Origin of the sequence: Bradyrhizobium sp. BWA-3-5, assembly GCF_032917985.1 — a bacterium.
GTDB lineage: Bacteria > Pseudomonadota > Alphaproteobacteria > Rhizobiales > Xanthobacteraceae > Bradyrhizobium.
In genome coordinates this window covers 3,274,675-3,328,895 of sequence record NZ_CP136626.1, presented here as the reverse complement: position 1 = coordinate 3,328,895, position 54,221 = coordinate 3,274,675, and the positions used below count along the sequence as shown (strand labels likewise).

General features: G+C 63.0%; 59 protein-coding genes, 1 tRNA gene and 1 pseudogene (2 of these 61 only partly in view). 20 read left to right on the top strand and 41 right to left on the bottom strand.

The genetic code is table 11. The features are described 5' to 3' along the window. From RX331_RS15975 to RX331_RS15965, 3 genes are all read right to left on the bottom strand, one after another. Positions 1 to 202, bottom strand: partial view of an EAL domain-containing protein gene (locus RX331_RS15975; RefSeq protein WP_317257437.1) — the 5' end (the start) only. Its footprint begins 2,453 nt before the window's first position; 202 of the gene's 2,655 nt are visible here — the first part of the coding sequence; its start codon is at positions 200 to 202; its stop codon lies off the left edge, out of view. Between the two features lie 141 nt (positions 203 to 343). After that, a complete protein-coding gene (locus RX331_RS15970; protein ID WP_317257436.1) occupies positions 344 to 856 on the bottom strand; it encodes a hypothetical protein in 513 nt (170 codons plus the stop codon). A gap of 167 nt (positions 857 to 1,023) precedes the next feature. After that, the gene (locus RX331_RS15965; RefSeq protein WP_317257435.1) at positions 1,024 to 1,314 is read right to left on the bottom strand and encodes a SemiSWEET family sugar transporter; all 291 of its coding nucleotides are present in this window, start codon (positions 1,312 to 1,314) and stop codon (positions 1,024 to 1,026) included. A 247-nt stretch (positions 1,315 to 1,561) separates the two neighbouring features. Here RX331_RS15965 and RX331_RS15960 point away from each other — a divergent pair, with 247 nt between their 5' ends. After that, the gene (locus tag RX331_RS15960; protein WP_317257434.1) at positions 1,562 to 2,233 is read left to right on the top strand and encodes a phosphatase PAP2 family protein; all 672 of its coding nucleotides are present in this window, start codon (positions 1,562 to 1,564) and stop codon (positions 2,231 to 2,233) included. Here the strand turns inward: RX331_RS15960 and RX331_RS15955 are convergent. Further along, the gene (locus RX331_RS15955) at positions 2,168 to 2,614 is read right to left on the bottom strand and encodes a PPC domain-containing DNA-binding protein (protein ID WP_317257433.1); all 447 of its coding nucleotides are present in this window, start codon (positions 2,612 to 2,614) and stop codon (positions 2,168 to 2,170) included. The genes RX331_RS15960 and RX331_RS15955 overlap by 66 nt on opposite strands. 184 nt (positions 2,615 to 2,798) lie before the next feature. On the opposite strand from RX331_RS15955, the gene RX331_RS15950 reads away from it, so the two are divergent. Together RX331_RS15950 and RX331_RS15945 are read left to right on the top strand one after the other, a co-directional pair. After that, positions 2,799 to 3,707, top strand: coding sequence for a DUF6328 family protein (locus RX331_RS15950; RefSeq protein WP_317257432.1), 909 nt, complete (start codon positions 2,799 to 2,801; stop codon positions 3,705 to 3,707). Between the two features lie 156 nt (positions 3,708 to 3,863). Beyond that, entirely contained in the window at positions 3,864 to 4,202 is a 339-nt protein-coding gene (locus tag RX331_RS15945) for a hypothetical protein (RefSeq protein WP_317257431.1), read from the top strand. An 84-nt stretch (positions 4,203 to 4,286) separates the two neighbouring features. Here RX331_RS15945 and RX331_RS15940 read toward each other — a convergent pair whose 3' ends face one another. Continuing rightward, a complete protein-coding gene (locus RX331_RS15940; RefSeq protein ID WP_317257430.1) occupies positions 4,287 to 4,538 on the bottom strand; it encodes a hypothetical protein in 252 nt (83 codons plus the stop codon). 189 nt (positions 4,539 to 4,727) lie between these two features. Between RX331_RS15940 and RX331_RS15935 the strand changes: the two genes are divergently transcribed. Beyond that, complete coding sequence (locus tag RX331_RS15935) at positions 4,728 to 6,578, top strand: alkaline phosphatase family protein (protein WP_317257429.1); 1,851 nt, start codon at positions 4,728 to 4,730, stop codon at positions 6,576 to 6,578. A gap of 330 nt (positions 6,579 to 6,908) precedes the next feature. Here the strand turns inward: RX331_RS15935 and RX331_RS15930 are convergent, their stop codons facing one another. Next, complete coding sequence (locus RX331_RS15930) at positions 6,909 to 7,478, bottom strand: hypothetical protein (RefSeq protein ID WP_317257428.1); 570 nt, start codon at positions 7,476 to 7,478, stop codon at positions 6,909 to 6,911. Positions 7,479 to 7,946: 468 nt separating this feature from the next. On the opposite strand from RX331_RS15930, the gene RX331_RS15925 reads away from it, so the two are divergent. Next, positions 7,947 to 8,606 carry a peroxiredoxin gene (locus RX331_RS15925; protein ID WP_317257427.1) on the top strand — a complete coding sequence of 220 codons (660 nt, stop codon included), beginning with the start codon at positions 7,947 to 7,949 and terminating at the stop codon, positions 8,604 to 8,606. A gap of 95 nt (positions 8,607 to 8,701) precedes the next feature. On the opposite strand, the gene RX331_RS15920 is transcribed toward RX331_RS15925, so the two are convergent. The 4 genes from RX331_RS15920 to RX331_RS15905 all read right to left on the bottom strand — a co-directional run bounded on the left by RX331_RS15920 (position 8,702) and on the right by RX331_RS15905 (position 12,521). Then, positions 8,702 to 9,133, bottom strand: coding sequence for a DUF2177 family protein (locus RX331_RS15920; protein WP_317257426.1), 432 nt, complete (start codon positions 9,131 to 9,133; stop codon positions 8,702 to 8,704). A gap of 72 nt (positions 9,134 to 9,205) precedes the next feature. Then, a complete protein-coding gene (locus RX331_RS15915) occupies positions 9,206 to 10,942 on the bottom strand; it encodes a methyl-accepting chemotaxis protein (protein WP_317257425.1) in 1,737 nt (578 codons plus the stop codon). Between the two features lie 131 nt (positions 10,943 to 11,073). Then, on the bottom strand, positions 11,074 to 11,949 hold the full coding sequence (locus RX331_RS15910; RefSeq protein WP_317257424.1) for a DMT family transporter: 876 nt from the start codon (positions 11,947 to 11,949) through the stop codon (positions 11,074 to 11,076). 125 nt (positions 11,950 to 12,074) lie between these two features. Continuing rightward, positions 12,075 to 12,521: a hypothetical protein gene (locus RX331_RS15905; protein WP_317257423.1), complete on the bottom strand. Its 447-nt coding sequence runs from the start codon at positions 12,519 to 12,521 to the stop codon at positions 12,075 to 12,077. Positions 12,522 to 12,855: 334 nt separating this feature from the next. On the opposite strand from RX331_RS15905, the gene RX331_RS15900 reads away from it, so the two are divergent. The 3 genes from RX331_RS15900 to RX331_RS15890 all read left to right on the top strand — a co-directional run bounded on the left by RX331_RS15900 (position 12,856) and on the right by RX331_RS15890 (position 14,098). Further along, entirely contained in the window at positions 12,856 to 13,113 is a 258-nt protein-coding gene (locus RX331_RS15900) for a hypothetical protein (RefSeq protein ID WP_317257422.1), read from the top strand. Between the two features lie 50 nt (positions 13,114 to 13,163). Further along, positions 13,164 to 13,240: transfer RNA gene (locus RX331_RS15895), tRNA-Arg, on the top strand. A gap of 144 nt (positions 13,241 to 13,384) precedes the next feature. Next, positions 13,385 to 14,098, top strand: a complete 714-nt coding sequence (locus tag RX331_RS15890; protein ID WP_317257421.1) for a hypothetical protein — start codon at positions 13,385 to 13,387, stop codon at positions 14,096 to 14,098. Positions 14,099 to 14,721: 623 nt separating this feature from the next. Here the strand turns inward: RX331_RS15890 and RX331_RS15885 are convergent. The 3 genes from RX331_RS15885 to RX331_RS15875 all read right to left on the bottom strand — a co-directional run bounded on the left by RX331_RS15885 (position 14,722) and on the right by RX331_RS15875 (position 18,002). After that, positions 14,722 to 15,042 (bottom strand): hypothetical protein, encoded by a 321-nt coding sequence (locus RX331_RS15885; protein ID WP_317257420.1) that lies wholly within the window; start codon positions 15,040 to 15,042, stop codon positions 14,722 to 14,724. A gap of 326 nt (positions 15,043 to 15,368) precedes the next feature. Beyond that, positions 15,369 to 16,268: an alpha/beta hydrolase gene (locus tag RX331_RS15880; protein WP_410708217.1), complete on the bottom strand. Its 900-nt coding sequence runs from the start codon at positions 16,266 to 16,268 to the stop codon at positions 15,369 to 15,371. 561 nt (positions 16,269 to 16,829) lie between these two features. Further along, positions 16,830 to 18,002, bottom strand: coding sequence for a cupin domain-containing protein (locus tag RX331_RS15875; protein WP_317257418.1), 1,173 nt, complete (start codon positions 18,000 to 18,002; stop codon positions 16,830 to 16,832). A gap of 324 nt (positions 18,003 to 18,326) precedes the next feature. On the opposite strand from RX331_RS15875, the gene RX331_RS15870 reads away from it, so the two are divergent. Then, positions 18,327 to 18,698 (top strand): hypothetical protein, encoded by a 372-nt coding sequence (locus RX331_RS15870; protein WP_317257417.1) that lies wholly within the window; start codon positions 18,327 to 18,329, stop codon positions 18,696 to 18,698. A gap of 15 nt (positions 18,699 to 18,713) precedes the next feature. Here RX331_RS15870 and RX331_RS15865 read toward each other — a convergent pair whose 3' ends face one another. Both RX331_RS15865 and RX331_RS15860 read right to left on the bottom strand, forming a co-directional pair. Further along, entirely contained in the window at positions 18,714 to 19,169 is a 456-nt protein-coding gene (locus RX331_RS15865) for a hypothetical protein (protein WP_317257416.1), read from the bottom strand. 142 nt (positions 19,170 to 19,311) lie between these two features. Then, a complete protein-coding gene (locus tag RX331_RS15860) occupies positions 19,312 to 19,869 on the bottom strand; it encodes a hypothetical protein (protein ID WP_317257415.1) in 558 nt (185 codons plus the stop codon). Positions 19,870 to 20,176: 307 nt separating this feature from the next. Here RX331_RS15860 and RX331_RS15855 point away from each other — a divergent pair, with 307 nt between their 5' ends. Then, positions 20,177 to 20,560, top strand: coding sequence for a VOC family protein (locus RX331_RS15855; RefSeq protein WP_317258142.1), 384 nt, complete (start codon positions 20,177 to 20,179; stop codon positions 20,558 to 20,560). A 34-nt stretch (positions 20,561 to 20,594) separates the two neighbouring features. On the opposite strand, the gene RX331_RS15850 is transcribed toward RX331_RS15855, so the two are convergent. Further along, positions 20,595 to 20,924, bottom strand: coding sequence for a hypothetical protein (locus RX331_RS15850; RefSeq protein WP_317258141.1), 330 nt, complete (start codon positions 20,922 to 20,924; stop codon positions 20,595 to 20,597). 347 nt (positions 20,925 to 21,271) lie between these two features. On the opposite strand from RX331_RS15850, the gene RX331_RS15845 reads away from it, so the two are divergent. Then, positions 21,272 to 21,622, top strand: coding sequence for a GrlR family regulatory protein (locus tag RX331_RS15845; RefSeq protein ID WP_317258140.1), 351 nt, complete (start codon positions 21,272 to 21,274; stop codon positions 21,620 to 21,622). 30 nt (positions 21,623 to 21,652) lie between these two features. Here the strand turns inward: RX331_RS15845 and RX331_RS15840 are convergent, their stop codons facing one another. The 10 genes from RX331_RS15840 to RX331_RS15795 all read right to left on the bottom strand — a co-directional run bounded on the left by RX331_RS15840 (position 21,653) and on the right by RX331_RS15795 (position 35,990). Then, complete coding sequence (locus RX331_RS15840; protein WP_317257414.1) at positions 21,653 to 24,331, bottom strand: PAS domain S-box protein; 2,679 nt, start codon at positions 24,329 to 24,331, stop codon at positions 21,653 to 21,655. 128 nt (positions 24,332 to 24,459) lie between these two features. Then, positions 24,460 to 25,377 (bottom strand): DMT family transporter, encoded by a 918-nt coding sequence (locus tag RX331_RS15835; RefSeq protein ID WP_317257413.1) that lies wholly within the window; start codon positions 25,375 to 25,377, stop codon positions 24,460 to 24,462. A 128-nt stretch (positions 25,378 to 25,505) separates the two neighbouring features. Further along, positions 25,506 to 26,306, bottom strand: coding sequence for an NUDIX hydrolase (locus RX331_RS15830; RefSeq protein ID WP_317257412.1), 801 nt, complete (start codon positions 26,304 to 26,306; stop codon positions 25,506 to 25,508). 4 nt (positions 26,307 to 26,310) lie between these two features. Beyond that, positions 26,311 to 27,264 carry a dihydrodipicolinate synthase family protein gene (locus RX331_RS15825; protein ID WP_317257411.1) on the bottom strand — a complete coding sequence of 318 codons (954 nt, stop codon included), beginning with the start codon at positions 27,262 to 27,264 and terminating at the stop codon, positions 26,311 to 26,313. 70 nt (positions 27,265 to 27,334) lie between these two features. Further along, a complete protein-coding gene (locus tag RX331_RS15820) occupies positions 27,335 to 27,787 on the bottom strand; it encodes a GNAT family N-acetyltransferase (protein WP_317257410.1) in 453 nt (150 codons plus the stop codon). A gap of 21 nt (positions 27,788 to 27,808) precedes the next feature. Continuing rightward, a complete protein-coding gene (locus RX331_RS15815; RefSeq protein WP_317257409.1) occupies positions 27,809 to 28,687 on the bottom strand; it encodes an SDR family oxidoreductase in 879 nt (292 codons plus the stop codon). 143 nt (positions 28,688 to 28,830) lie between these two features. Further along, entirely contained in the window at positions 28,831 to 29,691 is an 861-nt protein-coding gene (locus RX331_RS15810; RefSeq protein ID WP_317257408.1) for a MaoC/PaaZ C-terminal domain-containing protein, read from the bottom strand. 193 nt (positions 29,692 to 29,884) lie between these two features. Next, complete coding sequence (locus RX331_RS15805) at positions 29,885 to 30,274, bottom strand: Zn-ribbon domain-containing OB-fold protein (protein WP_317257407.1); 390 nt, start codon at positions 30,272 to 30,274, stop codon at positions 29,885 to 29,887. Then, positions 30,274 to 31,431 carry a thiolase domain-containing protein gene (locus RX331_RS15800; protein ID WP_317257406.1) on the bottom strand — a complete coding sequence of 386 codons (1,158 nt, stop codon included), beginning with the start codon at positions 31,429 to 31,431 and terminating at the stop codon, positions 30,274 to 30,276. Before RX331_RS15800 ends, RX331_RS15805 begins: the two co-directional genes overlap by 1 nt. Positions 31,432 to 32,498: 1,067 nt before the next feature. Continuing rightward, positions 32,499 to 35,990, bottom strand: coding sequence for an indolepyruvate ferredoxin oxidoreductase family protein (locus RX331_RS15795; RefSeq protein ID WP_317257405.1), 3,492 nt, complete (start codon positions 35,988 to 35,990; stop codon positions 32,499 to 32,501). Positions 35,991 to 36,265: 275 nt separating this feature from the next. Between RX331_RS15795 and RX331_RS15790 the strand changes: the two genes are divergently transcribed. Then, entirely contained in the window at positions 36,266 to 37,504 is a 1,239-nt protein-coding gene (locus RX331_RS15790) for a c-type cytochrome (RefSeq protein WP_317257404.1), read from the top strand. 13 nt (positions 37,505 to 37,517) lie between these two features. Here RX331_RS15790 and RX331_RS15785 read toward each other — a convergent pair. Next, positions 37,518 to 38,158, bottom strand: a pseudogene (locus tag RX331_RS15785) (trimeric intracellular cation channel family protein). A gap of 127 nt (positions 38,159 to 38,285) precedes the next feature. On the opposite strand from RX331_RS15785, the gene RX331_RS15780 reads away from it, so the two are divergent. Beyond that, positions 38,286 to 38,696, top strand: coding sequence for a hypothetical protein (locus tag RX331_RS15780; protein ID WP_317257403.1), 411 nt, complete (start codon positions 38,286 to 38,288; stop codon positions 38,694 to 38,696). Positions 38,697 to 38,764: 68 nt separating this feature from the next. Here RX331_RS15780 and RX331_RS15775 read toward each other — a convergent pair whose 3' ends face one another. Beyond that, entirely contained in the window at positions 38,765 to 39,577 is an 813-nt protein-coding gene (locus RX331_RS15775) for an isocitrate lyase/phosphoenolpyruvate mutase family protein (RefSeq protein WP_317257402.1), read from the bottom strand. 67 nt (positions 39,578 to 39,644) lie between these two features. Further along, positions 39,645 to 39,953 carry an NIPSNAP family protein gene (locus tag RX331_RS15770; RefSeq protein WP_317257401.1) on the bottom strand — a complete coding sequence of 103 codons (309 nt, stop codon included), beginning with the start codon at positions 39,951 to 39,953 and terminating at the stop codon, positions 39,645 to 39,647. Between the two features lie 173 nt (positions 39,954 to 40,126). On the opposite strand from RX331_RS15770, the gene RX331_RS15765 reads away from it, so the two are divergent. After that, positions 40,127 to 40,825 carry a metalloregulator ArsR/SmtB family transcription factor gene (locus tag RX331_RS15765; protein WP_317257400.1) on the top strand — a complete coding sequence of 233 codons (699 nt, stop codon included), beginning with the start codon at positions 40,127 to 40,129 and terminating at the stop codon, positions 40,823 to 40,825. A gap of 27 nt (positions 40,826 to 40,852) precedes the next feature. Here RX331_RS15765 and rnk read toward each other — a convergent pair whose 3' ends face one another. After that, entirely contained in the window at positions 40,853 to 41,266 is a 414-nt protein-coding gene (gene rnk, locus RX331_RS15760) for a nucleoside diphosphate kinase regulator (protein ID WP_317257399.1), read from the bottom strand. A 16-nt stretch (positions 41,267 to 41,282) separates the two neighbouring features. Continuing rightward, the gene (locus RX331_RS15755) at positions 41,283 to 41,768 is read right to left on the bottom strand and encodes a GreA/GreB family elongation factor (RefSeq protein ID WP_317257398.1); all 486 of its coding nucleotides are present in this window, start codon (positions 41,766 to 41,768) and stop codon (positions 41,283 to 41,285) included. Positions 41,769 to 42,085: 317 nt separating this feature from the next. Here RX331_RS15755 and RX331_RS15750 point away from each other — a divergent pair, with 317 nt between their 5' ends. The 3 genes from RX331_RS15750 to RX331_RS15740 all read left to right on the top strand — a co-directional run bounded on the left by RX331_RS15750 (position 42,086) and on the right by RX331_RS15740 (position 44,093). Continuing rightward, entirely contained in the window at positions 42,086 to 42,598 is a 513-nt protein-coding gene (locus tag RX331_RS15750) for a hypothetical protein (protein WP_317257397.1), read from the top strand. A 122-nt stretch (positions 42,599 to 42,720) separates the two neighbouring features. After that, the gene (locus RX331_RS15745; protein ID WP_317257396.1) at positions 42,721 to 43,731 is read left to right on the top strand and encodes an alpha/beta hydrolase; all 1,011 of its coding nucleotides are present in this window, start codon (positions 42,721 to 42,723) and stop codon (positions 43,729 to 43,731) included. Positions 43,732 to 43,844: 113 nt separating this feature from the next. After that, positions 43,845 to 44,093: a GCG_CRPN prefix-to-repeats domain-containing protein gene (locus tag RX331_RS15740; RefSeq protein ID WP_317257395.1), complete on the top strand. Its 249-nt coding sequence runs from the start codon at positions 43,845 to 43,847 to the stop codon at positions 44,091 to 44,093. Positions 44,094 to 44,169: 76 nt separating this feature from the next. Here the strand turns inward: RX331_RS15740 and RX331_RS15735 are convergent, their stop codons facing one another. Further along, positions 44,170 to 44,532 carry a twin-arginine translocation signal domain-containing protein gene (locus tag RX331_RS15735; protein ID WP_317257394.1) on the bottom strand — a complete coding sequence of 121 codons (363 nt, stop codon included), beginning with the start codon at positions 44,530 to 44,532 and terminating at the stop codon, positions 44,170 to 44,172. A gap of 238 nt (positions 44,533 to 44,770) precedes the next feature. Continuing rightward, the gene (locus RX331_RS15730; RefSeq protein ID WP_317257393.1) at positions 44,771 to 45,085 is read right to left on the bottom strand and encodes a hypothetical protein; all 315 of its coding nucleotides are present in this window, start codon (positions 45,083 to 45,085) and stop codon (positions 44,771 to 44,773) included. Positions 45,086 to 45,278: 193 nt separating this feature from the next. Between RX331_RS15730 and RX331_RS15725 the strand changes: the two genes are divergently transcribed. Further along, on the top strand, positions 45,279 to 46,526 hold the full coding sequence (locus RX331_RS15725; protein ID WP_317257392.1) for a glycerophosphodiester phosphodiesterase family protein: 1,248 nt from the start codon (positions 45,279 to 45,281) through the stop codon (positions 46,524 to 46,526). Positions 46,527 to 46,780: 254 nt separating this feature from the next. Here RX331_RS15725 and RX331_RS15720 read toward each other — a convergent pair whose 3' ends face one another. The 7 genes from RX331_RS15720 to RX331_RS15690 form a co-directional block, all read right to left on the bottom strand. After that, complete coding sequence (locus RX331_RS15720) at positions 46,781 to 47,770, bottom strand: tripartite tricarboxylate transporter substrate binding protein (protein ID WP_317257391.1); 990 nt, start codon at positions 47,768 to 47,770, stop codon at positions 46,781 to 46,783. 160 nt (positions 47,771 to 47,930) lie between these two features. Continuing rightward, the gene (locus RX331_RS15715; protein WP_317257390.1) at positions 47,931 to 48,518 is read right to left on the bottom strand and encodes an N-acetyltransferase; all 588 of its coding nucleotides are present in this window, start codon (positions 48,516 to 48,518) and stop codon (positions 47,931 to 47,933) included. Between the two features lie 151 nt (positions 48,519 to 48,669). Beyond that, positions 48,670 to 49,404 (bottom strand): protein-L-isoaspartate(D-aspartate) O-methyltransferase, encoded by a 735-nt coding sequence (locus RX331_RS15710; RefSeq protein WP_317257389.1) that lies wholly within the window; start codon positions 49,402 to 49,404, stop codon positions 48,670 to 48,672. An 86-nt stretch (positions 49,405 to 49,490) separates the two neighbouring features. Then, a complete protein-coding gene (locus tag RX331_RS15705; protein ID WP_317257388.1) occupies positions 49,491 to 50,294 on the bottom strand; it encodes a hypothetical protein in 804 nt (267 codons plus the stop codon). Positions 50,295 to 50,483: 189 nt separating this feature from the next. Next, positions 50,484 to 50,840 carry a hypothetical protein gene (locus tag RX331_RS15700; protein ID WP_317257387.1) on the bottom strand — a complete coding sequence of 119 codons (357 nt, stop codon included), beginning with the start codon at positions 50,838 to 50,840 and terminating at the stop codon, positions 50,484 to 50,486. 121 nt (positions 50,841 to 50,961) lie between these two features. Further along, on the bottom strand, positions 50,962 to 52,185 hold the full coding sequence (ftsZ, locus tag RX331_RS15695) for a cell division protein FtsZ (protein ID WP_317257386.1): 1,224 nt from the start codon (positions 52,183 to 52,185) through the stop codon (positions 50,962 to 50,964). 50 nt (positions 52,186 to 52,235) lie between these two features. Next, a complete protein-coding gene (locus RX331_RS15690) occupies positions 52,236 to 52,742 on the bottom strand; it encodes a hypothetical protein (protein ID WP_317257385.1) in 507 nt (168 codons plus the stop codon). Between the two features lie 239 nt (positions 52,743 to 52,981). Between RX331_RS15690 and RX331_RS15685 the strand changes: the two genes are divergently transcribed. Together RX331_RS15685 and RX331_RS15680 are read left to right on the top strand one after the other, a co-directional pair. Next, on the top strand, positions 52,982 to 53,191 hold the full coding sequence (locus RX331_RS15685) for a hypothetical protein (protein WP_317257384.1): 210 nt from the start codon (positions 52,982 to 52,984) through the stop codon (positions 53,189 to 53,191). 106 nt (positions 53,192 to 53,297) lie between these two features. Beyond that, complete coding sequence (locus tag RX331_RS15680) at positions 53,298 to 53,648, top strand: cupin domain-containing protein (protein WP_317257383.1); 351 nt, start codon at positions 53,298 to 53,300, stop codon at positions 53,646 to 53,648. Between the two features lie 271 nt (positions 53,649 to 53,919). On the opposite strand, the gene RX331_RS15675 is transcribed toward RX331_RS15680, so the two are convergent. After that, a protein-coding gene (locus RX331_RS15675; RefSeq protein WP_317257382.1) for a hypothetical protein crosses the window boundary here: on the bottom strand, positions 53,920 to 54,221 show its 3' portion. It continues 391 nt past the right edge of the window; the window shows 302 of its 693 coding nt (coding positions 392-693); the start codon falls outside the window, past its right edge — the gene reads right to left on this strand; the stop codon is at positions 53,920 to 53,922.

Sequence of the window (54,221 nt, the reverse complement as noted above, 5' to 3'; positions counted from 1 at the left end):
CGTGCTGGAGATCGCTCAGTTGCTGGTCGAAATGCCGCGACAGCAAGAGCGCGGTGTTGTTGAGCTCGCGCTCGGCAACTTCCAGGGCCCGTTCGCGGTACTGCATCGCGAAATAGAAGGTGCCGAGCATGATCGCGAGCACCAGCGTCCCGGCACTCAGGATCAGCCATTGGATAGCCCCGAGCCGGGTCCGCCACGGCATGCCAGCACTCCTCTGCGCGGCGACGTCTAGCGATGAACGTTTCAGCATTTTCGCTGCCCCCACAGGCGCTTCTTGTAGGGAACACAACCCAAGAGGGCGTTAGCAAAACCAGTTATCGAAAGGTTAAGGCGGCCCGCGGAATCAGGCGGGCTCCGCCACCTCGGCTTCCTTGAGGCTGCATTCGATCAGCGCGCCGCCGAGCGTGAACTCCGAGAACAGCGCGCCGGGCGCCGAGGCCCGCAGCGCGGCAAAGAACTGCGCATCCCCGGGGCTCCTCAGGAAGAAGCGAATGTGGCTTGCGGTCATGGTATCCCGCGACAGCCAGACAATGCCGGAGAACAGCGCCACCATCATCTGGGCGTATTGGCTGCCGTCCGCGATCCCCAGTTCGTAGATCGGAGATACCACGATGAAGCGCGCGCGCAGGATGGGATTGGGAAATTTGCTCATCATCAGGCGGCTGACCTGGCAGGCCGCATGGACCCGCTCGCCGTCGGAAAGGCAATAAAGGTTGGGGTTGTCGCCGTCCTTGGTCAGGGCGTCATAGGACGCGAAGATACCCGTTGAGAATGTCGAAAAGTCCTCGCCGACGCTTTCAGCGTCTTTCTTCCACTGGCCCTTGATCGACCGCCAGGACCTGTCCGGCTCTTTCATCGGCAGAAGGCGCATGACTAACCAGAGATTAATAGAAATATTGATTGCCGGCATTTTACGGGCAGCGGCTAAACGTTTACTTACGTTGCGGCGAATAACGCAAATATCTGTTTGGTCACGTAAAATTACTACCTCAGCGGGCGTTTTAGCGACGCGCTTCTTCCAGTTCAGCCGCGTCGCATCGACGCCTTGCTGGTCCCTTGTCGCTCCTGCAGCTTGTGATGGAGCACGTAGCCGGTAAGGCAGGTGCCCGTGATGTTGGCTGCGATGATGATCCAGTCGGCCTTGAGGAAGCCATATACCACCCAGAGCAGCAGCCCGGATGTAAGAGCGATCAGCGTGCGGGATGAAAGATCCTCAGTCGGCTGACCGGCCCGGACCTTCTTCACCTGCGGGATATACGATAGCGACGTCAGCATGGCTGCGATGACGCCGATGACGGTTTCAGGAAACTGCATTCTTTTCGTTTTGCTGCACGGCTAGCGTCGCCATTGAGGGCACCAGCTACGACGTCCGTGGAAGGCGATCGTTCCTGCCGTGGCGGTGCATCGGTTCCCATTGCCTTTGGAACGATCACACGCGCTCCGGGTTTTGCTGGCATCGGCGTTTCCTCCCCCCGCAACGTCGAAACTTGAGCCCCGCAGAAAATCCCACGGACGGGGTTGGCGGGGCTCCTTTTATCTGAAGAGGGCGACGAGGCAGACGATGGCGTTGTTTCGCATACGGCCGACCCGGGCCGACATCGAAATCGCGGAGCGGGTGGCCGATCATGCCAACCCGCAGGTCGAACAGCTCTCGAAAATTCTCACCTGGGGCGCCGACGAGCACGTCGTTTGCGCGCTCGCAGTCGCCTGGTGGCTGTACTGCAGGCAAAAAAGTCCGCAGGCCCGCACCAGCAGCAACCATATCCTGCTCACGACGATCGCCGTATCGCTGCTGCCGCATCTGCTCAAATCGATCTTCGACCAGAAGCGGCCCGACCGCGTAATGGTCCGCAGCCATCTGCACGGCGTGCCGTTCTCGGGAAAGACGGAGGATGCCTTTCCGTCCGGCCATGCCATCCATGTCGGTGCGATGGCGTCAGCCGCGACCGTGCTGCCTTCAGGCAAGCGCAATCTGGTCTGGTCACTTGGAGGGGGCTTGGTTTTGACACGGATCGTGCTGTTGGCGCACTGGACCAGCGATGTGATTGCAGGACTTGCAATCGGAGCCGTGGTCGAGCGCCTGCTCAGGCACTGGACCGGCTTCGGATTGGCCGGCCGCGAAACGTCGGGATCGGATCGCAAGCAGCAACCGCGGCGCCAGGGTGCCTCACGCGCTGGCAAGATCGATCAGCGCAATTCCGAGATCGGACCGCTTTCTTCGTCGCAGCGTTGACGGCACTTCGGTCACGACCACCTCGAGCGTCGGCCTCACGGTGCCCGCCAGGAGATGGCCGCCGCGGGTTGAGCCATCGGCGAGCCCCAGCACGATGTGAATATGCAGGCTGGGCTTGCCGTCATCGCCGACGGCGATGTCGCCGATCGCGCTGAGAACCTCGCACTGTTCATTGACTTCGATTTTCCAGTAGCTCTTCGAAGCAATGTCGAACCAACCGACCGTTGCCCGCTCGAATGCGCCGATCGCCGTCAGCGAAGCTGCAGAAATTCCCGCTTCATTGGCAAACCGAGTGAGGGCCGCGAACGCTTCCTCGCCTGTATCCAGAATTGCGACGTGAACCTGTGTCTCGTCATCGGCGCCGATACGTTTGCTCTTCATCGAGATTCCTCCAGGTTCCGATTGTACAAAACCGCACCTAGCGACATCAGCGATCCCATTGCGTCATTGCATCGCTGAGGCCTGCATCTACAGCGTTTCGGTCAATCGGCACTGATTGACATCGTTCCCCTCGGCGCGCTTCGGAACCCGGCATTAGCGGGATTGTTAGTAACCGGAGGCCACAATGGACGTCGAAAGCCGGCTAAAGACTGCACTGGATGAATCGAGGCTCCTGATCCTCGGCGCTCAGGTGCTTTTCGGATTTCAGTTCGAAGCGGTGTTCCAGGAACGCTTTCCGCAAATTTCCGTGGAAAGCCAATTGATCCACAATGTGGGACTGGTGCTGTTGCTGATCAGCGTCAGCCTTCTGATCGCTCCTTCGCTGTTTCACCAGATCATCTTCCGCGGCGAGAGCAAGGTTGCAGCGATCGACGTTGCAACACTGCTGGCCGGCGCCAGCCTTTTGCCGCTCACCGTAGGGCTTGGGATCTCCGCGTTTGTCGCCTTTGACCATCTGTTTGGACGCACCATAGGCGTCACGATCGGCACCGTCCTCACGGTGATCGGTCTGGCGCTGCTTTACGGATTGGGCTTTGCGCTAAGACGGAATGGGAAAACGCCCATGCAGGAAACTTCGAAAGCTACGCCACTGAAAACCAAGATCGAGCAGATGCTGACGGAAGCGCGCGTCATCATCCCCGGCGGCCAGGCCCTGCTCGGCTTCCAACTGATTGCGACGTTGACGAAGGCGTTCAACGAACTGCCCGCGCTTTTCAAGTACATCCACTGTGCGGGCTTGTGCGCGGTTGCACTGGCCGTCGTGTTGCTGATGACTCCCGCCGCAGTCCATCGCCTCGGCTTCCAGGGTGAGGACGATTCCGAATTCTTCAAGATCGGCTCGCGCCTCGTCATCGCCGCCACGATCCCGCTCGCGATCGGCATCTCCTCCGACGTCGCCGTGGTGTTCTTCAAGACGACGGGGAGCACAAGCGTTGCCCTGAGTGCCGGCGCGATTGCGTTAGTTGCATTGCTCGGATTCTGGCTGGCATATCCGATCTGGCATCGCATGCGATCCGCGCAGCAAATCGCCTGACGCCGAATCGATGCAACCGGAACGATGATTGCTTGTTTCAGCAAAGTGAAAACCGGAACTGAAACCTCACATCCGTTTGAAATGAACCGATCACGATATCGGAACGGCCACTATCGCTATTTGTTGGCCCGACGTCACTGAAAACGGAGGCAAATGATGAACTTTAAGTTCCTGACCGCAGCTGCAGTTCTTTCCACGGCGCTTGCGGCGCCGGCGCTGGCGCAGGACGCTCACGGAAGGTCCGACGCGATCCGTCAAACCTCGACCCAGCAGCGGGTCTATCATCATCACAGCGGATTCTGGCCGGCTGATGTAGCCGCCGGCGTGGTCGGCGGCGCGATCGGCACAGCCGGTGCGATTGCGACTGCGCCATTCAGAAACGACGTCTACGCCTATAACGACGGCTACTATTACGGCGGCTACAACAGCGGCTTCGTCTGTCAGCCTGGCACGACATTCATAGGCCAGGATGGTCGACGCCACATCTGTCAGTAATCGCACAGCGTCGTTGCGCAAAGAAGAGAGGCGGCTTCACGGCCGCCTCTCTTTGTATGATCTCGAATTCTACAGCCGGCACACCTAAGCCTTCTTTCCGGGCGGATCGCCGCCCTTGTCGACCCGGCTGACGCGCTGGGCGCGCTCCTTGTCCTTCGGCTGCTCCTGTCCACGCTCGTCACGAACGATACCCTGGTCCTTGCCGCCAGCGGGTGATGGCGGGTCGGTCGCTTCCCTTTGCTGTTCCTTGCCTTCCTTCACCAGCAACTCATCGCCGAGCATCTGTCCGATGATTTGCTTGGTCTGGGCTTCGGCTCTCTCCTGGAACTTGCTCATGATGGCCTCCTTCCAACCAAGAACGGGCGTGACGCAGCAATGTTTCCGCTTCGGGTCCCAAACCGTCCCGGGCCACGGCTCCGCCCTTGAGGCCGGTTCCGCACAATGTAACAATCCTGTCGCAGAGCGAAATTAGACGGGAGCGACGGCGAACCGCCGAAAACCGCTTTCCGCGTGGGGGAGATTCTTATGCGCCGCACAATCATATTGCTGACCGCTAGCCTTGTTGCGCTGACCGCAAGCGCCGCCTCGGCGCAAAATGCCACCCCGCGCAACCTGATCCTGTTCGTGCCGGACGGCTTGCGCGGGCGCATTGTAACGCCACAGACCGCGCCCGCCATGGCGGAGTTGCGCGACAAGGGCGTCAATTTCCAGAACTCGCATTCGCTGTTTCCGACCTTCACCATGGCCAACGGCTCGGCGATGGCGAGCGGCCATTACCTCGGCGATACCGGCACCTTCAGCAATACGATCTATACGGCGCGGCCGATTGCCCATTCCAACAACACCGTCACGCCGTTCCTGGAGGTCAATCCTGTCCTGCTCGAGGTCGACGAGCATTTCGGCGGCGACTATCTGAACGAAGAGACGCTGCTGAAGATGGCCCGCGAGAAGGGTTTCAGCACCGCGGCGATTGGCAAGCATGGCCCGACCTTCATCTTCGACCATACCGACAAGGTCGGCACCGCCGGGCTGCATTCGATCATCATCGACGATGCCACCGGCGGCAAGAACGGCGTGCCGCTGTCGGATGAAATGAAGGACGCCCTGACCAAGGCGGGCCTGCCGCATGAAACACCCCCGCGCGGCGAGAACAGCAAGGCCGGCGACGCCAAGACGCCGGGCACCACCAGCGCCAATGTCCCCCAGCAGGCCTACATGGCCGATGTCGCGACCAAGGTCGTGCTGCCGATGTTCAAGGCTCGCAACAAGCCGTTCGTGCTGGTGTTCTGGTCGCGCGATCCCGACGGCAGTCAGCACAATACCGGCGACAGCCTCAACACCATCACGCCCGGCATCAACGGGCCGACCTCGATGGCCGGCATCAGGAATGCCGACAATAACCTCGCCCAGCTCCGCAAGGCGCTCGACGAGCTCGGCCTCGCCGCGTCGACCAACATCATCGTATCCTCCGACCACGGTTTTTCGACAATCTCAAAGGAGAGCAAGACCAGCCCCGCGGCAAAGATCTCCTATGAGGACACACCAAAGGATTTCCTCCCAATGGGCTTCGTCGCCATCGATCTGGCCAAGGCACTCGACCTGCCGCTGTTCGATCCCAACGACAAGAACGCCCGCGTCGCCGACAACGCCCATCCGAAGGTCGGCAACGGCTTGCTCGGCAAGGACCCCGCCAAACCCGATGTCGTGGTCGCGACCAATGGCGGATCGGACCTGATCTATATCCCCGGCAAGAACCGCAAGCTCGCGGACCGCGTGATCAAGGCGATGCTCGAGCAGGATTATGTCAGCGGCATCTTCGTCGATGACGAGTTCGGCAGTTTCCCGGGCACGCTGCCGATGTCGCGGCTCGGCCTCAAGGGCAACGCGGTGGTTCCACACCCCTCGATCGTGGTCAATTTCCGCTCCTGGTCATCGGGCTGCGACGTGCCGACCAACTGCTCCGTGCATATCGCCGACACCGTGCTGCGCCAGGGCCAGGGCATGCATGGCAGCTTCAGCCGCGGCGATACCCTGAACTTCACGGCGGCCATCGGGCCCGATTTCAAATCGGGCTACATTGACCTCCTCCCCGTCAGCAACGCCGACGTCGGCGCCACGGCGGCGAAGCTGTTGGGCCTGACGCAAAAGGCCAAGGGCAAGCTGCTCGGCCGCGTCATGACCGAAGCGATGCCGAACGGCGTTACGCCAAAAACTTCCTCCGGCACCCTGAGTTCGAAGCCGGCGGCGAATGGCCTCCGCACCGTGCTGAACGTTCAGCGTGTCGGTTCGCAGCGCTATTTCGATGCTGCCGGTTTTCCGGGCCGCACGCTGGGGCTTGAGGCTGGAGAAGGCAAGCAGAAGACCGCGGGGAAATAGTCGCCACGTGATCGGATGTGGGGTGGCCAAGGGAGCGCAACGACGTGCCTACCATCTCGCGAGAACGCAGCCCCCATGCAATCGTCATCGTCCGCGAAGGCGGACGATCCAGTATTCCAGAGATAGCCGTGATTGAACCGAGAAGCCGCGGCGTACTGGATCCTCCGCCGGAGCCTGTCATCGGGCGCGCATTCGCGCGACCCGGTGGCGGAGGATGACAGCTCGTAAAGTGGGTAGGGAGGGCGTGCGCTCGACCTCTCCTACAAAGTTACCGAATAAAACGGCGGAGCCCTGCCCCGCCGCCTTGAAACCGATGATCGCCGGATGAACTTACAGCATTCCCATATCCAGCATGCCCGGCAACTGCGCGAGCGGCAGTGCGGCGACACCGATCAGGGTTGCGACCAGCGCGGCAAGGCGCTGATTGCTGTGGCGCTTGCCGCGCATCTGGCTGGCGATCCATTCCAGCACCTTGGTGTCGACATTGGCGGCCTTGGTCGGCGCCCAGCTCTCGATGTCGGTATCCGGCGACAGCGCAATCGTGCGCGGCGGCACCGGCAAGCCGGATTGGGAGGCCGCGTGATGGGCGACTGCCTTGGCCAGGAGATCGTCGAAGCGGCCATCGTCGGTGCGCTCGGCGGCGGCATCGCTGATCTCGAACAAAACTTCGATCTCGGCGCGGCTCAGCGGCTCGTGCACGACCGCGCTTGCGGTCAAAATGCGCGCGCACCAGGCGGCGTCGTCGGCATCGAGTGCGCGGGAAAAATGGATGCGGCCCTTGGTGGTGGGGCCTTCGCCGGTGATCACGCCATCGCGCACGATGGTAAGCGCATGAGCGGCGGTCTGGCAGCAGGATGGTTGAAGGGCACCAGATATTTCAGCAGTAGTCGGGGCAGACATAGTTGCACTTCTCAATTTCTAACTTCAGTCCAGAATTTCCATACCGGGCATGAACGAGCGGTTAACGATTCAAATCCCGCATGCCGAGATTGTCAGATGGTTGCCAATTGGTCGCTGTGAGGTCCGTCACGGTTCAGGCCAATGCACTTCCCGCCCGGGAAAGGCGGGCCCGGCGTGATGGGGGCGATAAAAGGCAATATCGGGGCAGCAGCGGCAAAAAGGTGGATCGGTGATGAAAAGATCGCGATCAGGCCGTAGGTTATCGCCAAAGCTTGGCAGCCTCCTTCGAATGCAGGAGCCGAGCGGTTCGTTTCGTCGAAGAGGCGCGGACCAAAAGAAGATGCTAGGAGTTCCGGGCTCGCGGAGAAGGATCTCACCTTTCGCGCTAACCGGTTCACTTAACCGCTCCACACTCCTATAATGTTAGAGACGAATTTCCCTGTAACTTGAATAACATGAGGTGAAACCATGGCACTCCAGATTGGCGCAACTGCCCCCGATTTCGAAGCCGAGACCACGGAAGGCAAAGTCAAATTCCACGACTGGATCGGCAACAGCTGGGCACTTTTGTTCTCGCACCCGAAGGATTTCACCCCGGTCTGCACCACCGAGCTCGGCGCTCTCGCGAAGTTGAAGCCGGAATTCGACAAGCGCGGCGTCAAGCTGATGGGACTGAGCGTCGATCCGGTCGATCGGCATTCGAAGTGGTCCGAGGACATCAAGGAGACGCAGGGCGCGGCGCCGAACTATCCGATGATCGGCGACACCGATTTCAACGTCTCCAAGCTCTACGACATGCTGCCGGCCTCGACCTCCGGCGATCCCTTGATGCGCACGCCCGCCGACAACCAGACCGTCCGCAACGTCTTCGTCATCGGACCGGACAAGAAGATCAAGCTGGTACTGGTCTATCCGATGACCACCGGCCGGAATTTCGCGGAAATCCTGCGGGCAATCGACTCGCTGCAAATGACGGCCAAGCACCGCGTCGCGACGCCGGCCGACTGGAAACAGGGCGAGGATGTCATCATCGCGGGCTCGGTCAGCGATGACGAGGCGAAGACGATCTATCCGCAGGGGTGGAAGTCGCCGAAGCCCTACATCCGGATCGTGCCGCAGCCGAAGTGACCGCGTAGCGGTCATCCCGGAATGGTCCGACAGGACCATATCCGGGATCTCGAGATTCCGGGTTCGGTGCTTACGCACCGCCCCGGAATGAAGGCTCAAGCCTTGACCGCCACCCAATTCGCCACGAGCAATCCGGCGGTCGACGCGACCGCCGTCACCACCGCGCCCCACACGACATCGACGGCCGCTAACTTCCAGCTCCAGTGCTTGAGCCGCGCCAGTGCCGCCAAATCAAACGTCGCGTAACAAAACAAGCCGAACAGGGCGCCATAGAGCAGCGTCGATGACCACAGCGCTCCTGCCCCACCGCTGACGAAGATCACGGTGCCCGCCACATAGAGCAGATAGAACAGAACCGCCGGCCCGGGCCTGATCCCGCCCAGCACGCTGCCGACCTGGGAGGCGAAGAAGTCCTTGGCGGTAACGCCGAGGAGCAGAAAATCAAGCGGCACGATGACGAGCAGCGTCGCCAGATAGAGCGCGCCGTATCGGTCACGGAAAGCCTCCGGCCCGTCAGCGACGGGCAAACATTCGCAAGTATGGGCAAACTACGAATGCGAAGGCTTCAGGTTTGAGCGGCGGCGATCCGCCGCCACGGCTCAGGCGGCGCGGACGCGGTCGAGGAATTTGTCGACCTCGGCCTTCAGATGCAGGCTCTCGCTCGACAGATTCTGCGCCGAGGCAAACATCTGGCTCGACGTCTCGCCGGTCTCCTCGGCACCCTGCGCCGCGTTGCGGATGTTGGCGGCGACGTCGGCCGTGCCGCTGGCGGCCGCCCGAACGCTCTGCGCAATGTTCTGGGTCGCGCGGCGCTGCTGCTCCACCGCCGCCGAAATTGAGGTAGCGATATCGCTGATGCGCTCGATGGTCTGGCCGATCGCCTTGATGGCGCTGACCGACTCTTCAGTAGCCAGCTGCATGCTGCCGATCTGGCTGGAAATCTCCTCGGTCGCCTTCGCGGTCTGGCCGGCGAGACTCTTGACCTCCTGCGCCACCACGGCAAAGCCGCGGCCGGCATCGCCCGCGCGCGCCGCCTCGATGGTGGCGTTGAGCGCCAGGAGGTTGGTCTGCTCGGCGATCGAGGTGATCAGCTTCACCACGTCGCCGATCCGGGCGCCGGCTTCCGACAATTCGTTGATGCGCTGGTCGGTGGCGGCGGCCTGCTTGACGGCGTCGGCGGCGATGCCGTTCGATTCCTGCACGCGGCGGGTGATTTCGGCGATCGAGCTGGAGAGCTCGTCGGAAGCTGTTGCCGCGGTGCGGACGTGCTCGGAGGCGGTCTCGGAAGCGCCGGCCGACTTGCCCGACAGGCTCGCGGTGGTGCGCGCGGTGTCGGTGAGCTGGCGCGCGACGCGCTCGAACTCGCCGGAGGCGTTCATCACCTTGTCGATGATACCGCCGACGCTGGTCTGGAACTCCTCGACGAAGCCGCGCAGTTCGGCCTTGCGCTGCTCGGCCGAGGCCACAGCAGCCGCAGTCTGTTCCTCGCGCATGCGCCGGCGCTCGAGCGAGTTGCTCCTGAAGATCACGAGACTGCGCGCAATCTCGCCGATCTCGTCCGTCCGGTCATCGCTGGCGATCTCGACATCGGCCTTGCCATTGGCGATCGCGGTGAGCGAAGCCGTGACCGAGGTCAGCGGCTTGGTCACCCGGCGCACGAGCAGCAGGGTCAGCAGCATCACCAGCAGCATGGCGAAGCTGGCAGCGATGGCCATGTTCTGAATGGCGTGCGAGAGCATGGTCTCGTAGTGCGCCATCGGAATACCGGCATAGAGAAGCCCAATCACTTTGCCGGCCGAATTCACGATCGGATAGTAGGCCGTCATGAAGGTCTTGCCGAACAGCGTCGCCGGGCCGCGATAGGCCTCGCCCCGGCGCACCACCGCCTGCCCGGGATGATCGGGCGCGAGCTGGGTGCCGACGGCACGGTCGCCGTTCTCCTTCTTCACATTGGTGGTGCGGCGGACGAACTGGTTGCTGGCCTCGTCATAGACGAACAGCGTCGCGTTGCCGCCGGTATAGCCCACGGCGCGGTCGACGATCGCGTGGTCCTTAAACTCGGGCATCTTGGCAATTTCGGCGCGGGCGACGGCCCCGTCCTTGATCGTGATCTTGGCGTCGCTGTAAGTCTCGGCGAACGCCAGGCCGAGCGTGCGGAGGTTGATCTCGATGTCCCGGAGCGCCCGGTCGCCGAATTCCGAGGTCAGCGACCAATAGGCCGCTCCCACCACGAGCGCGGTATTCACCCCAATCAGGAGGATGGCGGAGATCACAGCCTTGGTGCCGAGTCGCAGCTTGAGCGTCGGCAGGAACTTTCCAGTGGAACGCGTGGTCATAACGAGAAATCCCCCAAAATCGTGCCCAATCTGCCCCGTTTTGCTTACGATCGCCTTAATAGGCACAACTCAGGGAAACTACTGACACGCCTAGTGAAATTTACGCGTGCATGACGCCGCCACGCTCTACTTCAAACTGAGCGGCGGTTGACCAGCAGCACCGCCGCCGCGCAGGCGGCCATGCCGGCGACGGAGACAGCGTCGAGCCGTTCGCTGAACAGGACAAAGGCCATCAGCGACGTCACCGCCGGCACCAGATAGAACAGGCTCGCCACCGAGGTGGCGGCCGAGCGGCGGATCAGCCAGTAGAGCAGTCCGATCGACCCGATCGACAGGACGACCGCAAGCCAGGCCAGTGCCAGGATGAATTCGGTGGTCCAGTGCACGACGTTGGTCTCGAACAGCCAGGCGCCGAGGCCGAAGAAGATCGTCACCGCGACGTATTGCATGAGATTGCCGGATCGCCAGTCGATCGCGCTGCAATAGCGCCGCTGGTAGAGCGTCCCCAGGGTGATGCTGACCAGCGAGACCGCCGAGGCCAACCAGCCCCAGCCCGCCTCGCCGCCCATCGGCCTGTCATGCAGGATCAGCCCGACGCCGGCGAGCCCAAGCAGCAACCCACCCCATTGCAGCGGCGCAATGCGCTCGCCGAGCCAACGGCTCGCAATGGTCGAGGTGAGGATCGGCTGCAGGCCGGGAATCAAAGCCGAGAGCCCGGCCGGTATCGAATGGGCGATCGCGATCGCCGTGCCGCCGAGATAGATGCCATGCACCAGAATGCCGGCGACGGCGCTGTGCACGATGCCGATACGATCCGGCCAGCGTGGCCGCGCGACCGCGACGATGATCGTCATCAGGCCCACTACGCAAGCCATACGGATCGCGAGATAAGTTAACGGCTCGGCACCACCAAGCGCATATTTGGTGCCGATGAAGCCGGTGCTCCACAGCACGACGAAGATCGCGGGCGCCGCGCGCGCGGCAATTTTTTCGAAGTCGCCGGTCATTTCGGGCCCGTGTTGCCCGATCAGGTGCTATGCGGCAAGCACCGATCGAGGTTGGCCACGCATCTTCGCGCGAGCCGGACGACGACAACTGGAAAGTTGAGGCAGACTAAGCGGCGGGCCGAAATTCACCACTCTTCCGGACAGGGATCGACGATCTTCCACAGCTCGGTGCCGTTCTTGATCTTCTTCATCTCGGTAGTGAGCCCGCCATTCCTGCGGATCCAGTCCTTCACCGTATCGGGATAGTAGGACATCAGATCCGACGTCCCCTCCAGGCTCGTGACCTTGATGCCGAAGGTGAAGGCCTTGTCGTAATAGGCCTGGTGGAAGCCGAGGCTTGCTTTCGGCGTGACGCAGATCTTATTCATCGGCACGATGCCGAACACCAGCGTGCACGCCGAATTGCAGATACCGTCAATGATCACCCGCTCCTTGCGGTCGCGGATTCGCTTGTACTTGGTCTTGTATTCCTCGACATAGCCGCCGTGATCGCGCGTGATGTGCAGGTCAGCGCGCGCCGGGCTCGCAACCACCAGCGAGAGGAACAGCAAGGCAAGGGGCGTGATGCGCATAGGTCGATCGGGAAACCGGGTAAGCCTTCAGATTCGGGATAGCTCGGCCCGCTGGCTCGGGGACCGGACAGCAAAAGTTTGGCCGGACTGTGTTGGGAATTCGTTAAGCATCCCTTGAGGCCAAAAATGGGCACGCTACGGTGGTTTTCCGCAGCTTTTCCGCTCGCCGGGCCTAGAATGCGCGGCCTGCTCAGGCAGAATATCGAGGGAACAAGCTCCAACCGAATCACAGATAAAGCCTCTATCTTGTTGTTTTAACGTGATTTCTTCCCTCAAGCGGCATCAGATCGAGGCGAAAATGCGATCGTTCAGTAGGGACTTCCGGAGAATCGAAATGACCAAAGCGAAGTTTTTCGTTGCCATGGCCCTCCTCTCCATCGCGGCCCTGGCCCCAAGTCTGGCGGACGCCCGCCATAATCGGCACCACCTCCACAACTGGGGCCTGCCTTACCCGATCAGTTTCCTCCACAATTACGGCCCCGGCCCGCAACCCGGCACCTTCGCCTATTACGACGGCCCCTCGACCGTCCTGTGCCGCCAGAGTGCGGCCGCCTATATCGGCCAGGACCGCCGCCGGCATCCCTGCTACTAGCATCGAGCGGCTGGCTCTATCAGATCAAGTCTGATACGAGCCAGCGCGAGGCGCTCGTAGCTCAGCTGGATAGAGCATCGGATTTCGATTCCGAGGGTCGGAGGTTCGAATCCTTCCGAGCGCGCCATTTTCCGCAACGCAGCTTGCTCAGACGATTGCTCCCCCTCATGCCACTTTAGACCCGAAACAGCGTGCACCCTGCGCGCTGATGATCTTGCTCGATCCCAGTTGAGGATCGTTACGGACAAGCCTGTACAAGCTGGGGGATGCGATGAAGAACGCGGAAGGATGGGCGATAGAGCTCAAGGGGGAAACGATCGATATCGGCGATGCCCGCGAGGTTCTTCAACCGCCATTTGACCCTTGGGTGGAAGATTATCTGGCCGGCGACGGCGTCGTGGTCCCACTGCTTCGGACCAGGGCATGGGCATCGATCATCAAGGCTGCAGATGTCACGCGGGATGCCAGGCGGATCGTCGAGCGTCTGAACGGGGCAGCTATTCTCGTTCACAGGGACGCCAAGCCGCTCGGCATTGGTCTCGTCTTGAAGTTCGATGCCGCGGGGAAGCGCATACCTATCCTTTCCGCTGCTTCCGCCAGGCTCACCTTGAACCTGGAAAGAACACGGGATCGAATGCCGGCGGCTGCATCCACGACACCAGCCTCATCGGAATCATCCGTACAGCGCTGGCTAAGGGAAGCCGACACTGACGATAAGCGCGCAGCGCTGTTCTCGCATCTAACGCGGGCGGATAATTGGTACGATATCTTCAAGTCCGCGGAACTGGTCCGGAAGTTGGCCGGAGGAGAAATTGCGCTAAAGGCCGCTCTGGGGCCGGATTGGACGTATTGGAAGCTGATGTTTCGTACCGCGAACTGCTACCGGCACGCGCCCGATCCGGAAAAATATCCGCTCCCAGTTCCACCCGCTGAATTGGAAGAAGCCCGTAAATTTCTCTTTGGCGTGGCGCCCCGCTTCCTTTAGCTGCGGTCAAGACGCAACGCCACGACATCAACGCGTCGCTACGGCGCTTTGGCTACAATAGCGGGACCCGTGCCCTCCTGGGCATGAAGCCAGGCCCGCGAGTCGATGCGCGGCGTGTGCGCGGTCCGCCGCGGCGCCACGCCCCGCACAGACGCGCCCGTCACCGGACGGGCAGTATTCTCGTCACGAACAAATCCAAATAATCGCAATTGCAATCGGAACACCTAAAGCGAGTGCACCGAATATCGCCGGGATGAACTCCGAAAGCAGGCTTATGTGGTCTCGTACGCCAGATGATGACATGACGTTACTCCTTGGAGCCCCGCGAGCTTTTGCCCGCCCCCAAGATGAACGATCAATTTGCGCTTAGGACCATGGTCCGCGGCGACTCTCTATGAAGAGGCAATGCTGGGGCGTTATGGTTAACAAGTGGTTAATGTTGGGAGATTCGTCGACGGCGCCCCTTGAGGACGCACATCTCATCTTCGATCGTCCACGATGGCTCGGGATGCCGTTTCGATCGGCGATCCGGAAACCGAGGCGGCCAAGGTCGCGCCAGGTCTTCCATCAGCGCGCTGTCCAGGAGTGGCATCCAATCGATGCCACTCCCTTTTCAGCACCGATCAGAACGAGCAGCCATACGCCGTGAGCGAGGCCTTCGTCGCATCCATCGTCTGCTTGCAGGTCGCTTCCATGGTCGCCTTCGCCGAAGGATTCTTGGCCATGTCGACCCACGCCTTGCGCGTCTGGTCGATCTGCGTCTTGAACGTCGCGCGCTGCGCCTCGGGGATCTTGGAGCCCACGCAGGCGTCATACTTAGTCAGGAACTCATCGCAGGCGGCGACCCCGGTGCTTTGCGCGTTGGCGGCGGTGAGGCCGACCAGCAAGACGGCACCCGCGATGCCCGCCGCGAGTGCTCCGACCTTCGATGTTGCTTGACGCATAATTCTAACTCCCCTGTATCAACCGAATAATTTGGAATGCCGGCAGACGAGCATCTCGCTCCTATCGAACGCCCACAGCATCGCGCGCCGACAACCGGTCGGCGTTTGGATATTGTGTGGTTCGAGCGTTGATTAGTTCGAGGCGAGACTGGGCACCACCGTGCCGACGACGAATAAATTATCCTTCAATTTGGCGAGATTAAGGGTGACGGCCACGTGACGTTGTGACGGCCTCCCGGTGGCGAGAGGCTGTCACCATCGTGTTGGCTTCTAGTTTGAGTTGCGACCGATTTTGCTGCTGGCGAACGTGAGTGAGCGGCCCGGACTCACGCCGCCGACGTATCAATCGAGCGGCGGATCACTCGCCGGACCTCGGCGTTCGACAAGAACAGATCGTGGTTGATGACTCCCCAGCCGGAATCGGACGCATCGATGACGCGGACCCCGAGCCGCTCGATCACGGCCTTTTCGGCGGCGCCGACCCGTGTCATGCCGCCAGCCAGCCGCCCCGACAGCGCCAGCGCGCGGTCATTCGTCGCAGCGACGACGGTGATCTTGCGGCCGAGCGGCCCCATGCGGGTAACCGACGACGAGAATACGTCCATGTCGATGTCGGGCGAGGCGAACACAATGGCGCCGATCTTGTCCAAAACCGCATCGCCATGTCGCGCATAGAGCTGGCGCAGGCTCTCGAGCGTAAGCATGGTGCCCATGCTGTGCGCGACGATGTGAACGCGCCCGGCGCTCGGGCTTGTGACGACGGAATTGAGCACGCGCTCGAAATCGTCGCGGGACCACATCGCGCTGTCGCGATCATAGGCATAGTCGAACAGCCCCGCCTTTGAAGGCCAGGAGAACGCCATGGTCTGGCCGCGGAATCTGATGCCGTCGGCAAGATGCGCGGCATCGAGCGCCGACGTCTCGAATGTTTGCTTGAAGCCGTGCACATAGATCAGGACGTCGCCTCCGGTCAGGAGATCGCTGATCTCGGCGGCAGGCTCGATCGCATCGAGACGCCAATCGCCGAGACCGGCTGCGGCGAGCGAGAAACGACTATCGTCGGGCGGCACCAGTTTCGCACGGGCGATGGTCATCCTTGTCGCGCGCTCCGGCCCGAACCATGGCTTCGTGCGCCCGCCATTCACCGGCTTGCGCGTGGTCGCGACGAGCAATGTCGGCTCCGTCGAGAGCGACGCAGCGTCGTAACGTGCGCCCGTCGCGGCCATGCTGGTGCATCCGCCGAGCGCAAGCACGCTGGCCGAGGAAACAATCCCGCGCAGGAAGGTGCGGCGGGACGCTTGACTCTCATGTTGCTGCAAATGTCGGACGATCACGTAGGACCCTTGGGAACCTGCCCCTAAGCACCGGCCCCGCACGTCTCCTGAATTAGCATGGCGAGAAAAGGGCGGGCATTGCCCACGGTTAATGCAGCTGGCCCCTGGCACCAATAGTTCCGGTTCCTTCGCGATTCCGTGATCGCGAACTGGGCGGGACGAAACCATTCTCCCGCGCCGCGAAACGCTCCGGAAACAGAGGGCCGCTACGGTCCCGCCATCGAACAGCGGGGTTAGATCATGTTGGTATCGGTCCTGAACCTCATCTACCGCGAATTCCTCAAGCGTGCCCTTGTCGGCATGACCATGCAGGGAGGAAAGCTATGACAGAAGTCGTAACGGCAGTCCTCGTCTTCGTGAGCATCGGCGTATTCCTGGCTCACGCGTTTGACGCCTATCGGCTGCGCTAGATTTGCCGTCGCGCCGCGTCATGTAGCAACGGCGGCCGTCCCGTTAGCGGCTCCCATCCTTGGCGGCGACGAACACGTCCAGGTCGGGGAATTTTCCGAACACTTCCGCAGGCTGACCGAAATTCGTCGCAAGCACGTCCTTGGGGTTCGCCGCGATCCATTGCGACAGGTCGATGGTCTCGTAGATCCCGGCGTTGAATCCGATCAAAATCCGCGCGGTGCGACTGCCGACGTTCTCGATCGAATGACCGTAGCCCTGCGGGATGTAGCCGACGTCGCCCTTCTCCAATTGCTCGATCCGGAAGCGCCCGTGTGAGCCGAACAGGGTGACGCTCACCTCGCCGTCGATCACGTACTGCCATTCGTCGGCATTAGGATGCCAGTGCAGCGTTCTCAGCGCACCGGGATCGAGATCGAGGATGACGCCCGTGATCGTTTTCGCAATCGGAAAACGGCTGGAATCAACGCGCCACTCGCGGCCGCCCGGGTAGCTTGCGTGCGGCGGCTGCGTCAGCAGCCGGTATTTGTGGGTCTCGGGCGGCAGCTTCCAGCCTTGCAACGGCACCGACGGTTCTGCGGGCGGCGGCATGCCGCGCGCGAAATACACCTCCTCCTTCGGGAAATTGGCGAAGGTTGCTTCAGGCAGGCCGAAATTCTTGGCCAGCAGCGCCGGCGGCGTGTGTCCGACCCAGTCGGTGATGCTGAAAGTGCCGAACTCGGAGAAATAGCCGTTGTCGAAGATCAGGATGAAGTGACAGGGCCGCTCGCCCAGGCATTGCAGCATGTGGCCGTGGCCGCGCGGAAAATACCAGACGTCGCCGGGGTCGAAATCGTTGGTCTCGGCAAGGCCGTTCGGATCGACGACGGTGGTACGGACCCGCCCCTCAAGGACGAATGCCCATTCGGCGGCGGTGGCGTGCCAGTGCAGTTCGCGCATCGCGCCGGGCTCGAGCCGCATCGAGACGCCCGCGATCCCCTTGGAGATCGGCAGTTGCGTCACCGTCGCCTCCTTGCCGTAGCTGTTGCCGATGACCTTGCCGTCGGACTTCTCCAGCGCGAATTTGAAGGTCGGCAGGTCCTTGCCCGCCAGCGTCGGGTCCGGAACATTGTTCATGAAACTTGGATCGCCTGCGGCGGCCGGCCGAGCCGCTCCCAGTGCCGCCAGCGAGGCGATGCCTGCTGCGGCGAGAAACGCGCGGCGTTGCTGATCGGACATGGTGCACTCCCTGGGGACCAGACACCTCCGGCGGCCTTCAGGAGCACGCCGAGGCCGGTCCAATAGAGCACAAGTTTGATGCAGCCGGATCCCTCCCGCCGGGGCCAGGCCGTCAAATCCCCACGACCAGAGGTCACAAAATATCCCCCGACGGCCTGCGGTCCGCCGCCGGTGGATTCGAAAAGCCATTAAATCAACGGGTTAGACAGACGCGCGGGGATGGTGCTAGAGATCGCTGGCGCCGAACGGGATTTCGATTCCGAGGTCGGGAGTTATGGTCTCTCCAGGCGCGCGCGTCGCTAACGGCTATTCGGACATTTTCAAATGAGAAAAATCATACTGGCGCTGGCGGTACTGTATCCGGCCGCCGCCTTTGCGCAAACGGCGGCCCCCGCCAATCCTCCGACGGTCGGTGGCAAACCTCTGGTTCAGGTCGGATCCAAAAAGGCGGCGGCGGGCAAAAAGGAAGCCCCGGCGAAACCCCTTTCGGCCGCCCAGAAGTTGCAGGCCTGTCAGGATATTGACGATGGAACCAAGGAGCGCCTGAGTTGCTACGATGCCGTCTACACGCCGCAGCCCAAGGCGAAAGCGGCGGCGGCGAAAAGCGTCAGCGACTGCCGTTACGTCAAGGAAGAGGACGAGCGGCTGACCTGCTTCAACGGTTTTGCGGACAAGATCCCGAAGCTGCCGCGCTAAACAGCGCGGCCTGACTTACCAGGTGGAATTCCAGCTCGGACCGCCGAAGAAGCCGTAGTGCGACTGCTGCGCAACCCGCATCTGCGGCTGTGCGAACTGCATCGGCGGCGCTTGACGGACCTTGGCCACCTTGCGCTTACGCTGGACCTGCGGCTCGGGCTTCTTGGCTTCCGGGACCAATTGAGCAAATGTCTCCCTCGCCCGGGCCGGAATGTCAGCCACGACAGGGGTAGGCGGGGGCGGTGTGGCGGCCTTGGCCGTCACCACCGGCGGAACGATGGTCGGAAGGCTGGTGTCGTAGACCACGCGCTCCGGCGGCTTCTGGTCCGAGCGGATGCGCACGACGGTCTTGTCGATCGAAGGCGCGGCCTGGCTGACCACGGCCGCCTGCTGCGGAAACAGTGCGTCGATCGCCACCAACAAGGCGAGCAGCATGCCGCCGACAAACAGGAAATAACGGGCAATGGGCATTGGTCTCGCTCCCCCCGCGCGAGCCACGCGCGGTTCAACCGTCCCAACGGGCGATATAGAGATTAGTTCCTGGCCAACCGGCAAGGTTCAAAGGCGCAAGCAACATTTTCCGGGATGTGGCGCGAAGTTCTGGCGCGAAAGGTTAAATGCGGCTGGCCGTCACCAGCGAACATTTCGCCTTATTTGCGTTGACGTTGACGAAACCGACCAGCACGCCGGCATATCGCTTCCGGCTCTTCATGTTCACGGTATCGGGAATGATGCGCCGGCGGTCGGTCAAATGGCGGCCATCGCGCCGGGTGAAGGTGCAGGCAATCTCGACGTCCTTCACGGCATAATCGTTGGCGTTGCGAAGCGTGAAAGTCACCAGCGCTTTCGAGCCGAGCCCTCCCCTGCGCCACGACTGCGAGACGATTTTCAGACCGTCGAGCGGCGATGTGGGCAGCGTCGTTTCGGGTGGGGCAATATCCTCCGGCGCAGCGGCGGTGGCCGGATTGGTATCGGCAGGTGCTGCTGATGATGGTGGCGTGCCCGACAGCGTTGCCTGAGTTATCACCTCGGGCGGCGTCGCCGCGGAATGGCTCTCGGCATCGCTTGCCTGTGGAAGCATCAGCCAGATGGTGCATCCGGCGATGGCGATGGCCGGCAGCACAGCGAGCCGTGCTTCGGGCTTTCCGAACGACCACCCGGCAATTCCCATAGCCGTGTCCTCACCCGGCAGAACCGGCGGTTGCCGCGCCGCGCATGAAAAAAGCCCTACGGGCGTTTTCCCGTACGGCTTTGTCACGACCGCCGCTTATGGATCCCGCCGCCCGTCAACAATCATCGAGAGAGCAAATGGTTTCATGCCACCTTAACAATATTGCGACGACGGCCCAAGGCTTGCCACACACCCAAGGCTTGCAAAATGGAAAGCCTTGCACGATGGATTTGTCGATGCCCGGCGGCTGGATCGGCTGGCCGCAGCCGGCCTTCAGCGCCGCAACAACAACGATGGGGAGACCAAGATGCCGACCGTTATCTGGGACCATGTTCATTTGCGCAGTCCTGACCCCGAGGCGACCGCCACATGGCTGCAGGACGTTCTCGGCGGCGAGATCATGCGCGCGCCGGGACGGATCGACGTCAAGCTCGGCGGTGCCAATGTCTTCATCGCACCTGTCACCGCTGGCGATGGCGTCAACACCCCGCCGGTGACGCCCTATCAGGGGCTGGACCATTTCGGACTGACGGTAAAGGACATCGACGCAGTCGCCGCCGAGATCAAGGCGAAGGGCGTCGAGTTCACGAAGGAGCCCACCACCATCCGTCCCGGCGTCCGCATCTGCTTCATCCGCGTACCGCAGGGCATTTCGATCGAGCTGCTCGAGCGCGACAAGAAATACGCGTGACGCGCTTTGGCGTGTTGGCCGGTCAGAGCTCGCGTTAGGTCATGCTGCCTGGCATGAAGCAGCGGATGGTCAATCCCTGATAGCCGCGAACCGGCCAGACCATGGTTCGCCCGACACGATTCGGCTCGGTGATGACGGCGTCATCCGGCACGTCATACCATTCGCCGTCGATGCGAACGCGGTAATGCCCGCTTTTGGATTCCCAATCCACATCGCTGACGGCACTGCCGTCCGCGTCGGAGCAGCATGGCCCCTTCCCGCTCCTCAAACTGTCGAACCACTGCTTCAGCGGTGAGTTGGCGTGACGGCCGTCGGGATCGCGCGCCTCGCCGGGTGTGAAGGTCAGCGGTGAGATCAGCACCATACCACCGACGATCAGCAGCTTTCTCCAGCGATCCGCGCGATCGCGGCCCATGGTTTGATGGTTGCGATTCGCTGCGCATGAAGACGGCACGTGGCCGCCGGAACTCATCCAGTTGGTCACCTGTTTTTCTTGCTCCAGCACCCGCCGGCCGGTGCCATGGCAAGCTATGCATTTCGCGGGCCAAGGTGAGTCGCCGTCATCCCAGTGTCACGCCGGGGTGGCACGGTTGGTGTTTTGCCGCCTGCGGAAATGGGCAAGTCAACCTGACGCGTTGACGGTGCCGGCTGCGCTTTGGCATAACTCCTTGACCGGCCTCGGTGGGCGCTGCGGCCGGCACCTGGGACGTCATGAAGAACGGGCTTTATTCGATCCACGTCACCCTGCTGGATGGGCGCATCGGGAAGGGCAGTGGCGTTATTTTGTTCCGCGATGGCCAGATTCTCGGCGGGGACGCCTATCTGTTTTACACCGGCAGCTACACCGTGAAGGGCGATACGTTCAAGGGCGAGGTGCTGGTGCAGCGTCACACGACCCCGCGCGACAACGACAATCCGCTGTTCGGTGGGCCGAACCCGGTCGGCATCGGCGTATCCGGTACGTTCACCGACACCCGCGCCACCATGAATGGAACCGCCCTCGTCGGCAAAGCGAGCCAGATCTTTGGGGCTACGCTGCACAAGCTGGCCGATATCAACTAGCGCAACGGTCAACCAAGGCGGCCTGCCCGCCTACTCCGCCGCCTGCTCCAGCGGCGCGGTGCGCGGCAGGATCATCTGAATGCGGGTGCCGCCACCCGGCTCGGAATCAAGATCAAGGCGTCCGCCGAGCCGGGTCGTCACAATGCTGTAGACGATATGCAGGCCAAGCCCAGTGCCGCCCTGATCGCGGCGCGTCGTGAAGAACGGATCGAAGGCGCGGCGGCGGACGTCGAGGCTCATGCCACACCCATTGTCGGAAAAAATCACCTCGACATTATCCTTGCCGGACTCGCGCACCTGGATGTCGACCGTGCCGGGCTTGCCGTCCGGAAACGCATGCGCCACCGAATTGAGGAACAGGTTGGTGAGCACCTGGCCGTACGGCCCGGGATAGCTGTTCATCATCAGGTTGGGCTGACACTCGACATTGAGTGTCAGATTGTGTTTGCGCAGGCCCGGACGCAGGCTCATCACCACCTGCTCGGTGAGATCGCCGAGGTCGAAGGTGCGCTGGTCGGAGTAGTTGCGGTCGGCGGCAACCTGCTTGAACGACTGGATCAGTTCGGCGGCGCGGTTGAGGTTGGCAACCAGTTGCGACGATGCGTTACGGCTGGTGTCGAGAAAATCGTTCAGGCTGGAGCGTCGCAGCTCGCCACGGGCAACCTCGGCCGCGAAGTTCGACGTCTTGCGCTCCAGTGCGGACGCGACCGTGAGGCTGATGCCCACGGGATTGTTGACCTCGTGCGCGACACCGGCCACAAGGCGCCCCAATGCCGCGAGCTTCTCCGCCTCGATCAGCGAATTCTGCGTCTCGCGCAGGTTACGCAGCGCCCCTTCCGCCGCATCCTTGGCCTTGCGCATCTCGGATTCAACGCGCTTGCGCTCGCCGATGTCGAGCGCGACCGTCACGATGTTCTCGATCTCGCCGGCGCCATCCAGGATCGGCAGCTTGTTGACCAGCCATTGCCGCATCTGGCCGGACGAATCCCGGTATTCCTCCTCGTAGAAGCCGAGCTCCTTGCCGACTGCCAGCACCCGCTTGTCGGGCTCATCGGTCTTTTCCGCGCCGTAGCGCGACATCAATTCGGCCGTGGTACGTCCAATCGCATCGCTCGGCTCGACGCCGAATATGCCGGCCATGTAGCGGTTCATCAGGACATAGCGAAGCTTCTTGTCCTTGACGTTGATGACCGCGGGTACGGTATCGATCACCATTTGCAGCAGGCGGCGGCCTTCGGCGATCGCATCCTCGGCGCGCTTCTGGTCGGTGATGTCGCGCACCGTTCCCTCGTAGCGGATGATGACGCCGGCCTCGTTGTGCACGGCGCTCGCGCTGTCGGAGAGCCAGAGCACCGAACCGGTGCGCGTGCGAACCTGGTATTCGTATTCGCGCACCATGCCGTCGCGCTGCATCAGCCGCTCATATTCCGCCCGCGCCTCGGCATGGACATAGACACCTTCCGCGATGTCGCCGATGCCGCTGATCAGATCCTGCGGCGTGGCATAACCCATCATCCGCGCCAGTGCCGGGTTGGCGTTCAGCAGCGCTCCGCTCGGCGTCGTGACGTAAATTCCATCGACCGAGGATTCGAACAGCTTGCGGTAACTCTCCTCGGCAAGCCGCTGCTCGGCAAGCGCGCGCACCGCCGCCTCGCGCGCGGCATCGGCGTCGACCAGCGTCTGCCGGAATACCTCGGCGGCCCGGGCGATGTCGCCGATCTCGTTGTCGACGTCGGTCGCCGGGATCGAGGCATCCTTTTTGCCGCCGGCGACCGCGCGAATCGAGCCGGCAATCGCGGCCAGCGGGCGGACGGTGCGGCGAACCACCAGCAGCGAGGCGAACAGCCCGATCAGGACGCCGGCGGTGCCAAGCACGATGCTCTGCCACTTCGCCTCACTCAGCGTTCTGGCGAAATCGCGCGAGAGAACGCGTCCCCGCCGCTCGCTGACGTCGCGCAACAGTTCCGTCACGCGCTGGATCAGACGGCCCTCGGCGCCCAGCACTTCCCTGTCGATGTCGGATATCTGCCGTTCGCGGATCGAGATGTTGGAAATCGCCAGCGCATAGTCATCGACAATCGCGCGCAGATTCGCGTCAGCGATCGTCATCGAGCGCATGCTCTCGGCAGCCTGCTCGGCTGCGGAGGGGTTGTGCGCCAGCAGCGCCGAGGCGATGCGGCTCTGGCTCTGGGACAGCGCCGTCGCAAGGTGCAGATCTGACGACTCGGCGACAGCGGCATCGAATTTTTCGCGCAAGGGAGGCAACGTGACGATCATTTCCGCACGGCGGTTGATCAGCGCAGAAATCCGCTCGATGCCGCTGCGATAGGTCGACAGGCGCTCGGTGACGCCGTCGATCATGTCCTGCTGCTCGGGCGCGAGCTCCAGCCGGGTCTTCTTCAGCACCTCGCCAAGCGCGGTCGCGGCCTCGGCGACCTGGAGCGACTGGTTGCCGGGGTCGGTGACGAAATCCCGCGCCGCGAGCCGCAACTCGTTCATGCGGCGGTCGATATCCTCAGCAAGATCGCCGACGGCCTGCAGCCGCTGCAGTTCGGCAAAGGTCGAATCGATATGGCGGATCGCAATGACGCTGGCCGTCGAAGTGATGATGATCACCGCCAGCACCAGCATGAAGCTGCCGAAGGTCAGTTGGCCGATCGAAAGCGAGAACGATCGCGGCGGCGTCGAATTCGGCGTTTCAGCGGTCATGTGGTCGGGGCCGGCTCCAGTCGGGCCCCAGTATATACAATGGCTTTCGGGCCTTAGGGAACATGCCGGGAACGATGGTAAAGCCCGGCCAAAGCGCTTTCCCGACGATTCGGGCCCGTCGACCCTGTTCAGGCGGCCACTTCGGACCGCTTCCGCGCCGGGATGGTCATGGCGGCAACACCGACAACGACGCAGCCGAGCCCGATCCAGGCGGTCGAGCTCAACTGCTCGCCGAGGAACACGACGCCGACCGCGACGCCGATCGGCACGCGCAGATAGGCCTGTGCCGTCGTGCCGACCGAGCCGAGGGTCCGGATCAGGCGGAAATAGATCACGAATGCGAGCGCGGTGGAGAATGCCGCGAGCGCCAGCAGCGCCAGCACCGAAGCCATTGAGGGCTGCAGCGTCCAAGGCCGTTCCGCGACCAGGCTCACGGGAAGCAGGACCGCCGCGCCGCACAGCAGCGAGCCGGCCGCCGGCACCATCGGGTCGAGATCCCGAAAGCCGCGACCGAAGATGGCCGCGCCCGCGTAGCAGATGGCGGCCAGGATCATCACGATCTGGGCCACCAGTTCCTTGCCGAAGCCGGACAGTGCCTGGACGCCGACGATCAGGCAGATCCCGGCCATGCCGGCGACGACGCCGATCAGCTTTCGCGACGTCACCGCCTCGTGGCGGGTAACGGCGAAGGTCAGGAAGAACGTGAATATCGGCGCGGTGGAATTGAGGATGGTCGCCACCCCCGCGTCCAGCGTCTGCGCGCCCCAGGCGACCATGATCCAGGGGATGACGCTGTTGAGGCAAGCCTGGAACAGGAAGCGCCGCCAGCTGGCGGCATCGAGGGGCATCCTCACGCTGCGCCAGCGCATGACGACCAGCAGCAGCAATCCGGCAATCAGCGTGCGGCATGCGATCAGGGTGACCGGCGGAATGGTTGCGACGCCGACCCGGATGAAGGTGTAGGACGCTCCCCACAACGTCGCGAGCGCCAGCAGCAACACCAATTCGCTCGCCATGCCGGCTTGCCGGGGATGCGTATCGCCCATGTCCGTGTTTCCCGATCGCGGTGAATGCCGGGACGGACAATACAGCCGGACGCACCCTAAATACTTCGCTATGCATCGAAGTGTTGATGCAGCGCCCGCCCGCAGGCAGGCTTCAGGCCCGGCCGGCGTCAGCCGACCGAGCCGACCTCGAACACGTCGCCGTCGTAGCCGGCCTCAAGCGGAATGCGGAGTTGCCGGCCGCCATTGTTCCGGGTCATGACCGGCGTCACCGTGACGATCGATTTTCCCCTGGAGTCCTCCAGCGCCGCCTGCACGCTCGCCTGCTTGCCGAGCTTGATCAAATTGCGCGTAGTCGGGAACGGCAGCTTGAAGCGCCCGGTCTGCCCGCCCTCGAGCGCCTCGCGCGGCGACACCCAGATCGAGTCGGTGGATTCCTTGCCGTCATGGGCGCCGACCTGTTCGGGCGGCGCGGCGGCGAGGAAGAACCAGGTGTCGAAACGCTTCGGCATGCCCTCGGGCGTGATCCAGTGCGCATAGGGCACGAGTTCGTCGAGCGCCAGCACCATGCCGTTGTCGGTCAGCACCTTCAGGAATGTGATCTTGCCGTCGCAGAGATCGGCGCGGTTTGCCGCCTCGATCTCGCTGGCGCGCCTGGCCTCGACCAGCGCCGTCGAGCCTTTGGGCCGGGCCAGCAGGATACCACTTTCCTCAAACGTTTCGCGGATCGCGGCGATGCGGAAGCTGAGCGTGGCCTCATCGAACCCCTCGCCGCCCGAATAGAGTTCGGGCTTCGCGATGATCTCCTTGTCGCCCTTGTCGACGCTGCCGCCGGGGAACACCAGCGCGCCGGAATTGAAGTCGATCTCATAATGGCGAACCATCATGAAGACCTCGATCTCCTTGGTGTCAGCGCTGTCGCGCAGCAGCAGGATGGTGGACGCGGCACGCGGGGCGACGGTTTCGGCCATGTGATTAACCCGCCGCGCTCGATTGCGGTTGCAGATTGGCGCGGCGGTCGACGCGCGCCACGCGCGACAACAGATAGTCGACCTCGGCCTTTGCGGTCGCCGTGATCGTCGCGCCCGGCTTGCGCTGCGCGCTGGAGGAAATGATGCCGCGCTTCTGCAGCACGTATTTGCGCACGGAAAGTCCCGCGCCCGGCTGCTGCTCGTAGCGGATCAACGGCAGATGCGCGTCGAACAGGTCGTGCGCGGCGTCGCGCTTGCCGGCCTTCGACAGCTTGACGACGTCGATCAGCAGTTCCGGGAACGCGTAACCGGTCATGGCGCCGTCGGCTCCGCGCTCCATTTCGAAATCGAGGAACAGGCCGCCATTGCCGACCAGAATGGACATCGGCTTCAGCGAACCGTCCTTCTGGAAATTTCGCAGCGTCGTGATCTTCTCCAGGCCGGGCCAGTCCTCGTGCTTGAGCATCACGCAGGACGGCGAATCCATCACAATCTTGCGGATCACGGCCGGGGTGAAGATGACGTTGAGCGTCAGCGGATAATCCTGCAGCACCCAGGGAATCTCGTCGCCGATCGCTTCCTGTGCCTGCTTGAAATAGCCCGTGATCTGGTCGTCGGTGCGCAGGTTCGGCGGCGGCGCGATCATCACGCCGGCGGCGCCGGCATCCATTGACGCCTTCGCCAGCGAGCGCATCGAGGCGAAACCGGGCGCCGAGACGCCGACGATGATCTGCATGTTCTTGGCGCGCTTGACGAAGCGAACGGCCACCTGCTCCGCCTCGGCCGCATCGAGCTTCGGGGCCTCACCCAAAATGCCGAGCACGGTGACGCCGTCGCAGCCGACTTCGGCGTAGAAATCGGTCAGCCGGTCGATCGATTTCTCGTCGATCCGGCCGTCATCGTGGAACGGCGTCGGCGCGATCGCAAAGGTGCCTGCGGCCTGGGCGGTGAGTTTCATGATTACCTTCTTTGGCGGGGGCTTACGGAACGGAATATTCTGATCATGGATAGCACCGCCGACCTGCCCCTCAAAGCGGCAGATTGAGCCTCGGAATGAGCCTGTTCGGGATTGAACCCGACGGAACAAGGCCGTCGTCGACCGCTCCCATGCGGCGGTAAAATTCGGCCGCGTCGGGATCGGCCTCGATGACCAGCGCCGTAGCGCCGGCCGCGCGGGCCGTCGCCTTGGCCCAATCGAGCAGCTTTCGGCCGGTGCCCGACCGGAGCATGGCCGGCTCGACGAACAGCTTTTCGAGCTGGGCCGTGTCGCCGGCGGATTTCACCTCGGCAACCCCGGCGAGACGGCCGTCGAGTTCGGCCACCTGCACCTGCGAAGTCCGGATGCTTGCCGGCGTCAGCGTCAGCTCCTTGCGGCAGGCCGCCATGAACGCGTCGTCATAGCCCCAGACCGCCTTGAAGCGCAGGCAGAGCTCGGTGAGTTCTGCACCTTCCTCCGGGCGCGCGGGCCGCAGTGCAAGCATGGCACCTCCATCAGCCGGGGTTCAGAACCGTCGCGCGCCCATCTTGATCTGCTCCTCGGAGAAGAAGATCTCCTTGGCGTGGGTCACGATGTCCTCGGCCTTCCAGCCCGTGAACGGCGGCTTCCAGCCTTCCATTTCCATCATCCGCATCTCACGCACGCCGCGTGGGCCGGAGACGCCGAGCACCTTGCCGGTCTGATCGCCCGAGAGGTCGCTGACCATGTAGAGCACGGCCGGCGCGATCCCGTCAGGGCCGAGCGCGGCGCCGGGATTCTCCTTGTAGCGCGGCAGGTCGGCGGTCATGCGGGTCAGCGCGCCCGGCGCCAGCGTCCAGATCCGGATGTTGTACTTGCGGCCTTCAATGGCCAGCACGTTCGACAGTCCCCAGATACCGCCCTTGGCCGCGCCGTAATTGGTCTGGCCGAAATTGCCGATCAGCCCCGAGGTCGAGGACGTGTTGACGATGACGCCGCCGCCGTTCTCGCGCATCCATTTGAATACCGGCTGGGTGCAGCAGAAGGTGCCTTTGAGGTGCACCTTGATCACCTTGTCCCAGTTGGCTTCCTTGGCTTTTGCAAAGGTCTCGTCGAGCAGGATGCCGGCGTTGTTCACCAGGATATCGGCGCGGCCGAAATTCTTGATGGCGTCGTCGAACACCGATTGCCCGCCGGCCATGGTCGAAATGTCGGCGCCATTGGCGACCGCACGGCCCCCTTCTTCCTTGATCGCATTGACCACTTTCTGCGCCATCGAGACGTCGGCGCCGGAGCCGTCGCGCGGACCGCCGAGGTCGTTGACCACGACTGCCGCGCCCTCGCGCGCGAACAGCTTTGCGTAGGCCTCACCAAGCCCGCCGCCGGCGCCGGTGATGATGGCGACTTTGCCGTCGAGTAGTCCCATGGTGTTTTTCTCCCTTCTTCATTCTCGTGTCCCGGACGAGATGCAGCGTGCAACGCTGCTTCGCAGAGCCGGGACCTATCGCGGCATGGGCCCCGGCTCAGCAGCGCACCACTACGCGCTGCGCTGCGTCCGGGGCGCGAGATTTAGCCCAGCACCGTCTTGCCGCTCTTGATCACCGTCACGCCCCTCGCCTTCACCTTGGCTTCGAACGAGACGACATTGCCGTCCTTCCACAATTCCATCGTCACAGTCTCGCCGGGATAGACCGGCGATGAGAACCGCGCGACGTGCTGTTTGAAGGCGGATGGATCGTAGTCGGCGTAGGTCTGCAGCACGCCGCGACAGGTGATGCCGTAGGTGCACATGCCGTGCAGGATCGGCCGCGGAAAGCCGGCCTTCTTGGCGAACTCGGGATCTGAGTGCAGCGGGTTGCGATCGCCGCACAGGCGATAGACCAGCGCCTGGTCCGGCCGCGTCGTGATGTCGACGATCTTATCCGGCGCACGCTCCGGCACCTTGTGCGGTTCAGGCTGGCCTTCCGAAGGCCCGCCAAACCCGCCGTCGCCGCGGGCGAAGCGCGAGGCAACGAGCGTTGCCAGCTTGTCGCCGTTCTCATCCTTCAGCACGGTCTGGTGCCGGATGACGGCGCCCTTGTCCTTGCCCTTGTCGAATACGTCGAGCACGGTTGAATCGGCGGTGATCTTCGCGGCGGCCGGCAGCGGCTTGTGGAAGGTGATGTCGCGCTCGCCGTCGACTACCATCACGCGGTTCAGATTCATCTCGCCGGGGTTCGAGCCCCAGGCTGCCACCGACGCGAATGTCGGCACCACCTTCAGCGGACGCGGGGTGAAGGTGCCTTCGTTGACGAAAGCGAGTTCCTTCTCGTCCATGGGGTCAGCGCCCATACCGATGCCATACGCATACAGCATCACCTCGCGATCGGTATAGGCATATTTCTGGCCGAGATTTTTCAGGGCCATCAGTTGTTCGTAGTTGATCGGCATTTCGTTTCTCTCCCGAACCTTCTTCGCGGTGCCCGTTGCAGCGCCCTCTCCCCTTGTGGGAGAGGGCGGCTCCGGCCGTGCCGCAAACTCGCTTGGGTGAGGGGTTCGCGCCGCAAACGCTGTACTCCGTGGATAGAACCCCTCATCCGGCGCTTCGCGCCACCTTCTCCCACAAGGGGAGAAGGGAAAAAGCCTACGCCGCCGTGAAGAACGGCAACGGTGCGCCGTCGGTCGGCTTCCACACCAGCTTCACCTTCTGGCCGATCTTCAGTTTCTCCAGATCGCAATCGACGATGTTGGTCTGCAACGACGGGCCTTCCTTCAGCGTGACATAGGCAATCGCATACGGACCGGTCGGCGATTTGCGCATCAGGCTGTAGGTGTAGATCGTCGCTTCGCCGGACGCCTCCTCCCACTCAGTCTTGTCGGAGGCGCAGAATGGGCAGATCGAGCGCGGGAAATAGTGCCGCTCGCCGCAGGCGGTGCAGCGCTTGATCATGAACTTGCCGGCCTTGGCCGCTTCCCAGAATGGCGCGGTTTCCGGATTGGTCACCGGCGCCGGATATTTCTTTGCTTCTGCCATCACACGCGCTCCAGAATGCAGGTTGAGGCGGCGTGACGCACGCCAAGGAGTCCGCCGGTGCCATGGGCGATAGCGAGATCGCAATTTGGCACCTGCACTTTCGGATGCGCTTCGCCGCGCAATTGCCGGACGGCTTCAAGAATCTTGGTCATGCCGCCGCGGTTGACCGGGTGATTGCTGCAGAGGCCGCCGCCATCGGTGTTGAACGGCAGCTTGCCGACGCCGGAAATCAAATTGCCATCGGCGACGAACTTGCCACCCTCGCCCTTCTTGCAGAAGCCGAGATCTTCGAGCTGCATCAGCACCGTGATGGTGAAGCTGTCATAGATCGAGGCGTACTTGATATCCTTCGGCGTCACGCCCGCTTCCTCGAAGGCGCGCGGGCCGGACCACACGCCGGCGGAATAAGTGAGGTCGAGATCCTTGCCGCCGCGCGGACCCTTCATCGCTTCGCCGTGGCCGATCAGCCGCACCAGCGGCTTCTTCAGGCTTTTGGCGATCTCCGGCGTGGTCACGATCATCGCGCCGCCGCCGTCGGTGACGACGCAGCAATCCATCCGGTGCAAGGGATCGGAGATCATCGGCGAGTTGATGACGTCCTCAACGGTGACGACCTCCTTCAGCATCGCATGTGGATTGTATTGCGCGTGATGGGACGCCGCGACCTTGATCCAGGCGAGCTGCTCGCTGGTGGTGCCGTAGTCGTGCATGTGGCGCATGGCACACATGCCGTAGGCGTTGTGGGTGGTCGCCCCGTACGCCGCCTCGAAATCGGCCTCCGCACCGGCCGCGCGGGCCGGCATCGGGCCGGTGCGCGGCTTGCCAGCGAGCGTCACCAGCGCCACCGAGCATTTGCCGGCGGCGATCGCCTCGGCGGCGTGGCCGAGATGGATCAGATAGGAACAGCCGCCGGTCTCGGTGGAATCGACGTGGCGCAGCTTCTTGGTGTTGAGGCCGAGATAATCGACCATCGGCCACAGCCCGCCCGGCGCGTCGCCGGCGAGGAAATAGCCGTCGATGTCGTCCTTGGTCAGGCCGGCATCCTCGATCGCGCCCTTGGCGACCTCGGCATGGAGCTGTGCGGTGGATTTATCGGGTGCGTGCCGGGTGGGATGCTCATAGATCCCGGCGATGTAGGCTTTGCCCTTGATAGTCAAGTCGATCTCCGCTGGCGTTTCTTCTTCGTAGTTTTTTCTGGCCTGTCAGACCGGCCTTGGCAAGCGCCATGATATTCCGCAGGGCGAGACGGTAGCGCCTGGACTCAAGTTGGGTCGCGCACTGAGAGCGCCAAAACACGCCTGTCATCCCCGCCACCGGGTCGCGCGAACGCGCGCCCGATGACAGGCTCCGGCGGGGATCCAGTACGCCGCGGCTTATCGGTTCAGTCACTGGCGTATCTGGAATACTGGATCCCCGCCTTCGCGGACGATGACAGGTGAATGTGAGGCGGCATTCTCGCGACATGAACTGCCCGAGGTTTGCATCTCATTTGCCCCGCATCGAAATGAGGGCGCAGGGAAGACCGGGTGCGCGCCGCACCCGCGGTCTCGTGTGCTGTTTGCGCATAGCAAGAGATGCACACGAGCATACAGGTTCGGCGGAAGCATCCCGGCCTTCCCTGCGCAATGGCTTTACGGCTTACTTCGTGCTCTCCCCGGAGAACGGCTCTTTTGCCTCCGTCGCCCGCAAGACGCTTTCGCCCCTTGAGGACTTAGCGTCAGCACCACGACGCCAGAACCACACGACTTCACCGTACGCCTCAGCCACACTCGTCCGTCGTGACATCGGCGTCCATCGCATCTCGCCGCGCGTCAGTGACGATGGCCAACGCCCCTCATTTCGCGGTGAGACGGACGGAATATGCCGCTGATTTGGGGGAAAACGGAAGCGGAACATTTCTGATTCTCCGAAATTTTCGACTTGACACGACTTCTGAAAAACAGAAGTGATTTGCCCGACGACCGGCAATCGCAGCCAAGATCATAGGTGCTGTAGTGTGGGCAAAAGCGTGCCTACCTCACGCGGCGCGCTCGATGATAGAGCGTGGGTACGTCGCTTGCGTTTCTTTGCCTATCCTCTTGGAGATAAGGTTTTGATCGCCAGGTTCTCGGGCCCCGGACGCAGCGGGCGCGAGCTGCGCTGCTGAGCCGGGGTCCATGCAGGCGGCGAGATGGGTCCCAGCTCTGCGGCGCTTAGGCGCTGCAGCGCGTCCGGGACACGGGAGCTATTCCGCCGCCAACTGCCTTGGTGCAGGCGGTGGGCTGGCGAGATCGGCGGTGAGCTGAGCGTGGCGTACTTTCGCGTCCTCGACAGCCTTTTCCTTCACCGGGCCGTAGCCTCTGATCCGGTCCGGCAAGGACAACAACTCGACGGCGGTGTCGTGCGTAATGGGCGACAGCAGGCCGAGGGCAGTGTCGACGTCCTTTTCGTAAGCCGTGATCAGCTCACGCTCGAGCTTGCGGTCGGCCGAGTAGCCAAAAATGTCGAGCGGGGTGCCGCGCAGGACGCGCAGTCTCGCCAGCGTCCGGAACACGGGCATCATCCACGCGCCGAAGGCGCGCTTCTTCGGACGTCCCAGTGCATCCTTGGCGCCGCCGAGGATCGGCGGGGCCAGATTGAAGCTGAACTTGAAGTCCCCTTCGAACTGGTCGCGGAGCTGCTGTTCGAACTTTCCGTCGGTGAAGAGACGCGCGACTTCGTACTCGTCCTTGTAGGCGAGAAGCTTGGCGTAGTTGATGGCGACCGCGCGCGGCAGTGCCTCGCCGTAGCCACCGTCGGTGGCGGCATTACGTACCCGGTCAACCAGCTTGCGGTAGCGCTTGGCCAATCGCGCGCTTTGGTAGTCCGTCAGCAGGCCCATCCGATGCGTGATGATCTCGTCGAGCGTCATCGCGTCCAGCGTTTTCGCGGGAACGACGGCGTCGTGGTCCTTCATCATCTCCTTGAACCGCGCCGGATCGGCGGCAGCTAACCGGCCGAGCTGGAAGGCCTGCGTGTTCATCTTGATGGAGACGCCGTTGACCTCGATCGCCTGCTCGATCGCCTTGGCCGACAGCGGCAGCAGGCCGCGCTGATAGGCGTAGCCGAGCATCATGATGTTGGTGGCAATGGAGTCCCCTAACAATGCTTCGGCCGGCGTGGTGAAATCGAAGAAGGACGAATCCTTGCGCAGCTCGGTCTCCAGCACCGAGTTGAGCTTGCGGGTCTGGAAATTGAAATCGCGGTTGAGGATGAAATCCGCGGTCGGGATGACATGGCTGTTGATGATGCCCACGGTGCGGTTGGACTCGCACAGCGTCACCATGTCCTTCGATACCGCCACTACCTCGTCGGCCGCCATCACGAGATCGGCGGTGCCGGTGACGATGCGCGAACAGGTGACATCAGCGGTGTGTTCGGAAAGCCTGACATGGCTGAGTACCGCCCCGCCCTTTTGTGCGAGGCCCGACATGTCGAGGATCATGCTGGCCTTGCCCTCGATATGGGCGGCCATGCCGAGCAGCGCGCCGATGGTCAGGACGCCGGTGCCGCCGACGCCGCCGACCGCGATATTGTAGGGCCGATCCAGCGGCGGGAACGAGGCCGGCTCCGGCAGGTCGCCGATATCGCCGAGGCCTGCGGGTGCGCGGCGGCGCGGCTTGCCGCCATCGATGGTGACGAAGGACGGGCAAAAGCCCTTGAGGCAGGAATAGTCCTTGTTGCAGGTCGACTGGTTGATGGTGCGCTTACGGCCCAGCTCCGTTTCCAGCGGCTCGACCGAAATGCAGTTCGACTGCACCGAGCAATCGCCGCAGCCTTCGCAGACGGCCGGATTGATCATGACGCGGCGCGCGGGGTCTTCCATCAGCCCGCGCTTGCGGCGGCGGCGCTTTTCGGCGGCGCAGGTCTGCACGAAAACGATCGCCGAGGTGCCCTTGATCGCGCGACATTCCTTCATCACCGCGTCGAGTTCGTCGCGATGGCGCGTGATGACGCCGGGGGCGATATCGGACGCCGGATAAAGGTGCGGATTCTCGGAGACGAGATAGATGTTGCGGATGCCTTCGGAATGGAGCTGGAAGGTGATCTGCTGCGGCGACAACTCGCCGTCGACATGCTGACCGCCGGTCATCGCGGTCGCGTCGTTATAGAGGATCTTGTAGGTGATGTTGGCACCCGAGGCGATCGCCTGACGGATCGCGAGGCTGCCCGAGTGGAAGTAGGTACCGTCGCCGAGATTGGCGAAGACGTGCTCTTCCTTGGTGAAGGGGGCGACGCCGACCCACGGCACACCCTCGCCTCCCATATGGGTGTAGGTCTCGGTGTTGCGGTCCATCCACAGCGCCATGAAATGGCAGCCGATGCCGGCAAAGGCGCGGCTGCCTTCCGGCACTTTTGTCGAGGTGTTGTGCGGACAGCCCGAGCAGAAATACGGGGTGCGGGTGACGGGCGCGACCGCCTGCATCTGGGTCGCCTGTCGGCCATTGAACCAGTCGGCCTTGGCGCGGAGCATCGCGGCGATTTCGGGATTGAGATTAAGTCGAAGCAGACGTTCCGTCAGCGAGCTTGCGAGCGAGGCGACGCTGAGCTCGGCGGCAAAGGTGAGGAAGCGCTTGTCGTGATCGTCCATCTTGCCGACGATGCGCGGGCGCACGTCGTCGCGCCAGTTGAACAGCTCCTGCTTGACCTGGTTCTCGACGATCTCGCGGCGCTCCTCGATGATGAAGATTTCTTCGAGGCCGACCGCAAAGTTGCGCACGCCTTCCGGCTCCAGCGGCCAGGGCATGCCGATCTTGTAGAGTCTGAGCCCGATCTTGGCGGCGATCTCCTCGGTGATCCCGAGCTCGCGCAGCGCCTGGCGGATGTCCTCGTAGCTCTTGCCGGAGGCCATGATGCCGTAACGGGCGTTCGGCGAATCCATGGTGATGCGATTGATCTTGTTGGCGCGGGCAAAGGCGATCGCGGCGTAGCCCTTGTAGTCCTGCAGGCGCAAATCCTGGGCGAAGCGGTCATCAGGCCAGCGCAGGTTGAGGCCGCCCGGCGGCATCTCGAAATCGGACGGAATGATGAAAGGCTTCATCTCGTCGGTGAGGTCGATCTCGGCGGTGGTCTCCACCGTCTCGGTGATCACCTTCATGCCGACCCAACAGCCGGAGTAGCGCGACATCGCGATACCCAGAAGACCCATCTCGATCATCTCATGGATGCTGGAGGGATAGAGATAAGGCATCAGCGCAGAGATGAAGGCGTGGTCGGATTGGTGCGGGACGGTGGAAGATTTTGCGCCATGGTCGTCGCCGGCAAGGCAGAGCACGCCGCCGTTTTTCGCGGAGCCCGCTGTGTTGCCATGGCGGAAGACGTCGCCGCAACGGTCGACGCCGGGGCCCTTGCCGTACCAGATGCCGACCACGCCATCGTGCTTGGCGCCGGGCGAGAGATTGAGCTGCTGCGAGCCCCAGACGGCGGTCGCCGCGAGGTCCTCGTTCACACCGGGCTGGAACTTGATGTTGTACTGCTCGAGATGCTTTCGCGCGGCAAACAGCTGCTGGTCGTAGCCGCCGAGCGGCGAGCCGCGGTAGCCGGAAATGAAACCGGCGGTATTCAGGCCCATCGCGCGGTCGCGGCGGATCTGCGCCATCGGCAGGCGGACCAGCGCCTGGATGCCGGTCAGAAAGATGTGGCCGGTCCCTTGGGTATATTTCTGATCGAGACTGATCGGACCCTGGTTGATTCCCATTGCAGCCCTCTTTGGCCTTGAGCCTTGATCGCGACGACTGCTTTTTAGCTAGTCATCTCTGCTTGTTAGAACCAGTCTATGTCGGAATTTTCCGTGCGCGCAGCATAAATCTCGCCGCCAAAGCCATGGTTTGAAAGATCGCAATTTCGTGCCGGGAATAACGGCAGGGCATTTCGGTTTGTGTCGTCCGGGAGCCCCGGCGCGAAACGGCATGACGTCCCTCCCCGCTCGTCTTCGCGCTATAACGCCCCGGGAGCCAGATGGTGCAGGGATTCATGCGGACGATTCTCGCGGGCGTATTTTTGTGCACTGCGTTCGCGGTCGCTGGCGGCCATGCCCAGTCCAGGGTCGAGTCGCCGGCCGAACCGACCACCGAGGACATCGCGCGCGGCAAGGCGCTGACGGTGGCCGGCAACTGTGCAAGCTGCCACACCGCCGATCCGGCGCGGCCGTTTGCCGGGGGAAAGCGGATCGATACGCCGTTCGGCGGCATCTATGCCCCCAACCTGACGCCGGATCGCGAGACCGGGCTCGGCGCGTGGAGCGACGACGATTTCTACCGCGCGCTTCGTTTCGGCGTCGCACGCGACGGCTCGCGCTATTACCCGGCCTTTCCGTACCCGAATTTTTCGAAGCTGACGCGGCAGGACATTTTCGCGATCCGCGCCTACCTCGCGACACTGACGCCGGTGAACAATCCGCCGCGCCCTCCGGAGCTGCGCTTTCCGTTCAACTACCGCTTTGTCATGCGCGGCTGGAATTGGCTGTTCTTCAAGCCGGGCATTTTGATGCCGGACCAGACCAAGAGCGCGGGGTGGAACAGAGGCCGCTATCTGGTCGAGGGCGTCGCGCATTGCGGCGCCTGCCATACGCCGAAAAACATGTTCGGCGCCGACCGGCGCGGCCGCAGCCAGAGGTTGGCTGGCGGCATCGTGCAAGGCATGTTCGCGCCGCGGCTGGACGGCGCCGAGCGTAGCGGCCTGAAGAGCTGGAACGTGGACGACATCACCGAATATCTGCAGAGCGGACGCAACGCGAAAAGCCATGCCGGCCAATTGATGTCGGAAGTCGTGGTCAACTCGACGTCGAAAATGAGCGAAGCGGATCTCCGCTCCATCGCGGTGTATCTGAAAAGCCTGCCGGCCGGTGTGCCGGAGCCGACGACCACTCCGCCCTCGCCGGCGCAGATGGCCGCCGGCCAAAAACTCTACAACGGCGCCTGCGTCGCCTGCCATGAGGAGGACGGCTCGGGCGCGCCACGGATCTACCCGCCGCTGCCCGGCAACGCCAATCTGCAGTCATCAGATGCGTCGAGCACGCTGCGCATCATTCTCGACGGCGCCGAGACTGTGACGACGCCGCGCGCGCCCAACAAGGGCTCGATGCCGGCCTATGCGGCGAAGATGACGGATCAGGAGATCGCTGACGTGACCAACTACATCCGCAATGCCTGGGGCAATGCCGCGCCGCTGGTGACGGCGGATCAGGTCGCGAAGGCGCGACGCGCGAAGTAGCTTCGCCACGGCCTCACCGCTGATCCTCCGTAAAGATGAATTTCGGCATTTCCCATTTGTAGCGGATCGCCAGCAGGCGGAGCGTCAGGCCCAGCGCAAAGGTCAGCGCGGTCCAGAGGTGATCGTTGAGCTTGAGCCCGAACGCGGTGGCATAGAACAGCCCGGTCACAACGGAGACGCTGGCATAGAGCTCCGACCGAAACAACAGCGGTACGTCGTTGCAGAGGATGTCGCGCAGCACGCCGCCCGCGCAGCCGGTGATCATGCCGGCGACGATCACGATCGGCAGCGAGGCGTTCATCTGCCAGGCGACGTCGCAGCCGGCCATCGTGAAGACAACGAGCCCGATCGCATCGAGCACCAGGAACGAGGTGGCGAGCCGATGCACCTGCCGCGCAATCAAAATGGTGACGAAGGCCGCGAGCGCGGTCAGCGCGAGATAGAGCGGGTTCTGCACCCAGACCAGCGGATAGTGCCCGAGCAGCACATCGCGGATGGTGCCGCCGCCGAGCGCGGTGATGCAGCCGAGCATGCAGACGCCCGCCCAATCCATGCTGCGCTTACCGCAGCGAGCGCGGCCGTCATCGCCTGCGCCGTCAGCGCCACGTAAGTGAGCAGGTTCAGTATCGTATCGCCGGGCGGCAGGGTCCACATGGCAACCTTACATTCGGAACCGCAGCGGAATCACAGGTTCCAACATTACGGGGTTGCAACTTTGGCGCGGAACATCCCCGCGCGCCAATACTTAGCTTTCGGATGCTGCTAACGGAGGAACCCATTCATGGCATACCAACCCAACCCGAACGATCCCTACCGTACCGGCCTGAGTGATGAAGAAATCCGCCGTCAGGCCCAGCTCAACAGCCTCGATAATGAGTTACAGCCCGATCCCGCGCTCGGCGAAGGGGCGCCCTCCGGCGCGAAGGTCGCGATGTTTGCCGTTGCCATCGCCGTCGTGCTCGGCGCGCTGTTCTATGGCCTCAACAACACCACCGTGAACCAGGCCGGCACCGCGCCGCCGAATCAGACCGCGCAGACCACGCCGGCCAATCCGGCCGCACCTCCCGGCATGCGTGACGTAACGCCGAAGGCCAACACCGAGCCGGGAACGACCACGGGCGCCGCGACCAATCGTCCGACGCCGGCTTCGCCGAACCCGACGGGCACCGAGGTCGATCGCGCCAAGCAGTAAGAGTTGATCTTTCAAAACACGAGCAGCAGCGGGCTAACCAGCCCGCTGCTTTTTCGATCCGTGTTCGCCTAGCCAAACATCTTGTTGAGTTCGCCGCCGGGATAGCCATTGGCGAACTCGCCAAACGTCCCCTTTTCCGCCATCTCCTTTGACGCCTTCATGAAGCCGGCCCAAGCCATCCGCGCCAGCGCGCCGCCGACGCTGATGCGGCGCACGCCGAGATCGGAGGCTGCCTTCAGCGGCGGGCCGGCCGCGCCGACCAGGAGGTTGACGGGCTTCGGGTGCACTGCCTTCACGACGGCCGAAATCTCTTCAGCGGTTGCGATCCCCGGCGCATAGAGGCAATCGGCGCCGGCCTCGGCGTAAGCCGTGAGCCGGTCGATGACGAGCTTGAGGTCCTTCTGCCCGCGCAAAAATGCCTCACAGCGGCCGGTGAGCAGGACGCCGCTATTGTCGGCATCGATCGCCTGGCGCGCCGCGCGGATACGCTCGAATGCCAGCGCGCGATCGAACAGCGGCTTGGCGGCATCCCCCGTATAGTCCTCGATCGATAGGCCGGCGACGCCGGTCTTCACCGCACGCGCGACATTGACGCCGACTTTTTCGGGCTCATGCGCAAAGCCGTCCTCAAAGTCGGCATTGACGGGGATATCGACCGCCGCAGAGATCGCTGCGAGGTGATTGCAGACGTCGTCGACGGTGACGCGGTTGTCGGCCTTGCCTAGCGTCCAGGCAAAGCCGGCGCTGGTCGAGGCCAGCGCCTTGAAGCCGAGATGCTGCAGGGCCTTTGCGCTGCCGACATCGAAGGGATTGGGGATGATGAAGCACCCGCTCTCATGCAGCTTCTTGAATGCGGCGCGTTTGTCAGCAGTTGTCAGCATTGATAGCTCCCCTCTGTTGTTCGTTGGCGCCGCGTAGATAGGAACGCTGCGCCTGCTCTGCCAGACGTCACGTCACGACCTTGCGCAGGAATGTCCGCTCCTCGGCCAGAATGAACTTGTGTTCCTCGGCGAAATTGAAGTTGGCCATGCCATCGCTGTCGGCGCGAAGCCGCGCCCGGTAGGCCTCATAGGCCGCGAGGCTGTCGAACGAGATCAGGGCGAACGCGATGTTGTTGGTGCCCTCATGCGGCATCCAGTAGCCGAGGAGATCGCCGCCGCATTTCGGGATGATGGTGAGCCAGTTCTTCGAGTACTGCTCGAACAGCGCGCGCTTGAAGGGATCGAGTTGGTAGCGGATGAAGACGGTGACGGTCATTGTAGGGCTCCGATGCTTGAGGCCGTCATTGCGAGGAGCGAAGCGAGGAAGCAATCCATTCCTCCGCTTGCCGCGGCATGGATTGCTTCGCTGCGCTCGCAATGACGGCGCCTGTGCTTCGACCCAGAGAATACCCGCTTGCCTTACCTCGATGCTTCGGCTATCATCGAACTATGAAAGCAGGCCCTGACATTGCCGTGGTCGCTTCGCTGGTCGGCGATCCCGCGCGCGCCAACATGCTGACCGCGTTGATGACAGGCCGTGCGTTGACGGCCAGCGAGCTGGCGCAGCAGGCCGGCATCACGCCGCAGACCGCCAGTTCGCACCTATCCAAGCTCGAGGCCGGCGGGCTGATCGAGCCGGAGAAGCAGGGCCGGCACCGCTACTACCGCCTCACCGGCCCCGACGTCGCGCATGTGCTCGAGGGCCTTGCGGGTCTTGCCGAGCGGGCGGGCCATACCCGTGTGCGCACCGGGCCGAAGGAGCCGGCGCTGCGGCGAGCGCGGATCTGCTACGATCATCTCGCCGGCGACCTCGGCGTGCAGATGCTCGACAGTTTGCGGCGGCAGAAACTGGTCCGGCAGACCAAGCAGGCGATCGAGCTGACCGGCGAAGGCCGGCGCTTCATGGCCGAGGCGCTGCAGATCGATACCGATGCGCTGGCGCATCCGCGCCGTCCGGTGTGCAAGGCTTGCCTGGATTGGAGCGAGCGGCGGCACCATCTCGCCGGCACGCTCGGCGCCGCCGTGATGAACCGCTTCACCGAACTGAACTGGGCGGCGCGCGATACCACGCCGGGCAGCCGTGTCGTCAACTTCACCCGCACCGGCGAAAAGCGCTTTGCTGCGCTGTTCGGGAGCGAGCCGGCATAACGAACACGGCGCCCGAAATCGGCCCCTTCAGTTGGACACGCCCAATACCGTCAAAGACCGCTTGTTGTGGCCCGGCGTGTGAAACTCGATCGCCTGGCCAACCGATAGACCGATCAACGCAGCTCCAACCGGCGTAAGAACCGAAACGCGCTTTAACGTTATGTCTGCTTCGTGCGGATACACCAACACAACGTCACGGACTTCACCGGTCTTGTCATCGCTGTACCGGACCTGCGAGCCCATGCGCACCACGTCACGCAAATCGGAATTGTCCGCCACCACGCTTGCACGCTCCATCTCCTGTGCAAGGAAATGGGCCACCCGCGGGAAAAGCACCGCGCTCGAACTGGCCAGGGCGTTCAGGCGCCTGGCCTCATCCTCCACCACCGTGATGGGCGGCAATACGGTTTCAGGTTTACGCTTGTGATCAATATTATTCATCGCCTTCTCTCCTTTCCTAAGCTGCTGATGGCCCCGGATCATCGTCATGAAAGGGCTTTTTGCCCTTGACCATCGGGTTGCAAACCAGAGCCCTGACAACATCGTTCGGACCACCTCGACTGACGCGTTCGACCCTGACGAGGTTGGTGCGCCCTGCGGTGAAGAACGGGATATCGCTTCCGACCTTCAGGCCCACCAGCGCTGCGCCTAACGGCGACATCACGGGAATTTGGGTTCTTTCGGACGTGTAGTCTTCGGGGTACACCAGTCGCCTCGTCGCGGGCGGGAAGCCCCAACTCACCCAAAACGTCACCCATGAACCCATAGTGACAATGCTGTTCAATCTGGCTGCGTGATCGGGGACGATTTCCGCACGGTTGATTTCACTCAACAGAAAACGTGCATCGTTATCGCCTTGGTCGGCGCCGACCCGCGCAAGCTGTTCCAAGCGGCGATGATCTGACGCCGGAAGGGTGACATCCGGAATAGAGGGATTGCTCACGACATGCCTCCTTGTTTGGGTTTTCCTCACGGGAGCCACACATCAAATCGGTTGATGAACGAGAGAGGTATCCGGACGGCAAAAGCTACCGTCCGGCTAAGCTCCTGCTTGGAGGCGTCCGGCGTGCAAGCAGCGGCGCGCAATGCGCGGATCGATGTCGAGAATGTGTGTCATCGTATAGCTAACATAGGACGTTCTGCCGCGCCCTGCATCGCGACCAAAGACCGCACATCTGCGCCCTTGCCGCTGCAGCATTCTTGAACTTTTCCGGCGGAAGCAAAGACCAAACCGGTGTTTGCACTTCCGACGAGATTTTCATGAACCGTTTGCTTTTTCGAACCCTCGCCGCCGCGATGCTGGTCGCATGCTACGCCCAGCCCGCGCCAGCGGAGGAGCTGCCGAAATTCAGCGACCACAAGGTGACGGTCTATAAGGGCAAGCGCGCCAAGCCGCGGCTTGACCATGAATTCTGGCGTGACCGCAGCGAGACCTATCGCGGCGCGATGGAAGACGACAAGATCAATGCCGGCGGGCGCTTCATCGTCGTGATTCTGCCCTGCGGCACCGAGTGCCAGGCCCCGACATTCCTCGACGTCCGCACCGGCCGGATCACGCAGCACTTCGTCGTATCCGATTGGGGCAACGTATCCGAGGCGTTCAAGCCCGTGGTCAGCCGCGCCGACAGCCGCCTCATCGTCTTCCGCGGCATGCGCAATGAGGAAGGCATCAACGGCAATCACTATTACCTGATCGACGACAATGGCGGTCTGAAGCATCTGCATACGACGGACACGAAAGGCGACTTCAGCGCCGCACTGAAGGTCAAATGACGCGAATGCCGGCACACTCTCCGACCTCATCCTGAGCTCTCGCCAAAACGTGAAGCCGCGCGGGCTTTACCGCGCGCATCCCTCGCATCAATAAGGCCCGACCCAAAAGATGGAGCCTTGCGATGCGGCGCGTCATCATGGTCTGCCTTTCCCTCATCGTGGGTGGCCTCTCCTGCGCGCACGCGGCCGAGCCGGCGACGCGCGAACCGTACGGCATCGCGCTCGAAGGCTTTGCCTATCCATACCCCGTTCACCTGCTGCCGCTGGTGAACGACGGCGAAGAGCTGCGGATGGCCTATATGGACATCACCGCCGCGCAGCCCAACGGGCGCACCGTGGTGCTGCTGCACGGTCGCAATTTTCCGTCGAGCTACTGGGCGCCGGTCATCAAAATGTTGAGCGAGGCCGGCTATCGCGTGCTGGTGCCGGACCAGATCGGCTTCGGCAAATCCTCGAAGCCGCAGGGCGATCTGCATTTCGATACGCTGGCGCGGAATACGATGGCCCTGCTCGATCATCTGCAGATCGCCAAGGCCGATATCGTAGCGCATTCGCTCGGCGGCATGCTCGGCGTGCGGATCGCGCGCGCCTATCCTGACAGGATCGCCCATCTGGTGCTGACCGCCCCGATCGGGCTGGAAGATTACCGGCTCTACGTGCCGCCGACGCCGACCGAGAAGATCATGGAGAACGAAGACAAGCTCACCGCCAATGGTTACCGCAAACAGCTCGAGGCCAATTACGCGCTGAAGCTGCCGCCCGAGCAGGTCACGCCGTTCATCGACGCGCGGTTCAACATTAAAGGCAGCGCGGAATATAAGCGATGGCTGCGCGCCTTCGTCAGCTCCGCACAGATGATCTACCGCGAGCCGGTCGCGCACGAGATCCCGCTGATCACGCAGCCGACGCTGTTCGTGATGGGCGCCGACGACCACAACGCACCGGGAAGAGCCAGTGCGCCGGAAGCGTTGCGCGGAAAGATGGGCCAGAATGCCGAGCTCGCCAACGCGCTCGCCGGCAGGATGGCGAACGGCCGGGCCGAGGTGATCCCGAATACCGGCCATCTGGTGTTTCTGGAAGCGCCGGACAGATACCGCGAGCTGGTGCTCGGGTTTCTGGCCGCGGCCCGATGACGCCGCCGCCTCAGGACAAAGCCCGATGACAAATCACGACATTCATGTTCCATTCAGACGTTCGTGACTAGGTTCCGCACCGAGCCGCGTCGCGGCCAAGAACGGGAGAAAACATGAAGTACCTTTTCGCAGCAGTTTTGGCCCTGGGCACCGTTGCCAGTTTCAGCGCGGCGGAAGCCGCCGGTGGATGCGGTCCCGGCTGGCACCGTGGCCCCTATGGTGGTTGCCAACCCAATCGCCGGGCCGTCATTGTTCGGCCGGCCCCGGTCGTCGTTGCGCCGGCTCCTGTTGTCGTGGTGCGGCCCGGCCGCGTGTGCCCCCCTGGCACCGTGTGGCGCTACGGACGCTGCCGCGTTTACTGATTTCTTTTCAAGCAATGACAAAAAGCCCCGCTTTCGCGGGGCTTCTTATTTTGCGATGACGATCACTGGCGGTGCCTTACCAGTAGTAACGACGGCGCCAGTACCGGCGGCGCCAGCGACGGCGGCGGCGGTGCCAGCCCCAGTAACGGCGGCGGCGCCAACCCCAATAGCGGCGACGACGCCAATGCCGGCGACGCCAGCCCCAATGACGGCGCCCCCAGCCGCGATGACGGCCGCGGCCCCAGCGCACTTCCTCGGCCGTGAGCTGCTCGACCTCCTCACCGCTTGTGACGGCGGATTGAATATCCTTGTCGGCGGGGAGCTTGGCATCGTCGGCGAGCGGTGCCGGCATCAGAGGAGCGGCCTGCGCGCTCGCGGCAAGCGCGACGCCACCGGCGGCAAATCCAAAGGCGAGTTTCAGAAAGTGGCGGCGTTCCATCACATCTCCTCCTCCGTCTGCTGTGTGCGAGAGAAGATGAGTTTCGATCCATGTAGATGAACCCGTGCTGAATTGCGCGTTCAGCTTTGCTGCGAACAGGGGCGATTCGAACTATTCTTTGTGCACCGGTCATGCGCAGCCGACATTTGTTGTGAGTGCCGCATTTCTGCATCACGTGCAGATGCGACGCGCCATCCTTGCTGCATGCGCTCGACTGAATACGATCGAGCGACCTGGATCACGCGACAAGTTCCTCGGCCAACACGAGGACATCCCGCGTGCGCGTGATATCGGGCCAGTCCCGGTTGAAGTCGGCGACCAGACGCTTCGTCTCCGGCCCTTCGATCGCACGATCCAGCGCGGCCATGTCGGGAAACTGGTACATCGCCACATGCTGCGACGGGTCGCTGGCACTCCAGTAACGCCACGCCTTTGCTGCGCCGAACGATTTCAGCGCATCCGGCAGATGCTCGCGCGAATACCAGAAGTCGAAGGACTCGCGCACAGCAATGTCTGGGACCGTCGCACGGACGACGAAGAAGGCTGCAGACATTTGGTTTCTCCCTTGAAGTTTTTGTAGGGTGGGCAAAGCGCAGCGTGCCCACCATTTCTTGCACCGTTGTTGATGAGTGGTGGGGCACGCTTCGCTTTGCCTACCCTACGGCACCGCTGCAATCTCAACTCACAACTGTCACATGCTCTGTGATATCAAGACCGTGCGCAACGCGTTATCCGAGGTGCCACCTATGCTTGCCCGCCCTTGCTCCATCGTCCTGTCCGCGCTCTGCCTGCTGGCGGCGGCCATTCCTGCGAGTGCGCAGGACATTGCCCTGCCGCGCGAGCCGCAGATCGGACCGCGGCCGTTCTATCTCGTCGACAAGATGAGGGACGGGCCGCTGAAGACGGAGCTTGCGCAATGCACCGGCCCATTTCGCAGGACCGACTTTTCCATCGGACACCGCGGCGCGGCGCTGGAATTCCCTGAACATACCAGGGAATCCTATGTGGCGGCCGCCCGGATGGGCGCCGGCATCATCGAATGCGACGTCACATTCACCCGGGATCGCGAGCTGGTCTGCCGTCACTCGCAATGCGACCTGCACACCACGACCAACATCCTGACGGTGCCGGAGCTTGCCGCCAAGTGCGCCCAGCCCTTCAGCCCGGCCGATCCGGCCACCGGCAAGAAGGCATCGGCAAAATGCTGCACCTCCGACATCACGCTCGCCGAATTCCGCCGGCTCTCGGCCAAGATGGACGGCTTCAATCCGGATGCGAAGACGCCGGAGGAATACCAGAACGGAACGCCGCGCTGGCGCACCGACCTCTACGCCAATTCCGGCACGCTGATGACGCATGACGAGAGCATCGCGTTGATCAAGAGCATCGGCGCGAAATTCACGCCGGAATTGAAGGCGCCGGAAGTGCCGATGCCGTTCGACGGCGACTACACGCAGGAGAAATATGCCAGCCAAATGATCGCGGCTTACAAGAAGGCCGGCATTTCGCCTAACAATGTATTCGCGCAAAGCTTTGATCTCGCCGACGTGCTCTATTGGGTGAAGACCGAGCCGGAATTTGGCAAACAGGCGGTCTATCTCGAAGAGCGCTACGAGAAGCAAGGCCTCGATCCGAGCAAGCCGGAGACGTGGAAACCATCGATGGCGGAGTTGAAGGCGCAGGGCGTTGCGATCCTCGGTCCGCCGATCCCGATGATGCTGACGCTGAACGCCAGCAAGGAGATCGTGCCGTCCGAATACGCCAAGGCGGCGAAGGCGGCGGGCCTCGACCTGATCGGCTGGTCGCTCGAACGCGACGGCCCGCTGCACCAGGGCGGTGGCTTCTATCACCGCCCGATCAGGAGCGCGATCGACCGCGACGGCGACACGCTGACGGTGCTGGATGTGCTAGCCAAGCAGGTCGGCGTGCGCGGCATGTTTTCCGACTGGCCGGCGACGACGACGTTCTATGCGAGTTGTACCGGGATGAAATGAGGGATCGGCAAGAACCCACTTACTCCGTTCTCACCAAACCTGCTTACTAGGCGTTCGCCGTCGGCCGAGCTTGATCCCAACTCGTGTCCCGGACGCGGCGCGGCGCGAATTGACGCGACGCAGAGCCGGGACCTAGGCTGCATCTGGGTCCCGGCTCTGCGGCGCATGGCCAAGAGGCGCTGCGCAGCGTCCGGGACACGAATTAAGAAGGGTCGGCACGCTTGCGCCTTCCTCACGCTACTCGCTACTTCCCGCTACACCGGTTCCAGCCCGAGTGCCTGCGCGCTTTCGATCCACGAGGACAATTCGCGCTGGTACAGCGCATTGCTTTCCTTGGTGCCGAGCGCCGGCTCCAGCACGAAGGTGGCGAGAACCTCCTTCACCTTCGGATCATTGTTGGCGGCGACGCAGAGCTCGGAGAGCCGGTCAACGATCGGCTGCGGGGTGGCCTTCGGCACCGCCCAGCCGGTGAAGCCGCTAAGAGTAAAGAACTTCGATGTCGCGCCCTGCTCGGGCAGCGTCTTGACGTCGGGGATCGCAGCCACCTTCTTCGAATGCACCGCGAACACCACGCCGTTGTTACTCTGCAGCACGGCCTGCGCCGCAGTAAAGCTGCCCATCGCGACATCGAGCGTGCCGTCCATCAGGCCCGTCCACATCGGCGCTTCGCCGCGGTAATGGATCGGCTCGATCTTCAGACCATATTGCTTGTTGAGCTCGTTGATCGTGATGTGCGGGGCCGAGCCGGCGCTGTAGGTGCCGAAATTCACCTGGCCCTTCTTGCGCGCGAACGCGACGAAATCGTCGAGCGTCTTGACGCCGGACGCCTTGCTCGCAATCAGCAGGAGCCCGGCACCTGGAATGACGCTGACGAGCGCCAGATCCTTGTCCATGTCGTAACCGGGATTCTTCATCATCACGCGGTTCATCACATAGGTGGCCGAGATCGAGCACAGGATCGTATGGCCGTCCGGTGCCGCGCGCGCAACTTCCGCCGCGCCGATCGAGCCGGAAGCACCTGCCTTGTTTTCGATGACGACGGTCTGCCCCACCTGCTTGCCGATGTAATCGCCGAATGCGCGCGCCAACAGGTCGGTCTGCCCGCCCGCCGGATAGCTGCAGACCATGCGGATATTGCGCGACGGCCACGCGCCTTGCGCGGAAGCCCCGCGGCCGAGGAAAGGCGTCGCGACGGCAGCTGAACCGGCGGCAATGAAATGACGGCGATTTAGTTTTAAGGGCATGTCTCCTCCTTGATTTTTCAAGAAGGGTACCGCATCGCCCGACTTCTGCCATAACAGAATGCCGGGACAGATTGGCGCAGCGAGGACAGCATTTGCAACTGCAATTTTCCGAGAGCTGGAAAATAGACCCGTGGCGCTCGGTTTGGATCAGCTTAAGCGTTCAGGATGGCGGCCGCAGCATCGGCGTCAGCACCGGAGAAGAGCCGCTCTGGATTCGGCCGGTGATCTTGAAGCCGAGGCGTTCATAGAAGGAAATGTTGCGCGGGTTCGAGCTTTCGAGATAGGCCGCGATACCCTCCTCGTCGCAGCGTCTAAGCGCGTGTTTCATCAGCAGCGTGCCGAGCCCTTGCCCGATCCAGCTCGGATCGGCGGCGATAAGAGGCAGATACCAATGCGGCTCGGACGGACGATGTTCGGCCATTCCCTTCACCACGGCCGTGATATCCTCTGATATCGCCGGGCGCAGGGACTCCTGCATGATTGCGTCCATTTCTGCCTGGTCCGGCTCGATGCCTGGCGGCAGCCACAACGCGGCACTACGCACCCCAGGCGTGACGTAGGCTGTGCCATGCTCGAAAGCCCGACCGCCGAAGGTGTCGAAGAACCGAGGCGTTATTCTGAGGTATTCGGACGCATCAGGCCAAACCCAGCGCGCCATCGGGTCGGACGCAAAGCCGAGCACAACGGTACTGATTGCGCGTGCGCGGATGTTCGCGTCCGCGGATTCGACTTCTGGCGCCGCCGACATTGTGTCGTTCCCTCGATCACTCGCCCTCAATGTAAATACCGGAGGCCTTCCTGCCAGTCGTTTGCATGCGATCACAATTTCCGAAATGGGCGGTCATGTCCCAAAGGTACCAGCCGCCCGGCCTTCCGCCCCCAATGTGCCCAACCGGCTCCTATTTCCTTGAACGCGTAAAGGGCACAAAGCGCACGAGGGCGACGGCGCGCGTCGTCGTCTTGTCGGGCGCCGATTTTTCGACGACCGTGAGGTGCTGCGAGGCGTAAGCGGCCCCCACCGGCATGACGAGCCGGCCACCCACCTTGAGCTGCTCGATCAGCGGCGGCGGTACCTCGCCAAGTGCGGCGGTCACCACGATGGCGTCGAAAGGACCGCATTCCGGCCAGCCGACGAAGCCGTCGCCGAGCCTGACGCTCACATTGTCATACCCGGCGTCCCGGAGCGTTTTCGCGGCAACCTCGGCCAACGACGGGATGATCTCGATGGTGCAGACCTTCCGCGCCAGGTGTGCGAGGACGGCGGCCTGATAGCCCGAACCGGTGCCAATCTCGAGCACAACGTGATCTGGCGCGACCCCGGCCAACTCCGTCATCAGGGCGACGATGAACGGTTGCGATATGGTCTGGCCATGGCCGATCGAAAGCGGCGTGTCGGCGTATGCGGTAGAGCAGGACCGCTCCGCGACAAACAGATGGCGTTTCGTGCGCCGCAAGGCCTCAAGAACTCTCTCTGATAACCCGTCCTGGCCCAGCGCGTTGACGTGTGACCGGGCATAGGCGCTGACGGTTTCGACCATGGCGGCGCGTTCGCGGACGCATTCAGCGTCCTGTGCGGCCACTTCTTGCGTGACCGCAACCATGGACAGCAGCAGCGGCAAGATCTTCGCGATCATGCGGTCCGCCATACGAGATCAACAGCATTCACTATCGCTGCGGGCTCAAGAACGTTGGCCTTCGGCCTACGGCGCGGCGATAAGGCCTATTGTTGCCGGGGCTGCAATCTCACCGGCGGGCGCGCTTGCGCCCTGGCTTCGGTTGGCGCAAGCGCCGACACTGGCTTGCGCGCCGGGTTTGCAGCCGGCAGCGGCGGAGCAACGGACGCCCGGCGCAGATTCTGTTCGGAAACAGCCGCAATCGCGCGCGCCGTTTGTTCCTGAGTCTCCTTGAGTTGCTGGGCATTCCCAGCCGTTTCGCGGGTCAATGCTTCCTGGCCAGCCTTGAGCTGCTCGATCTCCTGCCGCATGTTTGCAAGATCGTGAGCCATTGTCTGAAGCAATTGTGTGGTCTCGGGAGGAATCGGGTTCCCCGCGTCCTGTGCTGCGGTCTGAGCCGAGGACGGTAGTTGCGAAATTGCCGCATCCACAGCGGCGACCTGAACAACACGCGGCGTATCGGCGGCGAGCTTCGGTGTTTCGAAAGGCAGCGACGAAGCCGCGGCCAGTTGCGGCGCCCACTGCGCGATCATCGGCCTCACCGTCTCACCATAGGAATGCCAGGCGAACGCAGCGGTACAGATGCCCGTTGTCAGCAACAGACCGATAAAGCCGCGCAGCGCCGGCCTGCCTCGCGATGATCGGCGCGAGCTGTTCTTCCGCGCGCCCTCGTTCTCCAACTTCGAAATCTGTTCATTGACACGCGCGAGCTGCTCATCCGCGAGAGCGATCTGTTCATAAGCATGCGCGAGCCGTTGGTCGGCGCGCGCGACCAGCTCCGCGTCTTGCGTAGACAGTCCCGGACTCACTTCGCGAGGATCGGTTGGGCTGATAGTCGCCGAGGAATCCATATTTGGCCTCCTGCCAGTTTTGCCGTCAACTGGACGGGCGATCGTCGGATTGCAGACACACTTCCTACCGCCGATTTGACCAAAGCAGGGCTGGTATGGGGCTGATTTTGGGCAATAGATCTTGGCGGCGGGGTCCAGGAGAGGACCAGCGAACGTCCAGCGAAGGTCGCCTGGGCTAGCCGGCGCCGCTCACATCAGTTTCATCGGGCTGTCGGCGACGACGCGAAGGTCGATCCTGCCGATCAGGTCAGCGCGCAGCAGCTCGGCGGCACTGATCGCGTCCAACGTCTGCTGCAATGTGCTGACGTTCGAACCGAGCGAAACGATGCCACCCAGCACCAGCGCGATCGAGCCGAGCGCGGTGGTCTGACTGCCGGCGAACAGGCCGAATATCGTCACGAGCAGCAGCGCGATGCCCGCGCCGATCGCCGCCTTGGACGCCAGAATGATCTTCCGGCAGCGCTCGGCGGCTTCGGCGAGCCGCTCGAGCCGCTCCTCGATCTCGGCTATCTCGTCTGCGGGATCGTCCTCAATTGTCGAATTCAAGATCGAGCATCCATGTGTCGGTTGCTTCCATCAGCCGGGGCGCGAAGCCCGCTTGTGGCGCCGTCAAGCGGATGGATGCTACCGGTCCGTGGCCGTGCCGACAACGGATGCCGGATGCCGGTCAGGAGGACTTGCGGCCGAGGAAGGACGGGATATCGAGAACCTTTTCCTCGACAGGCGTGCGCACGGGCGCCGCGCGGCCGAATGAATCGAGGCGTTGCGACGGCGCCGGCCGCAGATGTTCCGCGACCGCCGTTCGCGCTTCGAGGTGGCGGGCCGTGGGAGGCGACGGCGGCGGCACGCGATCGGCAACGCGGCGCCGGTCGTGGCTCAGCCGGCCGGCGAGGTCCGAAAGCATGCCCTCCCCCGGATGCGCCGCGCCGGCTGCCTCGAGATTGTCGATGCCGGTCGCCACGACCGAGACGCGGACAACACCTTCGAGGTCGGCATCGAAGGTCGCGCCGACGATGATGTTGGCATCCGGATCGGCCTCGTCGCGAATACGGCTCGCCGCCTCGTCGACCTCGAACAGCGTCAGGTCGCGGCCGCCGGTGATGGAGACGATCAGGCCGCTGGCGCGCTTGATCGAGGGATTCTCGATCAGCGGGTTGGAGATTGCGGCGATGGCGGCATTGAGCACGCGCTTGTCGCCGGACGCCTCGCCCCTGCCCATCATCGCCTTGCCCTTCTCGCGCATGACCGAGAGGACATCGGCAAAATCGAGGTTGATCAGGCCTTCCTTCACGATGAGGTCGCTGATGCAGGCGACGCCGGAATAGAGCACCTGGTCGGCCATCGCAAACGCGTCGGCAAAGGTCGTCCTCTCATTGGCGACACGGAACAGGTTTTGGTTCGGAATAATCAGCAGCGTGTCGACCGCCTTCAACAGCTCGGCAATGCCGGCTTCGGCATAGCGCATGCGGCGCTGGCCCTCGAACTGGAACGGCTTGGTGACGACACCGATGGTGAGAATGCCGAGGTCACGCGCGGCCTTGGCGATGACGGGTGCGGCGCCCGTGCCGGTGCCGCCGCCCATGCCGGCCGTGATGAACACCATGTGCGCGCCGGTCAGGTGATCGCGGATCTCGTCGATGGTCTCTTCCGCCGCGGCGCGACCTACATCGGGCTGCGCACCCGCGCCGAGACCGCCGGTCACCTGCGTGCCCATCTGGATGACACGCCCCGCCCGCGAACTGGTGAGCGCCTGCGCATCCGTATTGGCGACGATGAACTCGACGCCTTCGAGCCCGGAGGCGATCATGTTGTTGACGGCATTGCCGCCAGCGCCGCCGACCCCGAACACGATAATACGGGCCCTGAGCTCGCGGATGTCGGTGCCAGTCATTTTTGCCCCACGGTTGCTCCGCTCAACCGCGGAATGAGAGAAATGGATTGCTACCTGCGAGAAGCCTTGCGATCTGCTTCCACCAAACTCGCAGCCAGATGTCCGACCCGGCGCGCTGAATGTCCGTGATTCTCGTTGGAATCGCCAGTTCGGACCAAGGTTCGCAACGCCGCGACTTCGCCCTCGAGCCGCGCCGCGGCTTCCCTGGCCGCCATGGTCTTGGCACTCGCCTGCTGCAGCTCGGCCGCCAGCCGATCGGCGCGCTCGCGTTCGTGCTCGAAATCGGCGCGATGGGTAGCCGACCTGATCTCAAGCTGCAGGATCTCCGCATGCAGCGTCGCGATCGTCGTCGTCAGTTGCGCGACGTCACCTGCCTTCCGATAGGCCGTCGGATGTGGCGTGTGCCTGACTTCGGCCAGATCGACGCTCACGACGGCCTTCCCATCATCCGAAAGCGAGCGCGGCAGCCGGAGCCGCCTGGCAAGCGAGCGAGCGGCCGCCGCCGAGATATTGAGGCGGGCGCCCAAGGCTGCATAGGTCAGAATCTCAACGGACATCGGCTGTTCTCCTCGAACGACCGCGCTGGAATCGGCTGATCATGACCGGATAGTGAAGCGAGGCTACGGCCGCCATGGTTAACGAATAGTTAACGCGCCATGTTTGGCGGCTCCTCACGGGCGACGTCGTCCGTGGCTGCCCGATATGTTAAACTTACCACCATCCGGGATCGCGAAAAGCTGGTGGAGGATCAACGGCTTGCGGTACAATCCGGCATCGCGACCGAGGCGCGATCGCTATGGACGAAGAACAGCTCGCTGACATGCACAAATTCCTGGCCGACTACCACCGCCAGCTCGCCAAGGAAGCGGTGCTCGACGTCGTGCAGCAATATCACGCCGATCTCGCGCAGCGGCTCGCCGATGAAGCTGCGCTGATACCAAGGCGATCCGCGATCGCGCAAAGGCTGCGCGAGGGCGAGCAGCGCAAGCGCCAAGAGATGGAGTGAAGACGTCGCAGGGCAGGCGCTTTGCCTACCCGACGGCTCCGGTTTCGTGAATGGCAGCGGACGGCTATCATCGCGCGGCGATGGGGCGGACGACAAGGAGGCCATCATGAACCAGCCGCAACCGGTCAAGGACGCCAGTCACCTCTACGAAGTCGAACGGCGCGCCGAGCACGCCACCCGCCCCGGCTTTCGCATTATGGAGTTGCAGCTCTCCGCCACGCAGAAGGTGCCGTGGCACACCCACAGCAAGGTCTCCGACACGTTTTACGTTCTCGAAGGCCAGATGCGGTTGTTCCTGCAGGAGCCGAAAGAGGAAGTGAACCTGAAGCCCGGCGAGGTCTATGTCGTCCGGCCGATGCGGCCGCATCTGGTCACCAATGGCGGCACGGCGTCGCTCACTTTCCTGGTTCTGCAAGGCGTTGGCGAATACGATTTTGTGCCGCTCGTGCCGCGTTAGGTCGCAGGTGGTGTGAGCCCGGCCGCGTCGTAAGCCCCTCTTGGCGAGGAGCGCCAACGGGTCCGCGCGCGGCGCGGCCCGATGAAAGGCTCCGCGCGTCTCCGGACGATGCTCTGCATCGCCGGGAGAACCATGAGGCTGAATGCGCCGAGATTTCTCCGCGAGGCTGCGCGGGAGGACGCGGAGCGAGCCGTCGAGGCCGCGAGGCAAGGCAAGCTCGCAAAGCTCGGCCAGTGATCTGACGAGCGCCGGCGATAGGCTGCGCCGGATATCAAGCCAGCCCCTGCTCCTTCAGCGCCGCCCAGAAGCCGAGGAGCTGATCGTTGATCCTCTGGTATTGCTCCAGGCTGTTGTATGGCTTCGACATGTCGTTGCTGGCGATCAAGTTCTGCATATAGCCGTTCCAGTCAAAATCGCCGGAAAAATCCCGCCCCTTGATGCTGCCGCCATCGAGGCTCATGGACGCTCCACTCAGCTTGAACGACAGCGTCATTGCGTCTCTCTCGTTCATGCCGGAAGCCGTCTTCTCCCAGGCTGCGCGCAGCTCCGGCGAAGCGTTGACCGGCGGGAATG

Bases quoted from the DNA above. Each gene is read 5' to 3' on its own strand.
- RX331_RS15775 (WP_317257402.1), bottom strand. From the start codon at position 39,577: ATGCTGACAACTGCTGACAAACGCGCCGCATTCAAGAAGCTGCATGAG.
- RX331_RS15905 (WP_317257423.1), bottom strand. From the start codon at position 12,521: ATGCGCATCACGCCCCTTGCCTTGCTGTTCCTCTCGCTGGTGGTTGCG.
- RX331_RS15685 (WP_317257384.1), top strand. From the start codon at position 52,982: ATGGACGAAGAACAGCTCGCTGACATGCACAAATTCCTGGCCGACTAC.
- RX331_RS15900 (WP_317257422.1), top strand. From the start codon at position 12,856: ATGACCAAAGCGAAGTTTTTCGTTGCCATGGCCCTCCTCTCCATCGCG.
- RX331_RS15885 (WP_317257420.1), bottom strand. From the start codon at position 15,042: ATGCGTCAAGCAACATCGAAGGTCGGAGCACTCGCGGCGGGCATCGCG.
- RX331_RS15845 (WP_317258140.1), top strand. From the start codon at position 21,272: ATGAAGAACGGGCTTTATTCGATCCACGTCACCCTGCTGGATGGGCGC.
- RX331_RS15825 (WP_317257411.1), bottom strand. From the start codon at position 27,264: ATGAAACTCACCGCCCAGGCCGCAGGCACCTTTGCGATCGCGCCGACG.
- RX331_RS15720 (WP_317257391.1), bottom strand. From the start codon at position 47,770: ATGCCCTTAAAACTAAATCGCCGTCATTTCATTGCCGCCGGTTCAGCT.
- RX331_RS15950 (WP_317257432.1), top strand. From the start codon at position 2,799: ATGGACGTCGAAAGCCGGCTAAAGACTGCACTGGATGAATCGAGGCTC.
- RX331_RS15715 (WP_317257390.1), bottom strand. From the start codon at position 48,518: ATGTCGGCGGCGCCAGAAGTCGAATCCGCGGACGCGAACATCCGCGCA.
- RX331_RS15970 (WP_317257436.1), bottom strand. From the start codon at position 856: ATGAAAGAGCCGGACAGGTCCTGGCGGTCGATCAAGGGCCAGTGGAAG.
- RX331_RS15805 (WP_317257407.1), bottom strand. From the start codon at position 30,274: ATGGCAGAAGCAAAGAAATATCCGGCGCCGGTGACCAATCCGGAAACC.
- RX331_RS15965 (WP_317257435.1), bottom strand. From the start codon at position 1,314: ATGCAGTTTCCTGAAACCGTCATCGGCGTCATCGCAGCCATGCTGACG.
- RX331_RS15870 (WP_317257417.1), top strand. From the start codon at position 18,327: ATGAGAAAAATCATACTGGCGCTGGCGGTACTGTATCCGGCCGCCGCC.
- RX331_RS15850 (WP_317258141.1), bottom strand. From the start codon at position 20,924: ATGGTGCTGATCTCACCGCTGACCTTCACACCCGGCGAGGCGCGCGAT.
- RX331_RS15780 (WP_317257403.1), top strand. From the start codon at position 38,286: ATGGCATACCAACCCAACCCGAACGATCCCTACCGTACCGGCCTGAGT.
- RX331_RS15855 (WP_317258142.1), top strand. From the start codon at position 20,177: ATGCCGACCGTTATCTGGGACCATGTTCATTTGCGCAGTCCTGACCCC.
- RX331_RS15930 (WP_317257428.1), bottom strand. From the start codon at position 7,478: ATGTCTGCCCCGACTACTGCTGAAATATCTGGTGCCCTTCAACCATCC.
- RX331_RS15935 (WP_317257429.1), top strand. From the start codon at position 4,728: ATGCGCCGCACAATCATATTGCTGACCGCTAGCCTTGTTGCGCTGACC.
- RX331_RS15875 (WP_317257418.1), bottom strand. From the start codon at position 18,002: ATGTCCGATCAGCAACGCCGCGCGTTTCTCGCCGCAGCAGGCATCGCC.
- RX331_RS15940 (WP_317257430.1), bottom strand. From the start codon at position 4,538: ATGAGCAAGTTCCAGGAGAGAGCCGAAGCCCAGACCAAGCAAATCATC.
- RX331_RS15725 (WP_317257392.1), top strand. From the start codon at position 45,279: ATGCTTGCCCGCCCTTGCTCCATCGTCCTGTCCGCGCTCTGCCTGCTG.
- RX331_RS15745 (WP_317257396.1), top strand. From the start codon at position 42,721: ATGCGGCGCGTCATCATGGTCTGCCTTTCCCTCATCGTGGGTGGCCTC.
- RX331_RS15690 (WP_317257385.1), bottom strand. From the start codon at position 52,742: ATGTCCGTTGAGATTCTGACCTATGCAGCCTTGGGCGCCCGCCTCAAT.
- RX331_RS15835 (WP_317257413.1), bottom strand. From the start codon at position 25,377: ATGGGCGATACGCATCCCCGGCAAGCCGGCATGGCGAGCGAATTGGTG.
- RX331_RS15840 (WP_317257414.1), bottom strand. From the start codon at position 24,331: ATGACCGCTGAAACGCCGAATTCGACGCCGCCGCGATCGTTCTCGCTT.
- RX331_RS15960 (WP_317257434.1), top strand. From the start codon at position 1,562: ATGGCGTTGTTTCGCATACGGCCGACCCGGGCCGACATCGAAATCGCG.
- RX331_RS15955 (WP_317257433.1), bottom strand. From the start codon at position 2,614: ATGAAGAGCAAACGTATCGGCGCCGATGACGAGACACAGGTTCACGTC.
- RX331_RS15915 (WP_317257425.1), bottom strand. From the start codon at position 10,942: ATGACCACGCGTTCCACTGGAAAGTTCCTGCCGACGCTCAAGCTGCGA.
- ftsZ (WP_317257386.1), bottom strand. From the start codon at position 52,185: ATGACTGGCACCGACATCCGCGAGCTCAGGGCCCGTATTATCGTGTTC.
- RX331_RS15790 (WP_317257404.1), top strand. From the start codon at position 36,266: ATGCGGACGATTCTCGCGGGCGTATTTTTGTGCACTGCGTTCGCGGTC.
- RX331_RS15705 (WP_317257388.1), bottom strand. From the start codon at position 50,294: ATGGATTCCTCGGCGACTATCAGCCCAACCGATCCTCGCGAAGTGAGT.
- RX331_RS15820 (WP_317257410.1), bottom strand. From the start codon at position 27,787: ATGCTTGCACTGCGGCCCGCGCGCCCGGAGGAAGGTGCAGAACTCACC.
- RX331_RS15765 (WP_317257400.1), top strand. From the start codon at position 40,127: ATGAAAGCAGGCCCTGACATTGCCGTGGTCGCTTCGCTGGTCGGCGAT.
- RX331_RS15830 (WP_317257412.1), bottom strand. From the start codon at position 26,306: ATGGCCGAAACCGTCGCCCCGCGTGCCGCGTCCACCATCCTGCTGCTG.
- RX331_RS15860 (WP_317257415.1), bottom strand. From the start codon at position 19,869: ATGGGAATTGCCGGGTGGTCGTTCGGAAAGCCCGAAGCACGGCTCGCT.
- RX331_RS15795 (WP_317257405.1), bottom strand. From the start codon at position 35,990: ATGGGAATCAACCAGGGTCCGATCAGTCTCGATCAGAAATATACCCAA.
- RX331_RS15815 (WP_317257409.1), bottom strand. From the start codon at position 28,687: ATGGGACTACTCGACGGCAAAGTCGCCATCATCACCGGCGCCGGCGGC.
- RX331_RS15750 (WP_317257397.1), top strand. From the start codon at position 42,086: ATGAACCGTTTGCTTTTTCGAACCCTCGCCGCCGCGATGCTGGTCGCA.
- RX331_RS15880 (WP_410708217.1), bottom strand. From the start codon at position 16,268: ATGGCCGCGACGGGCGCACGTTACGACGCTGCGTCGCTCTCGACGGAG.
- RX331_RS15865 (WP_317257416.1), bottom strand. From the start codon at position 19,169: ATGCCCATTGCCCGTTATTTCCTGTTTGTCGGCGGCATGCTGCTCGCC.
- RX331_RS15730 (WP_317257393.1), bottom strand. From the start codon at position 45,085: ATGTCTGCAGCCTTCTTCGTCGTCCGTGCGACGGTCCCAGACATTGCT.
- RX331_RS15680 (WP_317257383.1), top strand. From the start codon at position 53,298: ATGAACCAGCCGCAACCGGTCAAGGACGCCAGTCACCTCTACGAAGTC.
- RX331_RS15770 (WP_317257401.1), bottom strand. From the start codon at position 39,953: ATGACCGTCACCGTCTTCATCCGCTACCAACTCGATCCCTTCAAGCGC.
- RX331_RS15710 (WP_317257389.1), bottom strand. From the start codon at position 49,404: ATGATCGCGAAGATCTTGCCGCTGCTGCTGTCCATGGTTGCGGTCACG.
- RX331_RS15740 (WP_317257395.1), top strand. From the start codon at position 43,845: ATGAAGTACCTTTTCGCAGCAGTTTTGGCCCTGGGCACCGTTGCCAGT.
- RX331_RS15735 (WP_317257394.1), bottom strand. From the start codon at position 44,532: ATGGAACGCCGCCACTTTCTGAAACTCGCCTTTGGATTTGCCGCCGGT.
- RX331_RS15810 (WP_317257408.1), bottom strand. From the start codon at position 29,691: ATGCCGATCAACTACGAACAACTGATGGCCCTGAAAAATCTCGGCCAG.
- rnk (WP_317257399.1), bottom strand. From the start codon at position 41,266: ATGAATAATATTGATCACAAGCGTAAACCTGAAACCGTATTGCCGCCC.
- RX331_RS15925 (WP_317257427.1), top strand. From the start codon at position 7,947: ATGGCACTCCAGATTGGCGCAACTGCCCCCGATTTCGAAGCCGAGACC.
- RX331_RS15910 (WP_317257424.1), bottom strand. From the start codon at position 11,949: ATGACCGGCGACTTCGAAAAAATTGCCGCGCGCGCGGCGCCCGCGATC.
- RX331_RS15945 (WP_317257431.1), top strand. From the start codon at position 3,864: ATGAACTTTAAGTTCCTGACCGCAGCTGCAGTTCTTTCCACGGCGCTT.
- RX331_RS15890 (WP_317257421.1), top strand. From the start codon at position 13,385: ATGAAGAACGCGGAAGGATGGGCGATAGAGCTCAAGGGGGAAACGATC.